A 57,671-nucleotide genomic window follows, 5' to 3' on the forward strand; every position below is an offset into this window, starting at 1 on the left:
TCATTTTTATAATATCTGGTCTTTCGTAGTATTTATATTATTTACTGAAGATATTTGCGAAGGTTGTAATGACAATTGCGTTAGTGAAGTCTATTAAGAAAGCACCAACGATTGGTAGTACGAAGAATGCTCTAGGAGCATCGCCGTATCTTTCGACTATAGCTCTCATGTTAGCTATTCCATTTGGAGTAGCTCCCATACCAAATCCACAGTGTCCTGCAGATATAACTGCAGCATCGTAATCTCTACCAACAAAGTTAAAGGTTACAAATGTTGCAAAAGCAGCCATTAATATTGTTTGAGCTATTAAGATTAATGCCATTGGTCCTGCGACGTCTGCAAGTTCCCAAAGTTTTAATCCAACTAGAGCCATAGATAAGAATACATTTAATCCTATGGAACCTATAATGTCTGTGCATTTTTGGTTGATGTGCCACTTTCCAGTTGATTCACCAATGTTAAGGATAATAGCAGCTATAATCATGGAATTAACGTAGGATGGTAATGTAATACCCATCTTTACGAATTGTTTTTCTAAAACAGCACCAACACCTATTGAAACTAATATTATAGTTAAAGTTCTAAATATTTCAGTATAATCAACAGCTTCTTCTTTTGCAGTAATGGAGTCAGTTGATTTATAAGCAGTTACATTTGGTTTCAAGCCTTTACTTTCGATTATTCTTCTTGCAACTGGTCCACCTATTAAGGAACCCATGATTAGTCCGAAAGTAGCAGCTGCCATTGCTGATGTTGTAGCCCCTACAAAACCGAAGTCTTTTTCAAACACTGGTCCGAAAGCTCCGCCGGTACCATGTCCACCTGTCATAGTTACTGAACCTGCGATTAGTCCTAATAGAGGATTAGCGCCAACTGCTTTAGCTATAGCCACACCGATACCGTTTTGGAATACTGTTAGCACAGTAGCTATTAACCAGAATATAACAACCTGGATTCCACCTTTTTTAATTAGGTTGATACTTGCTCCCATACCTATGGAAGTAAAGAACACCATCATAAATGGTTTCTGTAATGTAGTATCTAGAGCTAGCTTAACTGCTCCGCTTTGTCTTAAAAATAAATTTAATATTGCGAAAATAAGTCCTCCAACAACTGGAGCTGGAATGCAGAACTTTTCAAGTACTGCCATTTTGCTCTTTACCCAAACACCAAAGTAGTAAATAACTACGGCTAGGGCAGTGGTTTGCATCATGTCTAATTTAATTTCCATAATAAGTCCACCTTTCGAATATAAAATTTGTACTGAAAACGTTTTTCGGTACAAGCTTATTATATAAAATGTTAGAGTAAAAAGCAATTGAAATATTTGAAAAAATGAAGGATTTAATAACGAACTTTTAATTTTTGGATAAAGTTAAAAAATATTAAAATTAAATAAATAAGCATAAATGTTTTTCGGTAAAAGTTTATTTGAATAAAATTAAATTGAAAAATACCTGGTTAAACCTTGAAATAAAAGAAGTTGAGGAGTAATGATTTTTAGTAAAGAATACTTATAAAGTGTTGTTTTGTTATAATTTATATAGATTCTGAAAGGAAATAATGATAAGTATAACTTGACAAAATGAATGAATTTAAAATCATTCCTTCATTTTGGGTTATTAAAAAGAAAAGGGGTGGCATTAATGTTTTATTATGCCACCCCTTTTCTTTATTTCTTTTCTTCCATGATTTTTTTAGAGAATTTGTTGTCTATTAATACGTTAAAAGGAGGTCTTTCTGGAATTAAGTCTTTGTTATAGGACTGAATAACATCCATTAATCTAGTATAGTCCTCTTCATTTACTAAAGGATTTTCTGCGTAAGCGTTTATTTTTTTATAATTAGATATTACATTTGTAATTACTTTTTCATCAGTACCAGGGAAGAAAGAGATAATCTCTTTTGCAATAGCGTCGTCGCTATTTGATAAAACCCACTGTTGTCCTTTGTATATTGCTTTTAAAAACCTTAAGATTAAATCTTCGTTTTTATCTAAATAGGACTTGGTGGCAAAGAAACAAGTGTAGGAAATAGCTCCAGCTGATTCTCCAATAGATGCAACGATGCTACCTGAATTGTCAATTTCTAGCATTGTTGCAGTAGGTTCAAATAGTGCCACATAATCTCCTGTACCACTTTTGAAAGCTCCAGCAGTGGCTGTAAAAGCAAGATTTGTAATAAGTTCCACGTCTTTACTTGGATCTAAGCCATGCTTCTTAAGTACGTACTCTAATGCCATTTCTGGAACTCCGCCAGGTCTTCCCCCTATTATAGTCTTACCCCTTAAGCTTTCCCAAGTGAAATTATCCTCTTTCTTTCTTCCTACTAAGAAAGAACCATCTCTTTGAGTTAATTGAGCAAACACTATAGGCAAGTCTTCTCTTTTCTGATTATAAATATAAATATTTTGTTCAGGTCCCGCAAAACCGATATCAACGCTGCCACTCAAAACTTGTTGCATGGTTTTATCTGCACCTTGACCTGTGGTAAGTTCGATATCAATTCCTTGTTCTTTGAAGAAACCTTTATTTATTGCAACATACATAGGAGCATAGAAAACAGAGCGGACAACTTCATTTAAACGAACTTTTTCTATCTTTTTAACTTCGGTTTTTTTACAAGAAATTAATAGTGTAGATACCATTATTAGTGAAATAAATAAAGAACTTATTCTAAAATATTTTTTTCCCATTTTACCCTCCATTTATTAATTTATCTACTTTATACTATGATTTGAAATATATAATGTGATAATATTATTATAAAAACCTAATTGGAGTGATTGGTTTGAAGAAATATTTTAAGGCACTTATTTTATTTTCTATAGGTATGATGATTTTATTTGGATTTAATCTATTTATATATTATAAAGATAAAACAGAAGATAAGAGCTCTTATGCTGTGGTAAGGGTAGCTGGAGATGAAAACTTTCCTCCTTTTGAATATATAGATGAAAGTGGAGTGTATACTGGATTTAATGTAGATATTATAAGGGCCATAGCTTTAGTAAGTGGTGTTGAAGTTCAGTTTTATCCTATGAGATGGGAGGAAGCCTGTGAAAAGTTAACTAAAGGTGAAATAGACTTAATACAAGGTATGAAGTATACTACTGAAAGAGCTAAAGATTATGATTTCACTGAAGGGTATATTCAAAATTCACAATCAATATTCGTATTAGAAAACAATCTTTTAATAACCTCATATGAAAGTTTAACTGGCCATGCGGTAGCTATACAAAAAGGGGATGTGGCTATAAATAACTTAAGAAGCCTTAAGGATGTAGATGTTGTATTTACAAATAATCAAGAGGAGGCCTTTGTTAAGTTATTAGAGGGAGAAGTAGAAGCAATTATTTGTAACACCTTAACGGGAGTGAATTATTTAGATAAATTAAAAGTAAGAAATAAGATAAAAATAGTAGATATACCTCTTAACTATACAGATTATTCTATTGCAATAAAAAAAGGTGATACTAGGCTTTTAAAGATTATGAATAGGGGATTAAGAGAAATTAAAGATAATGGAACCTATGAAACTATATATAGGAAATGGTTTGGCAATACTAATGATTATCCTACCTGGTATGTAAAAAATATCATGAAGATTTCACTGGTGGGAGGGATGGTTTTCATGATAGCTTTTTTGCTGTTCTACTTATGGAATGATATATTGAAAGAAGAGGTCAAAAAGCAAACTTATAGGTTAGAGCAGGTTAATGCAGATTTAGTCAGAAAAAATGACTATATTAAGGAAGAAAAAGATTTTAGAGAATGGATATTGAACAGTATATATAGTGGCATTATTACTATAAATAGTGATGGCGAGATAACTTTTATTAATGACATTGCTTTAAAGATTTTAAAGATTAAAATGGAAGAGTTGATTAATATGAATGTAGAAGACACTCTTATTAATGAAATATTTCCTGTGGGAGAAAAAGCAAATTCTAATGAATTAAAAGAAATTTATATAAATGAAAGAAAAATATATATTAATTATCGAATTAATATAATAGGTGGAAAAAATCAATATTATAATGAAACTATAATTAGCTTTAGAGATATTACAGAGGAGAAGTTAATGCATGAAACTATAAAAACTAGAGATAAAATGGATTCATTAGGTACTTTATTATCTGGTATAGCCCACGAAATAAGAAATCCACTTACATCTATAAAAACTTATGCAGAATTATTGCCCAAGAAATATGAAAATCCTAAATTTAGAGAAATGATATCGTTAGATATACCAAAGGAAATTGAAAGATTGAATAACTTGATAAATGATTTATTAGAATATTCTAAACCGAGAAAGCCTTTTAAAGAAGAAGTTTCTTTATTGAATACTGTTGAGAGTTTATTAAGATTAATTAAAGACAAAATAGATAGAAATTTAATAAAGATAAATATAAACATTAATGAGGATATCGTTGTGTTTATTGATAAAAATCAGCTAAGACAAGTATTGATTAATTTAATGTTAAATTCAATAGAAAGTATGAATAAAGAAGAAAAAATTATTAATATAGATTGCAAGATAGATAGAAAGGGCGTAATTCTATATCTATCTGATAATGGACATGGCATAGATGAAAAAGATATGGATAAGGTATATAACCCTTTTTTCACTACAAAAGCAACGGGTACTGGTTTAGGGCTTTTTGTAACCTATAAACTGCTAATGGAGAACGGGGTGGATATTCAAATAGAAAGCATAAAAGAGGTGGGAACAACCTTTAAATTATATTTTAAAAAGGAAGGAGAGGATGAGGATGTTTAAATTACTTATTATTGATGATGAGAACTCCATTTGCTCGTCTCTTAGCTTTGCTCTAGAAGATAATTATAAAATTTTCACGTCAAGAAATTCAAGGGAAGCTGAGGATATAATACTTAAAGAAACTATAAATATTGTGCTTTTGGATTTAAGATTAGGTGACGAAGATGGTCTAGAAATATTAAAAAGAATAAAAAACATAAATAAAGAAGTTGTAGTAATAATAATGACAGCTTTTGGTACTATAGAATCTTCTGTAAAAGCTATGGCAGAGGGGGCTTTTTATTACATAACTAAACCCATTAATATTGAAGAATTAAATTTATTATTACTAAAGTGTGAAGAATACATTGAATTAAATAGTAAGATTAAGCATTTGAGCAACCAAATAAATGATAATTCCATGTATGGTAAATATAACATAATAGGAAAATCTAAAAAAATTTTAGGAGTATTTGATATTATAGATAGAGTAAAAGATATTGACATTAATATATTAGTTACAGGAGAAAGTGGAACGGGAAAAGATTTAGTTGCTAGAGCTATTCATTATAATGGAAAAAGAAAGGATAAACCTTTTAATGTTATTAATTGTTCAGCTATTCCTGATAACTTATTGGAAAGTGAATTATTTGGGTATAAAAAAGGAGCTTTTACAGGGGCTGTGGAAGATAAAAAAGGTATAATAGAAAGCTCTAATGGTGGAACACTATTTTTGGATGAAATAGGAGATATGGATATAAATTTGCAAACAAAGCTACTTAGAGTAATACAAGAAAAGGAAATAAGGCCTATAGGTGAAAGTCATAGTAGGAATGTAGATGTTAGGTTTATAGCGGCGACTAATAAAGATTTAAAGGAAGAGGTTAAAAAAAATAGATTTAGACAAGACTTATATTATAGATTAAATGTAATAGACATACAATTACCTGCGCTAAGAGAAAGGAAGGAAGATATAGCTACACTTATAGAATATTTCATTAAAAAATTCAATAGTAAAATGGAGAAAAGTGTTAAGGGGATTACAGCGAAAGCGCTGCACAGATTGGAAAACTATTATTTTCATGGAAACATTAGAGAACTTCAAAATATAATTGAAAGAGCCATTGTTTTAAACGAAGGGCAATATATTGAATTAGAAGACTTACCTGAAGAGATTTTATATAAGGAAAATATTGTACAAGAGGAAAATGATTTGATACCCATATATGTAGGTGAAGATATGAAATCCATAGAAAAAAAGGTCATAGAGCATACTTTAATCAAATATGAAGGAAATAGAAAAAGAACTGCTGAGATATTAAATATAGGGGAGAGAACCTTAAGATATAAAATAAAGGAATACAAACTTTGATTAGAGTCGATAAAAAAATAAAAATATACTTATTGAGAAAATAAAAATTTTTTAATTATATATAAAAAGCTAGACGATTTAAAGACGAATAAAGGTTATAATGTAATTGTAAGAAAGTTATAAAAATTTCATAAGTTTAATAGGAGGTATATTTATGATAACAAATTTTGACATTTCAGAAAGCATGAAAATAAAACTAGACGATTATTTACCAGAGATGCCTAAATTCGAGAAAGGCATAAGAAGAGCACCTAATAGAGGTTTCCGTTTAACAAAATCACAAACAGAAGTAGCTTTAAAAAATGCATTAAGATATATCCCAGAAAAATATCATGAACAGTTAATTCCAGAATTCTTAGAAGAGTTAATGACAAAGGGAAGAATATATGGATATAGATTTAGACCACAAGAAAGAATATATGGTAAGCCTATCCATGAATATAAAGGAAAGTGCATGGAAGGAAAAGCATTCCAAGTAATGATGGATAATAACTTAGATTTTGATGTTGCGTTATATCCTTATGAATTAGTTACCTACGGTGAGACAGGAAGCGTATGTCAGAACTGGATGCAATATACTTTAATTAAAAAATACTTAGAAGAGCTAACTGAAGATCAAACTTTAGTTATTTCCTCAGGACATCCATTAGGTTTATTTAAATCAAGACCAAACTCACCCAGAGTTATTATAACAAATGCTTTAATGATAGGTATGTTTGACAACTTAAAGGATTGGGAAATTGCAGAGGAAATGGGAGTTGCAAACTATGGACAAATGACAGCAGGAGGATGGATGTATATAGGACCTCAGGGAATTGTTCATGGAACATATAATACAGTATTGAATGCAGGAAGAATGAAATTAGGAATACCAAATGATGGAGACTTAGCGGGAAGATTATTTGTAACTTCAGGTCTTGGAGGAATGAGTGGTGCTCAAGGTAAAGCTACAGAAATAGCAAATGGAGTAGCAATTGTTGCAGAAGTTGATAAGTCAAGAGTAGATACAAGACTTGAACAGGGATGGATTAAGAAATGGTCAGCTAACTTAGAAGAGGTAGTAAAAATGGCTAAGGAATCTCAAGAAAAAGGAGAGGCTATGTCCATTGCATACCATGGTAATATTGTGGATCTACTTGAATATATGTTAGAAAATAACGTTCACATAGATTTATTATCAGACCAAACTTCCTGTCATAATGTTTACGAAGGTGGATATTGCCCAGCGGGTATAAGTTTTGAAGAAAGAACTAGACTTCTTGCTGAAGATCCAGTAAAGTTTAGAGAATTAGTTGATGAAACTTTAAAAAGACATTTCAATGTAATAAAAGCTTTATCTGAAAAAGGAGTATATTTCTTTGACTATGGAAACTCCTTTATGAAAGCTATGTATGATGCAGGAGTTAAAGAAATTTCTAAAAATGGTATAGATGAAAAAGATGGATTTATATGGCCTTCCTATGTAGAAGATATCATGGGACCACAGCTATTTGACTATGGATATGGACCATTCAGATGGGTATGTTTAAGTGGAGATAATGAAGATTTAATAAAAACAGATAGAGCTGCTATGGAGTGTATAGATCCGAATAGAAGATATCAAGATAGAGATAACTACAACTGGATTAGAGATGCAGAAAAAAATAGAATGGTAGTTGGTACTCAAGCTAGAATTCTTTACCAAGATACTATGGGAAGAGTTAAGATAGCATTGAAGTTTAATGAAATGGTTAGACGTGGAGAAGTTGGTCCTATAATGCTTGGAAGAGACCACCACGACGTATCAGGAACGGATTCACCATTTAGAGAAACATCAAACATTAAAGATGGAAGTAATGTAATGGCTGATATGGCGGTACAGTGCTTTGCGGGAAATGCAGCAAGAGGAATGAGCTTAATCGCCCTTCATAATGGTGGTGGAGTTGGAATAGGAAAATCTATTAATGGTGGTTTTGGATTAATTCTTGATGGAAGTTATAAAGCTGATGAAATAATTAGATTATCTATGTCATGGGACGTTATGGGTGGAGTTGCTAGACGTTCTTGGGCTAGAAATGAAAACTCTATAGAAACAGTAATTGAGTACAATAAGATGAATGAAGGCAGTGACCATATTACAGTACCATATTTAGCAAATGAAGAAGACGTAGTAAGTGCTGTAAGTGAAGCTTTCAAAAAGTACGGATTTGAAAAATAATATTATGTTAAAGTAGGTGATTTCATTTGAAAACAAGAGGTAATATGATTATAAAAAATGCTTCTGAATTAGTGACTTGCAGTGGGAGTAAGGCTAAATTTGGTAAAGAAATGAGAGAGCTAGGCATTATAAAGGATGGAGCAGTAGTTGTAGAAGATGGAATAATCAAAGCAGTTGGAACTACGGAAGAAATTTTAAAAAAATACAAAGAAGATAATTATGAAGTAATAGATGCAAAAGGAAAAGCTGTATTACCTGGTTTTGTAGATTCTCACACTCACTTTGTATTTGGTGGTTATAGACAAGAAGAGTTTTCTTGGAGACTTAATGGAGAAAGCTACATGGAAATAATGAATAAAGGTGGGGGAATAGTAAATTCTGTTAGAGCTACAAGAGAAGCTTCTAAGGAAGAGTTGATTTCCTCAGCAGAAGATAGATTAAATTCCATGTTAAGCTTTGGAGTTACGACAGTAGAAGGAAAAAGTGGATATGGTTTAGATCTAGAAACTGAATTAAAACAGTTAGAGGTAATGCATTACTTACAAAAAACTCATGTTATGGATATTATCACAACCTTTATGGGAGCACATGCTACTCCTGGTGAGTATAAAGACAAAAAAGAAGAGTTTGTAAATGTTATTTGCGAAGAAATGCTACCAGAAGTAGCAAAAGGAAATTTAGCAGAGTTTTGCGACGTGTTTTGCGAAAAGGGAGTATTTTCGGTTGAAGAATCAAGAAGAATTCTTTTAAAAGCTAGAGAACTAGGCATGAAGCTAAAAATTCATGCCGACGAAATAGTTCAACTAGGAGGAGCGGAACTTGCTGCAGAACTAGGAACTATTTCAGCAGATCACTTGTTGCATGCTTCGGATAATGGCCTTAAGGAAATGGCGAATAAAGGTGTGGTGAGCACATTATTACCAACCACGGCCTTTTGTTTAAAGGAACCTTTTGCTAGAGCTAGATATATGATAGATAATGGTTCGGCAGTGGCTTTAGCTACAGACTTTAATCCAGGAAGCGGCTTTACGAACTCTATACCTTTAATGATAGCTTTAGCTACTATATATATGGGGATGAATGCTGAAGAAGCTGTTACTGCAATAACTATAAACGGTGCTGCAGCATTAGATAAAGCAGATAGTGTAGGAAGTATAGATGTGGGTAAAAAAGGAGATATTGTTATGTTAAAATATCCATCCTATAAATTTTTACCATACCACACTGGTGTAAATATAGTGGAAAAGGTTATTAAAAATGGCATATTAGTCCACCAAAATTGATATATAAAAATGAATCCACTTATTTTCTAAGAATAAGTGGATTTGTTTTTATCCTTGCTAATTTATATAAAATTAAAATATAATTAATACGAGGGGGAATGGATGATGAATAATACAACTAATGAGGGAATATTAAAAGCTTTTATTGATGTTAGTCCTTATTTATCTAGCTTATTAGAAGAGGAAGTTAGCTTCGCTCTTACTGACAAGGAAAAATTTATAGCCTTTACTCCTACTGAAAATATAAGACCGGATATCAAAATAGGAGATGTAATAAAACAAGGTAGTTCAACTTATGATGCTATTAGGACAAGAAGTATAATAACTAAAGTTATTGATGAAAGTGTGTTTGGGTTTAAGCTGAAATCTATAGCCATTCCAATTAAAAATAACAATGAAGAAGTTGTAGGGGTTGTTTCTATTGGAAAAAGTTTAAAGAAGCAAGAAACTATGTCTAACTTGTCAAAAAATTTATCTGACACATCCGGTCAAATTTCAGATGCAATTAATCACGTGTCAGAGGGCATCCAACATACGGTGGATTTAAATGAAACTGTTTTAAAAGAAGCTAACGAAGCTTTTGAAAAAACATTAAATAGTAATGATATAATAAATTTTATTAAAACTATAGAGAAACAAACCAATTTATTAGGAATAAATGCTTCAATAGAGGCAGCTAGAGCTGGAGAATTTGGAAGGAGTTTTTCTGTGGTAGCCTCTGAGATAAGAAAGTTATCTAATTTAAGTAGTGAATCTATTACTAAAATAAACGATATAATCCATTCTATACAATTGTCTGTAAAAAATATTTCAGATAGCATAAAAACCATGAATGAGACTTTTCATAGTCAGGCAGCATCAGTGCAAGAGATTGCTGCATCTATAGAGGAGTTGAACTCTAATGCTGAAATTTTAGAAGATATATCAGCTAATTACTAAAGAAAAATTGTAAGGAGAGTTAATATGAACTTAATATCTGTATTTGAAATTGTAGGAACAGTAGCTTTTGCAGTGTCAGGATGCATGGTAGGTATTAAAAAGGATATGGATTTGTTTGGTGCAATAGTACTGGCTGTTACTACAGCAGTAGGCGGAGGAGTATTTAGAGATATTTTAATAGGAATACATCCTCCAGCATTTTTTATGAATCCTTATTTTGCCACCATTAGCATAATAACTGCGGTAATTGTATTTGTATTTTATGATAAACTAAATAGATTAAATAACATTATACAGATATCTGATGCTATAGGATTGGGGGCTTTTGCTACTATAGGTTGTAGTGTAGCTATAAAAAATAACTTTACAAGCCCTTTTATCGTTGTATCCTTAGGATTATTTACTGGAGTAGGTGGAGGGATTTTGAGGGATGTTTTTGCTCAGGAAATTCCCTTTGTTTTCAAGAAAGAAATCTATGCCGTAGCTTGTATTATAGGAGGAGTATCCTTTGTAATATCTAGAAATTATCTAGGAAATGATGTTGCTTTATATACGGGTTGTTTTGTTACCTTTATAGTGAGAATGATAGCCATAAAACGTAATCTTCAGCTTCCGAAAGCTGGTAAAAGGTTGAAACAGGAAGGTTTAACAAAATAGTGTTTATATGCTATAATCATTCTGAAGTGAACAAATAAAAAATAAAGAGGGGATTAAAATGATTGTAATTCATGCTAAGTTGTTTGGTACTCCTGTTATTAAAATGAATGAGAAGGAAATAATTTTTCCGTACAATAAAGTGAAGGCTTTATTTTATTATTTGTTAGTAAATAAAAAAGCTAGTAGAGATGAATTAGCTGGTTTATTGTGGACTGATGAAGAAGAAAGTATAGCTAAGAAAAATTTAAGAAATGCAATTTATAAGATAAAGCAAACTTTTAATGAAGAAGTAATTATATCTCCTAAAAAATCTATGGTTATGGTAAATCCAAATATAGATATAAATATAGACATAGATGCGTTTTTAAATGATGAAGATGGGAACATGGAAGCATACAAAGGGGAGTTTTTACAAGGATTTTTTGTTAAAAATGCAGAAGAATTTGAAGACTGGATTATAAAGACTAGGGATAATCTAAGAGAAAAATATATATTTAAACTTTATGATAAGATATCAGAGGATACGAAAAAATCTATTGGTGACAATATAGAAAGATACTGTAAATTGCTAATTAATGTAGATGAATTTGACGAAAAATCTTATAGAATTTTAATGGAGCACTATAAAAATAATAGGAGTTATGGCAAGGTAATAGATACCTATAATAAATTATCTCAATTATTAGACAAGGAATTAGGTATAACTCCGGATGAAAATACTCGGGAAATATTTAATGAAGTATTGGATATTATGAATGAGGAAAAGCTTAGTAAGAATATTGACTCTAAAGAATTTTTTTATGGTAGAAATAACGAGCTTAGGCTACTAGAAAATAATTATAGAAATTTTACTGAATCTAGTAAGGGAAAATCTATCATTATAACTGGAGAAGCTGGTATTGGAAAAACCAGATTAAAAGATAAGGTTTTAGAGAATATAGATTCTGAAAAAATATATATATTTGAAACTAGTTGCTATGGAGTAGAAAAGGAATATTTCTTAAAACCTTGGAATGCTATTATTTCTAAAATATCAGATGCTATAGTTAATGATAAAATTGCTATTCCAGCTGTTTGGGAAAATATTATTTCTACTGTATTTCCAGAGTTTAATAAAAGGGGAGCAACTACAAATATAAAATTAATAGAAAATATAGATACTCTGAAATATGAAATGATAGGGGATATTATTGGAGATATTCTCAAAAAAATTACGGAAAAAAAGAAGGTTGTATTTGTATTTGAAGATATTCAGTGGATGGACAATATGAGTTTGTCTCTTTTAGGTAGCATTATGCTTCACCAAAATAGAAACAATATTATATTTATTGCTACTTGTAGAAATGAGTATGATGGTAATATGGATAAGTTTATAACTACAATGAATAGTTACAATAAAATATTAACCATAGATTTGGCTAGATTTAACGAGAAAGAGGTAGAAGGATTTATAGAAAAAGCCCTACCGGATTATGATATAACAAAAGAAACTTTAAAGAAAATATATAATGAAACCGAAGGAAATACTTTCTTTTTAAATGAATATTTAAATATAATAAAGTCTAATGGAGATACAAATATTATGTCTGTAAAAATGCAAGACATATTAAAAAGCAGATTCGTCTATGTATCTGAAGAGGGTAAAAAGATATTAAATATAGCTTCCCTTTTCTTTGATGAAGCACCATTAGAAATACTAGAAAGTTTAACGGGCAAAGATCAATTAGAAATACTTGATATAATAGAAAAGCTAGAAGAAAAATTTATTTTAAAAGAAATGAATAATAATGATAAGATTAGTTTTAAGTTTACTCACCAGAAGTTAAGAGAATTTGTATATATGAAGCAATCGGAAGCTAGAAAAAAAATTTTGCACAATAAGATAGGGGATTTATTAGAAAAAACCTTAAAAAATGACAAGACGGATATAAACACTTATCATAAATTAATATATCATTATTCTAATAGTGATAATGGAATAAAATCTTTAAATTATAAGATAAAAAGCTTAAATTACTATTTAAACTTTAGCCATGAACTTTTCCCTATCTTAAGTAATACAGACACGGAAGCTTATAAGTATGCTTATTTTACTAAGGGCCAAACCTTAAAGCATTTAAAGGATATTGAAAATCTGCTCAAGGAAGTTAAAAAGAAAGAGGGAAGCATTGAGGAAGTTATACATCTAGAAATCGCTTTTCTTCATATAAAAGGAAGACACTTAATAAGGGAAGGAGACTATGACCAGGGGACAGGATTTATAAAAGAAATGATTGAAAAATCCTTAGAGGTTAAAGATAGGGATTATGCCCTTGAGGGGTATAAACAAATGATTTATTTTTGCATACAAACTAACAATACTGATATGATGATAAAATATGTTAGTTTAGCATTAGATTTAGCTGTAGAGTGTAATTATCATAAGGAAATAGGAATACTTCTTAGATTAAAGGGTTTGTACAAGATAATGTGCGGGGAGTATGAAGAAGCAGAAAAGTTACTTAATGAATCTATAAATATATTTAATATAACGAAAGCGGTAGCAGATAAATATTCTTTGAACATTGCTGCAGCGTATAATTATATCGGAGAAATAAGAAGATTTAATATGAAGTTTTTAGAGGCTTTAAGCTACTACGATAAAGCTATAGCAATTTGTGAAAATAAGAATTCATTAACTAGTCTTGTAGTGTTTAATATAAATGCTGGTCAAGCAGCCTTTGATATGGGGGATTATTCTAAAGCGAAAGAGTATTTTAATAAATCCTATACTTTATATAAGCAGTTTGACTCTGCATGGAGACGCTCTATATTAGAAGCGTTTATGGCTCTTTTATATGTGAGAGAAGAAAATTATAACGATGGACTACAGTGTTTAAAAAGTGCTGATCTCTACTCTCAAAAGATTAAAAATCCTCATGAAATAGGAGTAGTGTATAGAATTAAAGCAGAGATAAGAGGGATTATGGAAGAAAGTGAAGGCTTAAATAAGGTATTTGGTAAGTATTTGGATAAAGATATAAAATATTATTGTGATGAAGCTATAAAGTTTTTGATGGAAGCTAGAGATAATTACGAAATAGAGGTTATAAATACAATTAAAAATTCATATAAAATATAAAAAAGTGGTTTATAAACCACTTTTTTATATATAATAATCACAATAGGGTGAAATCCACATCATTGTGATAAATTGATAACGGATTAAATAGATGGCTTAATACAATGATAATGAGTTAATGAATTAGTGTGATAATTCTGAATAGTGATAAAAATGAAAGATAAGCGTAAGCGCGTTAGAGGAATATTATATGGAAATATTTTCATATAATATAATTAGAATTTAAAATAGACGTTTTATTGACGATTTGATAAAAAAATGTTATTGTAAATAGAGGGTTTCAGATGGGGGATTGTCGAAAGTAGAATATTTTTGAATTATTTTATATTTTCAATAAAAAAATAATTTTGAAATTTAGTCATTATTAACATTCATAATAGACACATTTTTGACGAAAATGTGGTATAATTTAATCATTACAAATCATACTTTGAAAAGGAGGAGATTAATATTAAGCTTCGTTTTGTTAAAGTAAATCCTGTAGAAAATATGACTATATTTGTAGTTGATCCTATTGCTAAAAAAAATTATGAGAAAATTTCGAAAAAACTTATGGAATATGGAAATCTATATGGAGAGCAGGTTGGATTTATTACATCTTCTTCGAAAGATTCAGAAGTAGTTAGATTAGAGATGATGGGAGGAGAGTTTTGTGGCAATGCTACTAGATCTCTAGGTGCATTTTTAGTTTATAATGGACATCCATCGGTAAAGAAAAACGAGGATAAGTATATTGTAAATGTAGAATGCTCAGGGGCAGAGAAAACTTTAGAATGTGAAGTAATAAAAACTGAAAGTGAAAGCATATTTTATTCTAAGGTAGACATGCCAATACCCACAAAAATTCATCAAATTACAATAGAAAAAGGAGAAAAATATCAGCTTCAAGCAGTTCATTTTCATGGTATATTACACTTTGTAGTAGATAGTAAAAAAATTAAAGAGAAGGATGAATTTTTTAAGATTATTAAAGAAGAAGTAGATTTAAATTACAAAGAGTATGATGCTTTTGGAATTATGTTTTATAATGAGGAAGATAACTATTTAGAGCCTTTGGTATATGTAAAGAATATAGATAGTCTCTTTTGGGAGAGAAGCTGCGGTTCTGGTTCCTGTGCAGTGGCAGCGGTTTTAACGGATAAAGAGAAAAAAGATATAAATATAGATTTATCACAACCAGGAGGAAAAATTCATGTGTCCACTGAATATTTAAATGGTGTAATTAATAACATTACTATAAATGGCACAGTTGAAATCGTTGCCGAAGGTATAGTAAATGTTAATAATTTAATAAAATTATAATACAAAGGGGGAACTAAAATGTTATTATTTAATCCAGTAGTTATTTCTGTATTGATTATGGCAGCATTATGTCTACTAAAAGTTAATGTGCTCTTGGCTATATTATTATCAGCTTTAGTAGCAGGACTTACAGCGGGCATGCCAATGGGTGAAACCATGTCAGTGCTTATTAGCGGAATGGGTGGAAACTCAGAAACAGCACTAAGTTATATATTGCTAGGTGCATTAGCAGTTGCAATTAATAAAACAGGACTTGCAACAATACTTGCTAAAAAGATATCTAAATCTATCAAAGGAAAGGCTGTTGTACTTACATTAATAATTGCAGCTATAGGATGTTTTTCACAAAACTTAATACCAGTGCACATTGCATTTATTCCAATTTTAATACCACCACTACTTCCTTTAATGAATCAACTGAAGTTAGATAGAAGAGCTATGGCTTGTGCCTTAACTTTCTCTGTTAAAGCTCCTTACGTTACTTTATCCGTTGGATTTGGACTTATATTCCATAATATCATCAGAGACCAAATGATTCAAAATGGTGTTCCAATAACTACTCCAGAAATAACTGGTGTTATGTGGATTGCAGGTTTAAGCATGTTAATAGGATTACTATTAGCGGTGCTTGTAGTTTATAGAAAACCAAGAGAATATAGCGATAAATTAGTAGATCAATTTGAAAATAGCGAAGATTTAAAAATGGGAACTCAACAGTACATGGCTCTTGTAGCAGCAGCAATAGCATTTATAGTTCAAATTAAGTTTGGATCATTACCACTTGGTGCCCTAGCAGCTTTAGTTATCATGGTGGCTACTGGAGCAATAAAGTTCAAGGATATAGACGAAATGATGGATGGCGGAATGAAGTTAATGGGATTCATAGCCTTTGTAATGTTAGTAGCAGCTGGCTATGGAAAAGTATTAAGAGAAACTGGAGCTGTTGAAGCATTGGTAACTGTTACAGCTGGAATGGTAGGAGGAAAATTAGGAGGAGCTTTCTTAATGCTAGCAGTTGGACTATTAGTTACTATGGGTATAGGAACTTCCTTTGGAACAATTCCAATCCTGGCAGCTATATATTGTCCTCTAGCGGTAAAACTAGGTTTTAGTCCTGCGGCAATTGCTTTATTAATAGGTGTTGCAGGAGCTTTAGGAGATGCTGGTTCACCAGCTTCAGATAGTACACTAGGACCTACATCAGGTTTAAATGTAGACGGACAGCATGATCACATTTGGGATACTTGCGTTCCAACATTTACATTCTTCAATATACCATTATTTATTGCAGGAGTAGTTGGAGCTCTAATGTTAGGATAAAATTATTTAAATTACAAAAGATATTAATGTATCTAATAAAAATACTTTAGGGGGAATAGCGATGAAAGAAATAAGAGAAATAATAATTACAGGAAATGATTTAAGCTTAGAGGAGATAGTTGATGTAGCAAGAAAGGGTTGCAAAATCTCCTTAAGTGAAGATACTATAAAAAGTGTTCTTGAATCAAGAAAGATAATTGATGATATTGTAGAAAATGAAAAAGTTGTTTATGGTGTAACCACTGGCTTTGGTGAGTTCTGTAATGTAAGTATATCAAAGGAAGATTGTAATACATTACAGGAAAACCTTATAAGATCACATGCTTGTGGATACGGTCCAGCTTTTTCTGCAGATATTGTGAGAACAATAATGCTTACTAGAGCTAATGCATTAGCAAAAGGATATTCAGGAATAAAATTAGAAACCTTAAATACTTTAATAGAAATGTTAAATAAAGGGGTGCATCCAGTAATTCCTGAAAAAGGATCATTAGGAGCTTCAGGAGATTTAGCACCACTTGCACATATGGTATTGCCAATGCTAGGACTTGGTGAAGCAGAATACCAAGGAGAAGTAATGTCTGGTAAAGAAGCTATGGAAAAGGCAGGAATTCCTACAATTGTATTAGATGCTAAAGAAGGTTTAGCTCTAATAAATGGTACTCAAGTACTAACATCAACTGGAGCACTAGCAGTTTATGATGCTATAGAATTATTAAAAGTTAGTGATATAGCAGCTGCATTAACTATAGAGGCTTTAAGAGGAATAACAGACGCATTTGATGAAAGAATTCATGTAATAAGAGCTCATGCTGGACAGTTAGCTACAGCTAGAAATTTATTGAAATTAGTTGAAGGTAGTACTTATGTTACAAGACAAGGTGAATTAAGAGTGCAAGATGCTTATTCTTTAAGATGTGTGCCTCAGATTCATGGCGCTAGTAAGGATAGCATTAATTATGTAAAGTCAAAAGTGGAAATAGAAATTAATTCAGTTACAGATAATCCAATCATAACTAGAGAAGGAGATGTAATCTCCGGTGGTAACTTCCATGGAGAACCTATGGCACAGCCATTCGATTTCTTAGGAATTGGTGCTGCAGAAATTGCTAACGTGTCAGAAAGAAGACTTGAAAGATTAATAAATCCTCAATTAAATGATTTACCAGCCTTCCTTGCTAAGCATGGTGGATTAAATTCAGGATTTATGATTACTCAATATGCAGCAGCAGCTTTAGTATCCGAAAATAAGGTACTTGCTCATCCAGCATCTGTAGACTCTATACCATCTTCAGCTAACCAAGAAGACTTAGTAAGTATGGGAACTATAGCTGCAAGAAAAGCTAGAGATATAATCCAAAATGCTACAAGAGTAGTGGCTACAGAATTGATGGCAGCTTGCCAGGCTATAGATTTTAGAGCTGGCAAAGGCTTTAAGTTAGGAAAGGGAACAGCAGAAGCGTATAGAGTAGTAAGAGAAGCAATAAGCTTTATGGAATATGATACAGATATAGAAATGTATAAAGAATTAGATAAAGTTACAGAATTAATTACTAATGGAAGAATTTTAAAAGAAGTTGAAAAAGTAGTAGAATTAGAAAACTAATTTAATGTAAATAACCCTGCAGAAAATGCCTAGGTGGCAAAATCTGCAGGGTTATTTTTGTCTATCTAGTCAGAATAGATTGAAAGTTCAGCTTATGTGCTATTGGCATGAAAAATGCTATATATAATTTAAAATAAAAAATAAGGGGGACTTAATTATGACTATTGAAACAATTAAAGGTGTATTAACTCTAAAGGTTAACATGATTTCAACTCTTACTTTAGCACTATTATTATTATTCTTAGGTAGTTTTTTAAGAAAAAAAGTTGCTTTCTTCGAAAGATTTTGTATTCCTGCACCAGTAATTGGAGGGCTTTCATTTTCAATATTGGCATTAATACTAAAACAAAGCAATATTATAACAATAAGCATGGATACTACATTCCAATCACCTTTTATGATTGTTTTCTTTACAACTGTAGGACTAGGCGGAAGTTTTGCTCTTGTTAAAAAAGGTGGAAAGTTATTATTAATATATTGGGCTTTATGCAGCTTTTTAGCGGTAGCACAAAATGCTATTGGTGTTGCAGTAGCAAAAGTAGTAGGATTACATCCAATGCTAGGAGTAATGATGGGAGCAGTATCAATGGAAGGTGGGCATGGCGCAGCTGCAGCCTTTGGTCCAACAGCTGAAGCTCTAGGAGTTACAGGGGCTACTACAGTTGCGGTAGCAGCAGCAACCTTCGGCTTAATATCTGGAGGATTAATTGGAGGACCTATTGCTAAATATTTAATAGACAAAAATAATTTAAAACCAGCAGTAGAAGAGACTATGGAAGAAGAATCCTACAAGGAAGCAGCAGGAATTACAGATAGCAAAATTACTGCACAAGGGTTCTTAAAGCATTTGGCAATTATATTTGTTTGTATGACAGTGGGAAGTATAGCTTGTGATTTTATTGCAAAAACAGGAACGGTTTTACCAGGATATGTTGGAGCTATGTTTGCGGCAGTTATATTTAGAAATATAAATGATAAAACTAAGACTTTCAAATTAGATTTTAATACAATTGATTTAATGGGAGATGTTTCATTAGGTGCTTTCTTATCAATGGCTTTAATGACTTTAAAACTTTGGGAGCTTACTGCAGTTGCAGGTCCAATGCTAGTAGTTTTATTTGCTCAAGTAGCATTCATGCTAGTGTTTACAATATTTATAGTATTTAATACATTAGGAAAGAATTTTGATGCAGCAGTTATGGCTTCAGGTATGGCGGGTCACGGTTTAGGGGCTACTCCAAATGCTATAGCTAACATGGGGGCTGTTACAGAAAAATACGGTCCATCCACAAAGGCCTTCTTAATAGTACCTCTTGTTGGAGCCTTCTTAATAGACTTGGTAGGTATTCCTAATATAGTGTGGTTTATAAATTTCTTCAAATAAGTTTTAAAATTTAGAATTATTTATATATTAGACGTTTTATTGATGGAGAATATGTATAATAGTATTATAGAAACAAGGAAATAATAAACATAAGAATATATGTTTAATAGGAGGATGAATAATGGCGAAATTAGTTGAATGTGTTCCAAATTTTAGTGAAGGTAGAAATAAGGAAGTAATTGAAAAAATAGTTGATGAAGTTAGAAAAGTAAAAAATGTAAAGTTGCTAGACTATCTTCCAGATGAAGACCATAACAGAACAGTTGTAACTATGATAGGAAATCCTGACTCCGTAAAAGAAGCAGTAATAAACTTAACTAAGAAAGCTACAGAATTAATTGATATGACAACTCATCATGGAGGACATCCAAGAATGGGAGCTACAGACGTTATACCATTTACTCCTGTATCAGATGTAACAATGGAAGAATGCATACAATTAGCAAAGGAAGTTGGAGAGGTAGTTGGAAGCTTAGGTATACCTGTATATTTATATGAAGATGCAGCTTCAAAACCTGAAAGAAAAAATCTTGCTGATGTAAGAAAAGGACAATATGAGGGCTTCTTCGAAAAAATTAAAGGAGAAGAATGGGTTCCAGACTTTGGTCCACAAGAAATGAATGCAAAGAGTGGATGTACAGCAGTAGGAGCTAGAGTAGCACTTGTAGCTTTTAATGTTAATCTTGGAACAGATAGATTAGAAATAGCTGATGCCATAGCTAAAAAAATAAGATTCATTGGTGGAGGCTTAAGATTTGTTAAAGGAATTGGATTAAAGCTAGAAGAAAGAAACATAGTTCAAGTTTCTATGAATTTAGTTAACTATGAAAAAACTGCAGTATATAGAGCTTTTGAAATGGTAAAAATGGAAGCTCAAAGATATGGAGTTCCAGTACTCGGAAGTGAAGTTATTGGAACAGTTCCAATGAAAGCTTTATTAGATGCCGCTGAATATTATCTACAAATTGAAAATTTCGACATAAATCAAATATTAGAAAAAAGATTGTTAGAGTAGCAATTAATTAAAATTTATATGTAGAAAGAGGAGTGGAAAAAATGATTAATAAGGTACCTAGTGATATTGAAATAGCACAATGTGCTAAAATGAAGCCAATTACAGAAATAGCTGAGCAATGTGGGATATTAGATGATGAATTAGAGATGTATGGAAAGTACAAAGCTAAAGTTTCTCTAGATATATTTAAAAGATTAAAAGATAAAGAAGATGGTAAGTTAGTACTTGTAACAGCTATATCACCAACTCCAGCAGGAGAAGGAAAATCTACAACTACTATTGGATTAGGTCAGGCTTTAAACAAAATAGGAAAGAAAGCATTAATAGCTCTAAGAGAGCCATCTTTAGGACCAGTATTTGGAGTAAAGGGTGGAGCAGCTGGTGGTGGATATTCTCAAGTTGTTCCAATGGAAGATATAAATTTACATTTCACTGGTGATATGCATGCTATAACTGCTGCAAATAACTTATTATCAGCAGCTATTGACAATCATATTAATCATGGAAATACTTTAAGAATTGACTCAAGACAGATAATCTGGAAAAGAGTTCTAGATATGAATGATAGAGCTTTAAGAAGTGTAGTTGTTGGAATGGGTGGAAAGGCTAATGGATTCTTAAGAGAAGACGGCTTTACAATAACCGTTGCATCAGAAGTTATGGCAATATTATGTCTTTCAAACGATTTGATGGATTTAAAAGAAAGATTAGGAAAGATATTAATTGCTTATGATTTAGATGGTAATCCAATAACTGCAAAGGATTTAAAGGTTAATGGAGCTATGGCAATGCTTTTAAAAGAAGCTATCAAGCCAAACTTAGTTCAAACTCTTGAAAACACTCCTGCGCTTATTCATGGAGGACCTTTTGCAAACATAGCTCATGGATGTAACTCCATAATAGCTACTAAATTGGCTTTAAAATTAGGCGATATTTTAGTTACTGAAGCTGGCTTTGGTGCTGACCTAGGTGCCGAAAAGTTCTTAGATATAAAATGTAGATATGGTGGATTAAAACCATCTGCTGTAGTTATAGTTGCTACAATTAAAGCGTTAAAAATGCACGGTGGAGTTAAAAAGACTGAACTCGGAACAGAAAATTTAGAAGCATTAGACAAAGGTTTTGCAAATTTAAGAAAACAAGTTGAAAACATGAGAAAGTTTGGATTACCTGTTTTAGTTGCAATAAATAGATTTGTTAATGATACAGAGGCTGAAATAGAATTGCTAACAAACAAATGTAAAGAAGAAGGGGTAGAAGTATCCTTAAATGAATGTTGGGCAAAAGGTGGAGAAGGCGGAGAAGAAATGGCTAGAAAAGTTGTAGCTATTTTAGAAAAGGGCGAATCCAATTACAAGCCAATATATGAAATGGAAGATACTATACTAAATAAATTGAATACTATAGTTAAAGAAATCTATGGTGGAGATGGAGTAATAGTAGAAGACAACGCTATGAAACAAATAAAGAAACTAGAAGAATTAGGGTTAGATAAGCTTCCAATTTGTATGGCTAAGACTCAATTCTCCTTTACTGATGATGCTTCAAAAATGGGAGCACCAAAAGACTTTAAAATAACTATAAAAGATGTTAGAGTTTCAGCGGGAGCAGGATTTATAATTTGCCAAACAAGCAATATCATGATAATGCCAGGACTTCCAAAGGTTCCAGCAGCTGAAAAAATGGATGTTGATGAAAATGGAGTAATCACTGGATTATTCTAAAATACTACCTAGGAGGAGTTTTAAATGCTTAAAAACTTGACAGTTAAAGATTTTATATATGAAACAGCTTCTGATTCACCAGCACCAGGCGGTGGAAGTGTTGCAGCTTTAAGTGCAGCTTCAGCAGCAGCTCTTATTGAAATGGTAGCTAATTTAACACTTGGTAAAAAAGGCTACGAAGAAGTTCAAGAAGAAATGGAAGAAGTTAAAAAAGTTGCAGCTTCATATAAAGAAAAGTTTGTTAACTATATAGATGAAGATTCAGATTCATTTAATAAAATTATGGCAGCTTTTAAAATGCCAAAGGATACAGATGAAGAAAAAGCTGAGAGAAGTAAGGTTATTCAATTATCTTACAAAGGAGCTGCTAATGTTCCTTTAAATGTAGCAAAGGATGCTTTCGCTTTATTACCTTGGGCAGAAAAGGCAGTTCTAAAAGGAAACCAAAATGCTGTAACAGATGGTGCTGTAGCTGCTATGTCAGCAAGAACAGCTGTATTATCAGCCCTATATAATGTAAAAATTAATTTAGGATCTATAAAAGATATGGATTTTGTAAATGAGGTTAAAAAAGAAGTTGAAGAATTAGAATCTAAAGTTAACCTTATAGAAAAAGATATTTTATCAAAAGTTAATCTTTAATAATTCTATATAACTCTTATGCTATTGACAGTTCTTTAAATTAGGTTATAATAAAGATTATTATAATTAAATAAACAAAAGCATTGAAAAAGAAGAGTAGAGTCAATAGTTCTAAGAGAGGAAAGTCCGTTGGGTGTGAGACTTTCTGTATGATTTGCCTTGAAGGTAGCTTTTGAGCTTCTTTACTGAAATAGTAGTAGGTAAAGACGGTTGTAGTATCGTTAAATTTATTAAGAGCCTGTGATTGCAGGAAAAAAGGTGGTACCGCGCACTGTCGTCCTTTTATTAGGATTACAGTGCGCTTTTATTTTTTGAAAATATAGGAGGAGATAATACATGAATGAAAATTTAACCATTGCAAAAACTTATGACCCTAAAGAATTTGAAGATAGAATTTATAAAACTTGGGAAGAAGAAAAATATTTTACTCCAAAGGTAGATAAGAATAAAAAGCCTTATACAATAGTTATGCCACCACCAAATATAACAGGTCAATTGCACTTAGGTCACGCATTAGATAACAGTTTACAGGATTATTTGATAAGAGTTAAGAGAATGCAAGGATACAGTGCTCTATGGCTACCTGGAGAAGATCATGCAAGTATTGCTACGGAAGTAAAGGTTGAAAATGAACTTTTGAAACAAGGCTTAAAGAAAAAAGAAATGGGAAGAGAAGCTTTTATGGAAAAGCTTTGGGAATGGACTGATAAATACAGAGAAACTATAAGAACTCAATTAAAGAAGATGGGAGTTTCTTGTGACTTTACAAGAGAAGCCTTTACTATGGATGAAAATTTAAATAAGGCGGTTAGAGCCGTATTTGTAAAGCTATATAATGAAGGGTTAATTTATAGAGGAAATAGAATTGTTAACTGGTGTCCAAAATGTATGACGGCAATTTCTGATGCTGAAATTGAATACGAAGAAAGAGAAGGACATTTTTGGCATATAAAGTACCCAGTTATAGGTAGCGATGAATTTCTAGAAATAGCTACTACAAGACCAGAAACAATGCTAGGAGATACTGCAGTAGCTGTTAACCCTAAGGATGAAAGATATGCTCATTTAGTTGGGAAAAAGCTATTATTACCACTAGTAAATAGAGAAATCCCAATAGTAGCAGATGATTATGTAGATATGGAATTTGGAACAGGAGCAGTAAAAATAACTCCAGCTCATGACCCTAACGACTATCAAGTAGGGAAAAGACATAACCTTCCTGAACTTATTGTTATGAATGAAAATGGAACAATAAATGAGCAGGGCGGAAAATATGCTGGTATGGATAGATATGAAGCGAGAAAAGCCATTGTAAAGGATTTAAAAGAAGAGGGTTTTTTAGCAAATATTAAAGATCACAGCCACAATGTAGGATGCCATGATAGATGTGAAACCATTATTGAGCCTATGATATCAAAACAATGGTATGTAAAGATGGAAGAACTTGCAAAGCCAGCCATTGAAGTTGTAAGGAGTAAAGAAGTTAAGTTTGTACCGGAAAGATTTGATAAAACCTATTTCAACTGGATGGAAAATATTCAGGATTGGTGTATTTCAAGGCAGTTATGGTGGGGACATAGAATACCTGTATGGTATTGTAAAGACTGTGGAGAAATGATGGCTTCTATGGAGGAAGTAACTACATGTACAAAATGCGGTAGCCATAAATTAGAGCAGGATAATGACGTATTAGATACATGGTTTAGTTCAGCTCTATGGCCATTTTCAACCTTGGGTTGGCCGGATAAAACTGAGGATTTAGAATACTTCTATCCAACAGATGTTTTAGTTACAGGGTACGATATAATATTCTTCTGGGTAGCTAGAATGATATTCTCAGGACTTCATAGCATGAAGGATATTCCATTTAAAACTGTGTTAATTCACGGTATAGTAAGGGATAGCAATGGTAAGAAAATGTCTAAATCTCTTGGAAATGGAGTTGACCCATTAGATATTATAGACAAATATGGGGCAGATGCTTTAAGATTTATGCTAATCACTGGAAATGCTCCAGGAAATGATATAAGATTCTATGAAGAAAAAGTTGAAGCTGCAAGAAACTTTGCCAATAAGATTTGGAATGCATCAAGATTTGTAATGATGTATTTAGACAAAGATTTAATGGAAAAGTATAAGGATTCAACAGATTATTCAATAGCGGATAAATGGATCTTGTCAAGGGCTAATACTTTAGTTAAGGAAGTTACAGATAACATCGAAAAATATGAAATAGGATTAGCTTCCCAAAAGGTTTATGATTTTATGTGGAATGAATTCTGTGACTGGTATATAGAATTGGTTAAACCTGCTTTATATGGAGAAGATGAAAAGGCTAAGGGAATAGTTTTAAATGTATTATCAAAGGTTTTAATTACCGGATTGAAGCTATTGCACCCAGTAATGCCTTATATAACTGAAGAAATATTTACTCATCTTCAAGAAGAAGAAAAGACCATTACTATATCCAAATGGCCAGAATATAGCGAAGACCAAAAGGATGAAGCAGTGGAAAAAGATATGAACCTAATAATAGAAGCTATAAAAGCTCTTAGAAATGTTAGGGTAGAAATGAATGTTCCACCTTCAAGAAAAGCTAAGGTTATGATTTATGCTGTAGAAGGAAAAGAAGCTTTTGAAAGCGGAAAAGTTTATTTTGAAAAGTTGGCTTCAGCTAGCGAAGTAACTTTCTTAAATTCAAAAACAGAAGCTCCTGAAAATGCTGTAACTGCAGTTACCAAGGGTGCTGAAATGTATATGCCACTTTTAGATTTAATCGATTTAGAAAAGGAATTAGAAAGATTAAACAAGGAAAAAGAAAAGCTAGAAAAAGAAATAGAAAGAGTAGAAAATAAGCTTTCCAATGAAGGTTTTGTAAAGAAGGCTCCAGAGTCTGTTATTGAAGAAGAAAAGGCTAAAGGCGAAAAATATAAAGAAATGCTAAGTTCGGTTTTGGAAAGAATAAATAGTTTGAAATAAATTAAGGATAAGGGGCAGCAAGCATAAGAGTGTTAACTGCCCCTTATTGGTTTAGAAGGGAGATATATTATGAATTACGAACAGGCTATAGAATATATTGAAAATACCTCTAAGTATGGTAATAATGCAGGTACTAAAAGAGTAGAAACAATTCTAGAGCTATTAGGGAATCCTCATAAGGAATTAAAATGTATACATGTTGCAGGTACCAACGGAAAAGGTTCTACTACGGCTATGATTTCTCAAATACTAATAGAAAGTGGATATAAAGTAGGTATGTATACTTCTCCATATTTAGAAGAATTTGAAGAAAGAATACAAATAAATGGAGAGAATATTCCTAAAGATAGATTATCTTCTGTTATAACTAAAGTTTTTGTAGCGGTAGAAAAAATCATTGAGGAATGGGGGAGTCCAACAGAATTTGAAATTATAACCTGTGCTATGTTTTTATATTACTATGAAGAAAAAATTGATTACGCAGTGATAGAAGTGGGTCTTGGTGGAAGAATGGATTCCACTAATGTAATCACTCCCTTAGTTTCAGTGATCACTTCTATAAGCTTTGACCATATGGGCATATTAGGAGACACTTTGGAGAAAATCGCCTATGAAAAAGGTGGAATTATTAAAGAAGGTGTACCTGTGGTTCTGTATCCTCAAGAAGAGGAAGCAGAAAATGTAATACGAGATATATGCAGTGGAAAAGACAGTTTTTTAATAAAGGTTGATAAATATTGCGTAAAAGAGGTTGAAAACCTATATAATGTAAAATATCAAAAATTTATAATAACTACAGAAGAGAAAGAGTATAATGTTCAACTATCCTTATTAGGAGTACACCAAATATTAAATTCCGCTGTGGTTTTAAACACTATTGAACAATTACAACATCAAGGAGTACAAATAAAAGAAGAACACATTAAAGAAGGATTAAAAAAAGTAAAGTGGGCAGGAAGAATGGAAATAATACAAAATAATCCTATGGTACTTCTAGATGGTGCCCATAATATAGATGGAATTAATAAATTAAGTGAAAATGTAAAGAAGTATTTTAAATACAATAATCTTATATTAATAATAGGTATACTTGCAGATAAGCAAGTAGAAGAAATGATAAAAACTATCACTCCTTTAGCGCATAAGGTAATAGCAATAACCCCTCATAGCTATAGAGCGGAAAATGCAGAAAAATTAGGAGAAATAATTAAAAAATACAATAATAGTTACGAAAAAATAGAAGATTATAAAGAAGCTTATGTTAAAGCTTTATCTTATTGTGGCAAAGACGATATGGTATTGGTATGTGGTTCTTTGTATATGATTGGTGATATGAGGAAAATTGTTAGACAATTTTCTTAGTTGAATAGTTTAGTAGTGTCCTAGATTTTTAGTTAATGAGGAAATTCCTTTAGTGAATTTCAATAGCAAAAGCCCCATGCTGCAGTGCATAGGGGCTTTTTATTATCTAGAAAACTTCTACAAAGAAATTTCTTCATAAACTATTCAACTAAGAATCTAAAATACTCTCTAAAGCTTGTCTTCTAATTTCTCCAATATTGCTTTAACTAATTGATCTGGACAAGAAGTGCTTCTTCCTCCGCAGGTAAGTCCTTTTAAACGGCTTATAACCTCTTGGACATTCATTCCTTCTATTAAGCTTGATATACCCTTAAGATTGCCATTACAGCCCCCTACAAATTCAACATTTATTATTTTATCATCCTTAATATCAAAATTTATTTTTCTAGCACACACTCCAGATGTTTGGTAAGTATACATTACAACGCCTCCTTATAAACCTATATCTTATAAATTATATAATAAATTTTCGTTATTATACAATAGTTAAAAGATATTTATCTCAAATATTGCTATAGCTACATATTATATCTGTGAGGAGGGGAATACAATGAATAGTTTATATATCTGTAATACGTCATCGGACTGTATTTCTAAGGTTAATTTACAAAATTTTAGAGAAGAAAGTAAGATAACCCTTGCACCAATAAATTTTGGGAAAATAGGCCCTCATGGAATATGTAGATACAATGAAAGGTTGCTAGTTGCTAATAGTTATGGTAATAGCCTTTCAATAATAGATATAAAAGAAAATAGGGAAATAGAAAGCTTTTTTATTGGAGCTCATTGTAATGATGCAGTAGTTTATAATGATTACGCTTTTATAATATGTGGTGAATTAAATAGTGTTATTGTCTTTGATCTAAAGAAAAATAAGCTAGTAGAAGAAATACCTTGTGGCAATCTACCTCATAGCATAGCGCTAAATAAAGAAAAAAAATTATTAATAATAAGCAATATGGAAAATGATACTGTAACTTTAATAGATTGTGAAAACAGAGAGAACTTTAAAAATATTAAAGTTGGATCTTATCCAACTAAAGCAATTTTTAGTAATGATGGTCAACACATTATCGTATGTGAAAGTAATTTAGGTTCTGATTTTAAGGGTGGTATATCTATATTATCAGCTAAAACTTATAAACTGTTATATAGGATTGCTGCTGGTAATTCTCCAGTGGACATGTTTTTAGAAGGAGAATATTGCTATGTATCAAATTTTGGAGATGGAACCATTAGTATAATTGACATTTGCTATTATGAAGAAACTAAGAAAATTAATTTAGGTGGAATGCCAAGAGGAATAATTAAAATTGGAGATTATATATACGTAGGAGATAATTATAATAATTTATTGATTAAAACTCATATAGAGAGTGAAAGCAAAAAAAGCATACCGATAGGTGGTGAACCTACAGGTATGATATTAGTTTAAGCTTTCTTTAATAAATTAAAAATCTCTTTATAAAGCTCAGAGGAATGATTTTTCCATTTGTTGCAGATATCCCTAGCCTCGGTGTTAGAAGAAAGGGTAAGTTTAATATCTATTAAAAGCTCATCATTTTCTAAAGCCTTTAAATTAACAATATATTTGTTATTGTCTTCTATTGTATAATCTGACAGTATTGTAACTTCTTTTTTGATGTTATTAATTTCTTTTTCTAAATAATCGTTAATTATATCTAGCTTGTTTTGAGAAAGTCTATTACTAAAAAGAGTAAGTACCTTTGAGCCTCTTTCTGTAATTTCTAATCTTTGTTTATGTTCGACCTTGTTATATTTTAGAAAATTGGAAGAAACTAGTTCTGATAAATACTGCTGCAATGTAAAATAATTTATAAAATTATTTTCTAAAATAATTTGAGTTACTTGGTTATTTGTTATGGGAAGTTTTATTTTATCAAATATATACAATAGAAGAAGTTTATTTTCTGCTAAATCTAAAGTATCGTTAAACATCGTTATTCCTCCATAATAAATTCATCCTTTTAATTATAACATAAATTTATTAAAAAAAATAAAATAGTAATATTTTATAAAGGATGAAGCATATAAAACCTTAGGTAATATAATATGGAGGTATTGGAATTGAATAGTAAAGTAATTAAAAAAGTTGTTATTGCTATTTGTTTATTAGTAATTAGCATGATAGCATCCTTATTTCTAGATAATAAAGGCGTGTTTTTAAACAAAAATAAAAAGCTACCAATCTATTCAGTAGGAATAGAGGAAAAAAAAGTATCAATAACTTTTGATGTAAATTGGGGAGATAACAATACTATTAAAATTTTAGATATATTAGATAAGTATAACGTTAAGGCCACCTTCTTTTTAATAGGAAATTGGATTGAAGATTTTCCGAAAGAGGTGGAGGAAATAGCGAAGAGAGGTCATGAAATTGGAAATCATTCTAATACTCATCCTGATATGACCAAAATTACTAAAGAAAAAATAATTCATGAGCTTAGTATAACTGATGGCAAGATTCTTAAGGTCACAGGAAAAAGTACAAAACTCTTTAGATTTCCTAGTGGATCATATAATGATTTTTCAGTAGAGGCAGTTAACTCGCTAGGATATTATTGTATACAGTGGGATGTAGATAGTATAGATTGGAAAGCTGAAGGGGAAGAAAAAGAATATGATAGAGTTATGAAAAATACAAAACCAGGCTCCATATTGTTATTTCATAATGATGGAAAATATACGCCTAAAACTTTGCCTAGAATAATTGAAGATTTAAAGTCCAAAGGGTATGAGTTTGAAACTGTTGGAAATTTGATTTACAAAGAAAATTTCCATATTAATCATGAAGGAAGACAGGTAAAACAATAGTTGAAGCTATTCTATATGTATACTATAATGGAAATATAAGTAAGGCAGTTCTATTTACAAAAGATAAAGGACGGTGATGATATGCATAAAAGTATAATTAAGTATAAAAATTTAACTCCTGTTTAAAATACTTATTAAGAATAAAACGGGAGTGATGGATATTATGAAAAAAGCTTTTGTAATCCATAATAACGAAGAGTTTATAGGTTTTCTTAATAAAAATTTTAATCTGTTAGATATTAATTTATCCATTGAATACAAAGAAATGTCTCAGAACTTTACTTATGATTATATAATAGTAAACAATATGAGTGAAATAGCTGAAGAACTAAAGGGAAATTATATTTTAGTCAACATGGATATGGAGATTGATAATATTTTATTTAGAGGAAATTTAATAACCTATGGGTTAGGGAATAAAAATACTGTAACTTTATCTAGTATGGCTGAAGATAAGGGCAGTTTTGTTTATTGTGTTCAAAGATATATTACAGAGGATGTTGTTCCTGGGGAAATACCAATAACTAAAAGCTTTAAAGACAACTATGAACTATATGCTTTTATGGTTTCTATTACGGTAGGGTTAATAGAAGGGGTTAATATTGAGAAAATTTACAAAAAATAAGTATATTTTAGATTTTCCGTGAATAATAATATGTTGTAAAAGTATTTAAGACACTAAGGGAAAGAGGGGTTAAAATGGACAATTTATTGCAAAATAATAAAATTTACTTGGAAGGAGTAGTAAGTTCTGAACTAGAATTTAGCCACGAAATGTATGGAGAGGGCTTCTATACATTTTATGTTGAGGTTCAAAGATTAAGCGAAGCTAAAGATAGTTTATTTGTAACCATATCTGAAAGGTTAATTGGAAGTATGGAACTAAAAGTTGGAACGGAGGTTGTAATTGAGGGACAACTTAGATCCTATAATAAATTTGTAGAAGGTTCCAATAGGCTAATACTGACGGTATTTGCTAGAACTATCGATTATTGTATTGAAAGAAGTAAGAATCCAAATCAGATATTACTTAATGGATTTATATGTAAGTCACCCGTTTATAGGACAACTCCCTTTGGAAGAGAGATCGCAGACATACTACTTGCAGTAAACAGAGCTTATAATAAATCTGACTACATTCCAACCATAGCATGGGGAAGAAATGCAAGATTTTGTGAAGAATTGACAGTAGGAGATAATATTAGAATCTGGGGAAGATTACAGAGTAGAGAATATCAAAAGAAGGTTTCAGAGGATGAAGTGATAAAGAAAATTGCTTATGAAGTGTCCATATCAAAAATGGAGAGAATATCTGACGATAAAAACAGCTTGGCAAAAGAAATAGAATATATGGAAGACTTTGAAGGAACGGAAGATATGGAAGAAAGTATGGAACTTGCAGAAAATTTTTAAAGAAATCATAAATTAATAAAATATTAAGAAGGCTATTCCAGCTTTAGGAATAGCCTTCTGCTATCTTAAGTCATCTAACAATTTAGTTTTATCTTGGGTTTTTTTATCAACATCTTTAATTATCCTAGCAGGGGCACCAGCCACTACTACCCTAGGGGGGACGTCTTCAGTAACCACGGAACCTGCCGCTACTACTGCTCCTTCGCCAATTCTAACTCCTTCTAGTATTACTGCGTTGGCACCAATCATAACATTATCTTCAATAACACAGGGGTCTTTGCTAGGAGGTTCTAATACACCGGCAATTACAGCACCGGCGCCTAGATGAACTCTATTACCTAATTTACCTCTAGCCCCTACTACAGCATTCATATCCACCATAGTATAATCTCCTATTTCTGCTCCTATATTAATAACTGCGCCCATCATAATAACTGCATGGTTACCTATTTTAACTTTATCTCTTATTATAGCGCCAGGTTCAATTCTAGCCTGTAGATTTATAATATCCATTAAAGGTATAGCAGAATTTCGTCTGTCGTATTCTAGTTTGTATTTAGTAATTTTATCTTTATGTTTATCTATAAAATTTAGTAGAACATTCTTCTCTCCAAAAATTATAAAGAATTCATTTTCTCCGTAAACGTCCATATTCTCAAAATCTAATCCATTTAAATGGCCACTTATATATGCCTTTATTGGAGTTGATTTACTGGTGTTTTTTATGTATGCTGCTAATTCATAAGGGTCATTTAAGTTATAATCCATAGAAATCCTCCTTCCATACTTAATGTATATAAAAAGTAATATATAATTATTATAATAATACCATAATAGAGAGGTGATTATGTATATGAATGATACTTTTATATCAAATTATATTAAAAATATTGAAATATCAGGAATTAGAAAGTTTTTTAATGAGGTTGCAAACTATCAAGAGGCCATATCACTGACTTTAGGTCAGCCGGATTTTCCTGTTCCTCAAAAAATAAAAGAGGAATTAATAAAAGCTATAGAAGAAAACAAGACAGGATATACTTCTAATATGGGTTTAATAGAGCTTAGAGAAGAAATAAGCGCATATTTAAGTGACTTAAATATAAATTATAATCCAGAAGAGATATGTTTAACAGTTGGAGGTAGTGAAGGGCTTTTTAATGTATTTATATCTCTACTAAATCCTAATGATAAAGTTTTAATACCTAGGATTGCTTATCCAGCTTATGAGAGTCTTACAAAGCTTACAGGTGCTATTCCTATATTTTACCACTTAAATGAAGATTTTAGTTTAAGAGTAGAAGAGATTGAAAGATTGGTTGAAAAAGAAAATCCAAAGATATTAGTTTTATCTTTTCCATCTAATCCAACTGGAGCTATATTAACCAAAGAGGAAAGAGAAAAACTTTTTCATATAATAAAGAATAATGATATAGTTGTTATCAGTGATGAAATATATAGTTCTTTGTGTTTTGAGGAAAAATATTATTCTATTTGTCAATGCAAAGAAATAAAAGATAAAGTTATATTAATTAGCGGATTCTCTAAAATGTTTTCCATGACAGGGCTTAGAGTTGGATATGTTTGCTCAATTGAACGATATATGAAACATATAGTTAAAGTTCACCAATATAATACTAGTTGTGCTCCCTCAATAGTACAGTGGGCACTTGCAAGAGGATTTAGAAGTTCATTAAAGGATACTCTACACATGAAAGAAGAATTTAAAAGAAGAAGAAATTATGTATATAAGAGATTGAGAGAATTAGGATTTGAAGTAAACTTGCCCCAAGGAGCTTTTTATATATTTCCTTCTATTAAAAAATACAACTTAAGTAGCGAGGAATTTGCCTTTAAGTTACTAAAAGAAGGTGGTGTAGCGGTAGTGCCAGGGTCTGCTTTTGGAGCAGGAGGAGAAGGCTTTGTAAGGATATCCTATGCTTATAGTATGGAGGAACTTCAGGAAGCTTTGGATAGGATTGAGAAGTTTATAAAAGCAAGGTTTTTAGGATAATAGATGTTTAGTTTTTTAGTTAGTGAAGAAACCCCTTTGGGAATTTCTGTTTATTAAAAAGAACTTTCCTTAAGGAAAGTTCTTTCATTTACTATTAACTAACAACTACTACCTATTAACTTAACTGAAGCATATCATCCATATTGTAAAGTCCAGGTGTTTTAGTTTTCATAAATTCACAAGCTCTAAGAGAACCTACAGCAAAAACTTCTCTGGATAAAGCAGAGTGTTTAATTTCTATATTTTCGCCGAGTCCTGCAAAAATTACATCGTGTTCACCAACTATGGTTCCACCTCTTACTGCATGTATACCAATTTCTTTTTCATCTCTTTTAGAAATTCCTACTCTTCCATAAGAGAATTCTCTTTCAACTTCTATAGATTCTTTTATAGTATTAGCCAGAAGTAGGGCTGTTCCACTGGGAGCATCTACCTTTTGATTGTGATGCTTTTCTATTATTTCAATATCAAAATCCTTGTATAATTTATTGCTTATAGTTTTTAAAATAGAATTTACTATATTTATACCTATAGACATGTTTGCAGATCTAAATATAGGTATAACCTTTGAAGTTTCATTTATTCTAGCTATATCTTCTTTACTATAACCAGTGGTACAAAGAACTAAAGGTGTTTTGTTTTTTAAAGAGTATTCTAATAGAGAATCTAGAGCTTCTGGTCTTGAAAAATCTAAAACCACATCTCCAGAAATATTAATATCTATCATATTTTGAAATATAGGATAAGAGCTTTTATAGTTAGAGCTCTTATCAACGCCAGCAATTATATTTATATTAGGAAAGGAATGAGAAACCTCAGTAATCACTTTTCCCATTTTTCCATTGCAACCATGTAAAATAACCTTAATCATTTTGATCCTCCGTAGTTTTAATTAGTTCATGTTTTTGAAGTTCCAGCTTTAATTGAGACAAATTATTTTTTTCCATATTACATAAAGGAAGTCTCAAATCTCCTACATTCATTCCCATAAGGTTCATTGCAGTTTTTACAGGGATAGGATTTGTTTCTATAAAAAGAGAGTTCGCTAAAGAGAGGGTATCCAATTGAATTTGTAGTCCTTCATTAGCTTTACCTTCCATATATAGCTCACACATTTGGTGGACTTCTTTTGGAATTATATTGGCTAGTACGGATATGACACCGTCCCCTCCTAAAGATAATATTGGTATAATTTGATCATCATTACCTGAATATATATGAATTCTGTCTCTTAAAAGAGCTTTCATTTGTGCAATTTGGCTGAGATCTCCACTAGCTTCTTTTATACCAACTACATTGTTACAGGAATCACAAATTTTAACTAAGGTCATAGGAAGTATATTCATGCCAGTTCTAGCTGGGACATTATATATAATGATAGGAATATTTACACTATCATTTATATATTTAAAATGTTCTAATAAGCCCTTTTGTGTAGTTTTATTATAGTATGGAGTTATAATCAAAAGACCATCTACACCAATATCTTCAGCCCATTTGCTAAATTTAGCAGATTTTATAGTGTCATTTGATCCTGTTCCAGCTATAACAGGAATTCTTTTATTAACTTTATCCACAGTAAATTTTATAGTGGCTTTTCTTTCCTCCTCGGACATGGTGGAGGCTTCTCCTGTAGTACCACAGACTATAATAGCATCGGTTTTGTTCTGAATATGCCACTCTAATAACTTTTCAAGTTTAGTAAAATTAACTTCGCTTCCATTAAAAGGTGTGATTATTGCTACTCCTGACCCTTTAAAAATTCTCATAATAAACCCCCATTTCATTTTTTATTATTAATTTTATATAAATTTATTCATTTATAATATATTGTGCAATTTGTATTGCATTTAAAACTATAATTTATTGCGTCTATGGAAATAATAACCATAGAATTATCTAGCTAAAAAGATTGAAATTTTCTGAGATTTTCCACATACAAGCTTAAATTTTATTAGAATATTTTTTCAGCTTATAACTGGCCTCTTTATTTTAAATTAAATATTGTAGTTTTCTCATAATTAAAAGTAGATAAACTTAGCTTTTACAACGAATACCGTTAATATAATACTTTCTTCCTATATTATATAACCTATATAGGTAAAATTGTATACTATTTATAAAGTTTTTAATAAAAGTTAAAATAGTATAAGAATGATTAAATTCAATATAAATATAACAGTGAATTAAAAAAATCTTTATTCAGAATAAAATAATGTAAACGTGAAATAAAAGGAAAAAAATGCAAGATGGCTGTAATTGACATGGAAAAAAAACTGTGCTAATATGATAAAAACAAATACACTTGTCCGTATTTGTACAATAATTTATTAATATATTGAAATTTTATGAATATTTTATTTATAATGTTATATTAATAAAGTAACAATAATTTATCCACTATAAGTTAATTAAGTTTATAAATAATTATAAGCTTAAAAATATTTAAAGTATAGAAAATTAAAGGGGGAATTCAATTGAAAAGCAAAAAAATACTCGCTGCTTTAGTTGCTGCTACTATGCTTATATCAACAGCATTAGTTGGCTGTGGCGGTGGTGACAAAAAACCTGCTGGCGATGCTACTAAAAAAGAACAAGCTATAACTTTGGTTGTATCTCCAAGTAAAACATTAGATTCATCAAAGGCTACAGATCAGATGTCAATGAATGCTATCAATGCTTTTACAGAAGGTCTTACAAGATACAACAATGACAATCCAGAAAAAGCTCTTGCTGAAAGCTGGACTTCTTCACCAGATGGTTTAAAATGGACATTTAAGCTAAGAGATGCTGAATGGACAGATGGAAAAAAAGTAACTGCTAAGGATTTTGAATATGCTTGGAAAAGACTATTGAATCCTGCTACAAAAGGACAATATGCTTCCTTCTTATTTGTATTAAAAAATGGTAAAGCATATTATGAAGGAAAAGTTACAGAAGACAAAATTGGAGTTAAAGCTGTAGATGAAAAGACTTTAGAAGTTGAATTAGAAAATCCAACTCCATATTTCTTACAATTAACTGCTTTTGCATCCTTATATCCATTAAGAGAAGATATAGTAAAAGCTGAAGGAGACAAATACGGTACCGACCCAAGTAAAATGGTGTTTAATGGACCATTCGTAATTGAAAATTGGGAAAGAGGTTCCAAAATGCAGCTTAAGAAAAATGACAAATACTGGGATAAAGCTGGTGTTACTTTAGATAAAGTTACATTCCAGGTTGTTGAAGAAATGCCAACTAGATACCAAATGCTTACAAGCAATCAGATAGATGTTACAGCTATAGTTGGAGAATATGTTCAAAAGATGACAGATGAAGCTAAAGCTGGAAAATATGCTGCTATTAAGGAAAATGATGTATCATCATTCTTTATGATATTTAACCAAGGAAGACCAGACTCAAATAAACTTTTAACTAATGAAAAGATAAGATTAGCTCTATCTTTAGCAATTGATAGGGATGCATATGTAAACAACGTTTATAAGAGAGGTTTTGCTGCCAATGGTTTAGTTCCAGATGGAATGAAATCAGGAGATAAAGAGTATAGAGCGGTTGTTCAAGAGCCGTTAAAAGCTTTAAATAAAAATCCTAAAGAATTATTCATAGAAGGATTAAAAGAATTAAAAATGGATCCAGATCCATCAAAGCATAAGTTAAAATATTTACCACAAGGAAGTGCTGCTACAGATAGAGCATATGCTGAATTCTTCCAAGCTCAATGGAAAGAAAAGATTGGTGTTAACTTCGAAATTCAATCATCAGCTGACTTCTCAGATTACCTAAAGAAGACAGAAGAAGGACAATTCGAAGTTGCTATATCAGGATGGGGTGCTGACTACAATGATCCTATGAGTTTCGTTGAATTATTCTTAAGTGAAAATGGAAACAACAACGGAAAGTTTAAAAATGCTGAGTACGATGAAATCGTAAGAAAGCTTGAAAAAGAAGCTGATTCAGCTAAGAGAACAGAACTATACAAGAGAGCTGAGCAACTTCTTGTTGTAGAAGAAGCTGGTATAGCACCAGTATTCTACAAAGATAAGAGAATGTTCCTACAAAACCATGTTAAGGGATTACAATTACCATCATTTGGTGGATTATATGAATTAAAATGGACTTCAATAGAAGGTAAATAATACTTGTTTTATAAAGCTACAACAGGATTTTCCTGTTGTAGCCTTTATACAGTTTATGATAAAATGTATAGAAAGAATAAAAGGGGCTTTTTTATTTTGAATTGGAAAACAATTATCCCTAATTTAAAAATGTTAGTGATAATTAATATATAGCACATGATGCGTTTTAAGGAGGGAGAAAATGTTTAAATATATATCTAAGAGAATAGGATATATGTTATTAACTTTATGGGTAGTTATTACAGTTACGTTTTTTTTAATGAATGCAATGCCAGGGGATCCTATATCCTCACAAACTAAACAGCTTCCACCACAAATTAGGCAAACTATAAGAGCTCAATATGGACTGGACAAGCCTGTAGGTGAAAGATATGTGGTTTACCTTAAAAATTTAGCCAGTGGAAATATGGGAGATTCATTTGTAAATCCAGGGATTTCTGCAAATAAATATATTCAAGAAAGGTTTCCTAACTCTGCAAGAATAGGATTGCAAGCAGTAGTTTTTGGGCTAACTATTGGACTTGTTTTAGGAATTATAGCTGCTTTTAAGAGAAATACTGCTGTTGATTATATGGTTATTTTTATTGCCATTTTAGGGGTATCTATCCCTAGCTTTGTTATGGCAGCTTTACTTCAAAAGTATGTTGGAGGGAAAGCTGGACTTCCTATAGCAGGGTGGTATAGTAGAGGAGATGAATTTTTATCAACTATTAAATTTACTCTATTACCAACCGTAGCTTTAAGTTTTTCTAGTATAGCTACTTATGCTAGATATATGAAAACCTCGGTTCTTGATGTAATAAATCAAGATTACATTATTACTGCTCAAGCAAAAGGTGTGTCAAGAATATCTATAGCTTGGAAACATGTTATAAGAAATGCTATTTTACCAATAGTTACGATTCTTGGACCACAAATTGCTGCGGTTATTACAGGTTCTTTTGTTATAGAAAGAATATTTGCTATACCAGGTCTTGGTAATGCTATGATAGATTTTATTGCAGCTAAAGATTACAACATGATAATGGGATTGACTATTTTCTACTCCTTTTTATATATTGTATCTTTATTACTTGTAGATATTCTTTATACATTTATAGACCCAAGAATAAGGCTGTCAGGCGGTAAGAAATAGGAGGTAAATATGGCTGAATTAAATAAAGATAAATTTCAGATAATAGGTTGCGTCAATTCAGATGCGGAAGCCATAGTTAGACCAAATTTAACATATTGGCAGGATGCATGGAGAAGATTAAAACAAAATAAGGTTGCTATTTTTTCCTTGATTTTATTAGGGGTAATTGCTATAATGTGCGCCTTTGGACCATGGATAGGTAAGTTAATTAGTGGCGTTGACTATTCAATACAAAATCATAACCCAGCTGCTTTAAATGCAAAGCCAGGTACTTTAAATATAAACAAAGAAGGTCAACAATTAGGAAAATATATATTTGGAACAGATAATTTAGGTAGAGATATATTTGGTAGACTATGGGTAGGGGGTAGAGTATCTATAGCCATAGGACTAGCAGGAACATTGATCGAAGTGTTTGTAGGTGCTATATATGGTGGAGTTAGTGGATACTTTGGTGGACTAGTTGACGATATTATGATGAGAATCGTTGAGGTTCTAAATAGTATACCATATATGATAGTGGTAATATTAATGGCGGTAATTTTTCAAAAACAAGGTATGGGTACAATATTACTTGCCCTTTGTATAACGGGATGGACAGGAATGGCAAGACTTATAAGAGGACAAGTTATGCAGCTTAAGGAATCAGAGTACGTACTTGCTGCTCAAGCACTAGGGGCTGATTCTAAGAGAATAATATACAAGCATTTAATTCCAAATACCATTGGAATAATAATAATTTACATGACTTTCGATATTCCATCCTTTATATTTGCAGAAGCATTTTTAAGCTTTATAGGACTAGGAATACAACCTCCTAATACAAGTTGGGGAGCTATGGCGGCTTTTGGACAGCAGGTTATGGACTTCTATCCACATGAGTTGTTATTCCCAGCTATAGCAATAAGTTTAACTATGTTATCATTTAACTTATTAGGTGATGGATTAAGAGATGCCCTAGATCCAAAATTAAGAAATTAGGAAGGAGGATACCTATGACAAAATTACTTGAAGTAAAAGACCTTAGAGTTTCATTCCACACATATGCAGGAGAAGTTCAATCAGTAAGAGGAGTATCCTTCGACTTAGAAAAGGGAGAAACTTTAGCCATCGTTGGAGAATCTGGCTGTGGAAAAACCGTTACATCAAAATCAATTATGAGATTAATTGCTACGCCTCCAGGAGAAGTAAAAGAAGGATCTCAAATTCTCTTTGAGGGAAAAGATATATTAAAAATGAATGATAAGGAATTAAGAGAGCTAAGAGGGGAATCAATTAGCATGATATTCCAAGATGCTATGACTTCTCTTAATCCTACTATGAAAATTGGAAATCAAATTGCAGAGAGCTTAATAATTCACAGAGGTATGAATAAAAAAGAAGCTTTAGAAGAAGCGATTAAAATGCTAAAACTAGTTAATATACCAAATGCAGAAAAAAGAGTTAACCAATACCCACATCAATTTTCGGGTGGTATGAGACAAAGAGCTATGATAGCTATAGCTTTAGCATGTAATCCAAAAGTCTTAATTGCAGATGAGCCAACAACAGCTCTAGATGTTACAATACAGGCGCAAATTATGGATCTTATAAAAGAGCTTCAAAATAAGTTAGGAACAGCTGTAGTTTTGATTACCCACGATTTAGGGGTAGTTGCTAACGTTGCTTCTAAGATTCAAGTTATGTATGCTGGTAAAGTAATTGAAAGAGGAACAACGGATGAAATATTCTTTAATGCAAAGCACCCATATACATGGGCATTGCTTAAATCAGTACCTAGACTGGATACTGGTCATAAAGATGAACTTTATTCAATACAAGGAACGCCTCCAGATTTATTGAAACCACCAGTAGGATGTCCCTTTGCATCAAGATGTGATTATTGTATGCAAATTTGTAAGGAAGAAATGCCGGAGGTTAGTAAATTAAGTGATACTCACAGCGTACATTGCTGGCTTCAGCATCCTTTAGCACCAAAGGTTGAAGCTCCAATTATAGGGGAGGTGCAAAAATAATGGAAAATAATAATAATGTTTTAATAGAGGTAAAAAATCTAAAAAAATATTTTAAAGTTGGCAAGAATGCAATTTTAAAAGCAGTAGACAATGTTAGCTTTAAAATAAAAAAAGGTGAAACCTTAGGATTGGTAGGAGAGTCAGGTTGCGGAAAGACAACTTGTGGCAGAACAGTTTTAGGACTTTATGGAGCCACAGATGGACAAGTTTTTTTTGAAGGAACAGATATCCACAGTCTTAAAGGAACAGAAAAAAGAGAATTTACTAAGAATGCTCAAATAATATTCCAAGACCCATATGCATCTTTAAATCCAAGAATGACAGTTGGGGAAATAGTAGCAGAAGGTATAGATATCCATGGACTATATACAGGAGAAAAGAGACAACAAAGAATTTATGAACTTCTAGAGTTAGTTGGGTTAAATAAAGAACATGCCTCAAGATTTCCTCATGAGTTTTCAGGGGGACAAAGACAGAGAATAGGTATAGCTAGAGCATTGGCTGTTGAGCCTAAGTTTATAGTTTGTGATGAACCTATATCAGCTCTTGACGTATCCATTCAAGCTCAGGTTGTAAATTTATTAATTAAGCTTCAAAGAGAGCTTGGATTAACCTATTTATTTATAGCTCATGATTTATCTATGGTTAAGCATATATCTGATAGAGTAGGAGTTATGTATTTAGGCACTATGGTGGAATTAACATCGAGTAAGGAACTTTATGCAAATCCTAAGCATCCATATACTCAAGCATTACTATCTGCTATTCCAATACCTGATCCAGAGGTGGAAAAAAATAGACATAGAATTATGCTTGAAGGGGAAGTACCAAGCCCAATAAATCCTAAACCAGGATGTAGATTTGTGGCTAGATGTAAATATGCTAAGGAAATATGTTCACAAGAAATACCTGAACTTAAAGAAGTTTCAAAAGATCACTTTGTAGCTTGTCATCTATTTAATGAATAATTAAAAATAAGAGTGAGGTAACCCTCTCTCTTATTTTAGTTTTTAGTTATATAGTTTTTTAGATGAATAGATTATAGATAAAATTCCTATGGAATTTTTATTGTTGTAGAAATTCCATAGGAATTTCCTCATATAGCACATGAAAGAAAGAGTTGTAAAATTATAGAAGATTAGAATGCTTTGTGAAATCAGAGATTCTAGAATTTTACAACCTTTATTATATTCATGAATAAATTAATCCCTTCCTGTAAAAAATACTTTATAGGGAGGGATTTGTATGGGAAAGACACCACTTAAAAAAGTTATTAAAGAAAAATTGAAAGCTAACAAAGAATTAACTGAAATGGAACAGTTAAGAGAGAAAATAAAATATGAAATAGCTGATGAATTGGGACTTAGAGATAAAGTAGAAAAACTAGGTTGGAGTTCCTTGACCTCTGAAGAAACTGGGAGAGTCGGAGGTTTAATGACTAAGAGAAAAAAAGAATTAAATATACCTAAAAATATTGACTTGCAGAAAGATAATATATAATATTTAATCTGTACCATTAAATTCACAAAGGAGAAACTTTCATGAGCTGCTATAGCAATTTTGCAAATATATATGACGGTTTAGTAAAAGAGGATATCGATTATTTTAAATGGTCAGAAATTATTTTAGATTATTGTAATAAATACAAAATAAATAGGATGAATTATTTAGATTTAGCTTGCGGTACTGGAAATATTACCGAAATTATAGGAGAAAATTTTTCAGATGTTTGGGGGGTAGATTTATCCCCAGACATGTTATCAGAGTGTGAAATAAAACTAAGAGAGAAAAATATACTGGGAAATCTAATATGCCAAGACATAGTAGAATTAGATTTATCAGGGAAAAAATTTGATTTGATAACCTGTTGTTTAGATTCTGTTAATTATATATTAGAATATGAGAATTTAATTGAGTTTTTTAACAGGGTATGTCTTCATTTGAATGAAGGTGGATTATTTATATTTGATATGAACTCATATTATAAACTATCTAATATATTGGGTAACAATACTTATACCTACGATGAAGAAGATTTATTCTATGTATGGGAAAACGTTTTTGAAGAGGAGATAGTGGACATGTATTTAACTTTTTTTTTAAAGAAGGGAGAAAGTTATAATAGGTTTGATGAAGTCCACAGGGAAAGAGCTTATAGAGAAGAGGAAATAGAAAGAGCTATCCAAAAAAGTAAATTAAATATACTTCATATACTAGATAACTATGAAAAGAATTATATAAAAGATACTACGGAAAGAATAGCCTATGTAATAGGCAAGTAATTTATTTTGGAGGTAAACAAATGGGTGATAAATTAGTTAGAGCTATCGCAAAAGATGGTGAGATAAGAATAATAGGAGCTATTACTACAGACTTAGTAAATGAGGGCGTAAGGATACATAATTGCAGTGCTACAGCAGCAGCAGCCTTAGGTAGAATGTTAACAGCTGGTGCACTGATGGGAGCTATGTTAAAGTCAGATAAAGACAAACTTACCATTCAAATGAATGGTGGAGGAGAGGCAAAGGGAGTTATAGCAACTGCTTATCCTAATGGTCAAGTTAAAGGATATATAGGAAATCCAGCAGTAGATTTACCTGCAAACATTAGAGGAAAGTTAGATGTAGGAGGAGCTATAGGAAAAGATGGAACTCTTACAGTAATAAAAGATATTGGGTTAAAGGAGCCATATGTAGGTCAAGTTCCAATTTATTCCGGAGAAATAGGAGATGACTTAGCGTATTACTTTACAGTATCAGAACAAACTCCTTCTGCTGTTGGATTAGGAGTTTTGGTTAATGAGAACTTAAGTATTAAAGCTGCTGGAGGATTTATAATACAAATGATGCCTGGAGCAGGAGAATTAACAGCAGATTTTGTAACTTATAGACTTGAAGAAGTGGCCTCCATAACAGAATTTATAGACAGAGGTATGTCTATTGAAGAAATATTAGAATTTATCTTTGAAGATATGGATTTAAAAATATTAGATAGTTTCACTCCTGAATATAAATGCAATTGTTCAAGGGAAAAGGTTGAAAGAGCGTTACTAAGTATTGGAAAAGATGATTTGCAAGAATTATATGATGATAATAAAACTGAAGAGTTAAAATGTGAATTTTGTAACAGTAGTTACCAATTCACTAATGAAGAGATTGGAAGAATATTAAGAACTTTAAATGAAAATAAATAATTGAGAATGTGATAAAAAAATAACTTGTAATATTAAATAAAAAGGAATATAATTTTATTGAACTTAATAATAATTTTAGGTGCTGTAATAGTTTAAAAGAGAAAGTGGTAAAAATCCACTGCAGCCCCCGCTACTGTATAAGCGAACGAATCCCGCATCCACTGGAGTTTTTCTGGGAAGGAGGGAAGAGAATGATGCTTGAGCCAGGAGAACTGCCTAAAATTGAGTCGATTTTGTTCTTCGGAGGGAAGAGAAAATATATTGAGGATTATAATACCTCTACCTTTGGGTAGAGGTAATTTTTTTTTATTGAGGAGGATACATATGATATTATTAGAGCAAACCTTAAAAAACATATCGTCAGGAGACAAAGAGGCAATTAAAAAGGCATGGGAAAGAATGGATAGTTTAAGCAAACCTATAGGAAGCTTAGGCAAATTAGAAGAAATTGCAGTAAAGATAGCAGGAATAACTGGACAGGTTAAGAATAAAATAAACAAGAAAAATACAATTATAATGTGTGCTGACAATGGTGTGTGGGAAGAGGGAGTTTCAGCTTGTCCTCAAGAGTTAACTGCAATAATAACAGATAATTATACCAAAGGAGTAACAGGAATAGGAGTATTATCTAAAAATGTAGGAGCAGATATAACTGTAGTTGATATAGGAGTAAATGGTAATTTTAATAATGACAAAATAATTAATAAAAAAATAGCCTACGGAACTAAAAACATAGCAAAGGAATCTGCAATGACAAGAGAAGAAGCTATTAAAGCTATTGAAGTAGGTATAGAAATAGTGGACAACTTAGTAAAAGAAGGATATGATTTGTTTGGCACTGGAGAAGCTGGAATGTGCAATACTACAACCAGTGCTGCAGTTATTAGTGTTTTTTCTGGAATGGATTCAGATTCTATTGTTGGAATGGGTTCAGGACTTACGGAAGAAGGCTTTATTAATAAAAAGAGAGTAGTAAAGGAAGCTATTAAGCTTAATAATCCAGATATAAAAGATCCTATTGATGTAATAGCTAAGGTAGGGGGATTTGATATTGCAGGACTTTGTGGATGCTTTTTAGGGGCAGCTAAAAATAGAGTACCTATAGTAATTGATGGAATAATTTCTTGTGCCGCAGCACTATGTGCCTATAAACTTAATACAAGAGTAAAGGACTTTATGTTTCCGTCACATCTCTCAGCAGAGCCTGGATCAAAATATGTAATGAATGAAATTGGTTTAAAACCATGTTTGGATATGCAAATGAGATTAGGGGAAGGATCAGGTTGTCCCCTACAATTTTCCATTATAGAATCAGCTTTGGCAATAATGAATGAAATGGCAACTTTGCAAGAAGCAAGCATAGAAGATAGTGAATTTTTGGTGGACATTAGGAAATAGTTTTTTAGGTTTTTAATGTTTTAGTTATTTAGTTTTGGTAGAAATCCATTGAGGGATTTCTTCCTTAACTAATTAAATATTCAAGTAGTGAACTAAAAAACTGGAAGACGCTAAGCATTTTCCTAGTTGACAAATTACCAATTGGCTTATATAATAGAAATTGTGTTTAAGCGATAATTTAAGTATGGCTCGATAGCTCAGTCGGTAGAGCAGAGGACTGAAAATCCTCGTGTCCCTGGTTCGATTCCTGGTCGAGCCACCATACATGCGGAAGTGGCTCAGTGGTAGAGCGTCACCTTGCCAAGGTGAACGTCGCGGGTTCGAGTCCCGTCTTCCGCTCCAAATTTTACGGCGCTATAGCCAAGTGGTAAGGCAGAGGTCTGCAAAACCTTTATCCCCAGTTCAAATCTGGGTGGCGCCTCCAAAACAAAAGCATTCAAACTTTAGTTTGAATGCTTTATTTGTCTTTTAAGGATACTGTAAATAATGATCCCCTATCTATAAGTTTACCCTTCCTTAAGTAGATTGGTTCTACCCCATGCTTATGAAGAAAGGTAATTACGTCTTTTCCATGAGAGTAGTAATTCAAGTCTCCAAAAAAAGCTAATCTATTTTCATCGAGAAGTCCAGAGCATCCTCCAATAAACCCATAGTCTAGCCCCGGTAAGGATATATCGCCTGGTGGAAGTAGTAATACATCAAAATTTTCAACCTCTAAAGTTCTTGCAATGGCGATATCGCTAGTGATTATGGCATTATCATTAACTATGGCAGTAGAGCACTTGGTGTATCCTTGTTTTACATTTATTAATTTTTTATGTTTAGTCATTTCCAATAATACTTCATCTGTATATTTAATATTGTGGATAAAATAGCTTTTTAAATTAACAGCATTCAATTTAATATTTAAAGGATATTTACTTCCCAGGCTATCTTTACACAAAGATACTTTAAAATTTAAGGATGTAAAAAAATTAAAAAAAGAGTTTTCTATGTCTTTGTGAAGAATTATATTTTCATTGTCTACGATATGCATTAAAATATCTGGATGACCGCATATTGCCTTATAAATATTAGGATTAGGAGGGCATTTAATGGGTTGAAAACCTAAATTTAATAAATTAATTTCTTCTTCATCATCAATTCGATAATCGACTATTGCATAATTTTTCATAAAAACCTCCATACTATCTTATATTAATTTTAAATTATAATTAACTTATTGTCGATATTTATGTTCTTTCATTATGAATATAGCTAATAATTAAACACATACTATTTATAGAAAGGAGTGAGGAATATGCAATGTTTTAAGCTTATATACGAAAAGGATTTTGATGGACTAATAGAAGAATTGGAAGAAATGAGAGAGTATTTTAAATCTAGGCATATTGAAATAGGTATCGCTGAGAGTATGGAAGATAAAACTCACTTCATAAATATATATTTTCCAGATAAGAAGATTGAAGAAAAAGCGTTAAATATATTTCATCATCATATAGGAAATATATTATATAAAGCTTTAATAGAAGAATTTGATGAAAAATGCATGATAGACTTTATTACAGAAGCCTATTTTTTTCTGAATGAAGATGAATTAAGAGATGTAAGAATTAAAAGTTTAAATATACTTAATAATGATAAGCTCCCGATAAATGATAATAATATATTTTATATAAATAGAAAAAACGAGTTGATAGATAAAATTATTGAGTGTATAGCGGATAAAAATGAAATCAACATAAAAGGATTTTTAACTTTTAGAATTAAACCTCTTAGGGATGAAATAGAGAAAATAATAGATAAGATAGTAGAAGAGTATTTGATTGAAAAGGAATATAATGAATTTATTAAGCTTTTAAAATATTTTGTTGAGATACAAGATAGTAGAATTGAATTAGTTAATATAATTATTAAAGAGGATGGAAATTATAGTGTGTTAGACGGTGAAGGAAATAATATTATGGATGAGTTTGCTAAGGATTTTATAAATAATCAAATGGCAAGTGCCATAAATGTAGAAGATATTTTGATTAGTGGTCTTATAGCATACTGTCCTGAAAAAATAGTTATTCATGGTAGTAAAAATTCTAGGAATAATGAAATCATAAATACTATAAAAAATGTTTTTTTAAATAGAGTGTCTTTTTGTGAAAATTGTAAAATGTGTTTTGCTTCAATTAGCAAAAGAGGCGTTAAAAGATAAAAGCAAAGATATTGACAATTAAAGATATTGAGAATATAATTATTAAAAGTAAATAAAAGCTATGACAAGGAAGAGTAGATAAGTAAACTGTTAAAAGAGATGAAAACCCATAGGCTGAAAGGTTTTCTTACCAGCAATTATTGAAAACCACCTTTGAGCTGAATGCTGAAAATAAAGTAAGCAATTCCGTAGCCTGCGTTAAAGGAACAGAGAGGATAGTAGTAACTATCAACTTGGGTGGAACCGCGATTGAATCGTCCCATTATTTGGGAGGATTTTTTGTTTTTTGAAAATATTTAAATTAATATATGGGAGGTAAAACATGGTTAAAGTAACTTTAAAAGATGGAAAAATACTTGAAATAGAAAAGGGAGTTAAGGTAAGTGAAATTGCAATGAAGATTAGTCCAGCTCTTTATAAAAAAGCTGTAGGGGCTAAGATTAATGGAGAAAGTGGAGATTTGATGACTCCAGTAGAAGAAGATATAACCTTAGAGATTTTAACTTTTGATGATGAGGATGGAAGAAAGACATTAAGGCATACAGCTTCACATATACTAGCTCAAGCAGTAAAAAACTTATATCCAAATACAAAATTAGCTATAGGACCAGCTATAGACAATGGTTTCTATTATGATTTTGACACAGATGTTATATTTACACCTGAAATGTTAGAAAAAATAGAAAAAGAAATGGAAAAGATCATAAAAGAAGATTTAGCTTTAGAAAGATTTGAATTACCAAGGGATGAAGCTATAAAGTTCATGAAAGAAAAGGGAGAAGACTATAAGGTAGAATTAATAGAAGATTTACCAGAAGGAGAAACAATATCCTTTTATAAAGAGGGAGAATTTGTTGATTTATGTGCAGGACCTCATGTTCCATCTACAGGAAAAGTTAAAGCAGTAAAACTTCTTTCAGTAGCAGGTGCCTACTGGAAGGGAAGTGAAAAGAATAAGATGCTTCAAAGAATATATGGAACAGCTTTTACTAAGAAAAGCGACTTAGAAGAATATTTAAACATGTTAGAAGAAGCTAAGAAGAGAGATCATAGAAAGATAGGTAAGGAATTAGAATTATTTACTATATATGAAGAAGGTCCAGGTTTTCCGTTCTTTTTACCAAAAGGAATGACTGTAAGAAACTTGTTAGAATATTTCTGGAGAGAAAAGCATATAGAAGCTGGGTATCAAGAAATAAAGACTCCAATAATACTAAATGAGCAATTATGGCATCGTTCAGGACATTGGGATCACTATAAAGAAAACATGTACTTTACAAAAATAGATGAAGAAGATTTCGCAGTAAAGCCAATGAATTGTCCAGGGGCAATTTTAACTTATAAAAATTCATTACACTCTTATAGAGAATTTCCTTTGAGACTGGCAGAATTAGGATTAGTGCATAGACATGAGTTATCAGGTGCTCTTCACGGTATGATGAGAGTTAGATGCTTTACACAAGATGACGCTCATATATTTATGACAAGAGACCAAATCAAAGATGAGCTTTTAAAGGTTATAAAATTAATAGATGATTTCTACAAAGTATTTGGATTTGAATATCATGTAGAACTTTCAACAAGACCAGAAAACTCCATGGGCAGTGATGAAGATTGGGAAGTAGCAACTAATGGATTAAAAGATGCATTAGAAGAAATAGGTTTACCTTATAAGGTTAACGAAGGAGATGGAGCCTTCTACGGTCCTAAAATTGACTTCCATTTAAAAGATTGTATAGGAAGAACATGGCAATGTGGTACAATTCAACTTGACTTCCAAATGCCAGAAAGATTTGACTTAAGCTATGTTGGACCAGATGGAGAAAAACATAGACCGGTAATGGTTCATAGAGTTGTATTTGGAAGTATTGAAAGATTCATAGCTATCCTTATTGAAAACTATGCGGGTGCTTTTCCTGCTTGGCTTGCACCAATTCAAGTTAGGGTTATGAATATAACAGATAGCCAAAAAGAATACGCAAATGGAGTAGTAAATAAACTAAAGAACTCCGGAATAAGAGTTGAAATGGACGAAAGAAATGAAAAGATTGGATATAAAATTAGAGAAGCGCAGCTTAAGAAAATTCCTTATATGATAGTAATAGGTGATAAGGAAATGGCAGAAGAAAAGGTAGCTGTAAGATCAAGAAAAGGTGGAGATTTAGGTTCTATGGACTTAAGCCAGTTTATATCCCAATTAACTGAAGAAATAAACAATAAAAATGTTTAAAGTAGTTGTTGACAAAAAATAAATATGATAGTAAAATATATTATGTTAAGAAGAAACTAGCCGTTTCTCACCTTACAGTAATGCTAGTAAGGTTAAGAATTAAAAGTATGTGATTTATGTACTTTGATAATGTTCGTATTTTATGGGACGGCTAAGAGCCGTCCTTTTTTTATATTCTTTATTTTAACACCTGGGAGGTGAATGGTATTAATAAAGATTTCTTAGTAAATGAAGAGATTAGAGCAAAGGAACTTAGGGTTATAACAGATGAAAATGAGGCATTAGGAATAATGTCATCTGCTGAGGCTCTAAAGATTGCTGAGGAAAAAGAACTAGACTTAGTAATGATTGCTCCAACAGCAAATCCGCCTGTTTGTAAGATAATGAATTTTGGAAAGTTTATATATGAACAATCCAAAAAGGACAAAGAGGCAAAAAAGAAGCAAAAGGTTATAAGTCTAAAAGAAATCAGATTAAGCCCAACTATTGAAGAGCATGATATAGAAATAAAAACAAATCATGCTAGAAGATTTTTACTTGATGAAGATAAAGTAAAAGTCACAGTAAGATTCAGAGGTAGAGAGGCAGATTACGCTATTTCAGGGCATAAAATATTAAACTTGTTTCTGTCAAAGATTGAAGATGTATGTGTGGTTGAAAAACCAGCTAAATTAGAAGGTAGAAACATGACGATGGTTTTAGCCCCTAAAAAAGCATAAATATTGAGAGGAGGAACACATTATGCCTAAAATGAAAACCCACAGAGGTGCAGCAAAAAGATTTAAAGTTACAGGAACTGGTAAGTTAAAGAGAGCTAAAGCTTTTAAGAGCCATATATTAACAAAGAAGAGTTCTAAAAGAAAAAGAAATCTTAGACAAACTGGCTATGTATCAGAAACTCAAGAAAAAGCAATGAAGAAGTTATTACCATATCTATAAGATAGAGTTGGAAGAAGGAGGTTACGTTAAATGGCAAGAGTTAAAAGAGCCGTACACGCTCGTAAAAATCATAAAAAGGTACTTAAACTTGCAAAAGGATACTACGGTGGAAAAAGCAAGTTATTTAAAACAGCTAATGAAACAGTTATAAGAGCATTAAGAAATGCTTATGTTGGAAGAAAGTTAAAGAAGAGAGACTTTAGAAAGTTGTGGATAGCAAGAATTAATGCAGCTACAAGAATGAATGGATTATCCTATTCAAGATTCATGAATGGAATCAAGCTTGCAGGTATAGATATCAATAGAAAAATGTTATCCGAAATAGCTATAAATGATCCTAAATCTTTTGCAGATTTAGTTGAAATAGCAAAAGGAAAATTAAACGCTTAATATATAAATGCAGCCTTTATTGCTGCATTTTTGCTTTTTAGTTTTTTAGGTTTGACAATATATATATGCGTGTTATAATGTTTCATAAATTAAAGTGTACTACGAGGTGCATAAAATGAAGGTTAATATTTATAAAAATTTAAAGCTTACTCCAGTTCAAATATTAGCAATAGGTTTTGCGGTGGTAATCTTAACAGGAGCCTTTTTGTTAAATTTGCCTATAGCAACGCAAAGTGGAGAGAGAACACCATTTATAGATTCAATTTTTGTAGCAACTTCAGCTACCTGTGTTACAGGACTTGTTACTGTAGATACTGGTACCCATTGGAGTTATTTTGGTAAGACTGTTATTATGTTTTTAATTGAAATAGGAGGACTAGGATTTATGTCCTTTGCTACCTTAATTGCTCTATTATTAGGAAAGAGAATTACTTTGAAAGAAAGATTAGTAATGCAAGAAGCACTAAACTCTTATTCTATTCAAGGATTGGTTAAAATGGCTCAATATGTGTTGATGTTTACATTTTCAATACAATTAGGTGGAGCATTACTCCTATCTACTCAATTTATACCTGAGTTTGGACTAGGTAAGGGAATTTATTACAGTGTATTCCATTCCATTTCTGCCTTTTGTAATGCGGGGTTCGATTTGTTTGGTAATTTTCAAAGCTTAACTAAATACTATGATAATCATGTTATTATTTTAACAATATCCTCTCTAATTATTATTGGTGGATTAGGATTTTATGTTTGGCAGGAAATTTATAACTTTAGAGGATTAAGAAAGTTATCTTTGCATTCAAAAATAGCACTATCTGTAACGGGATTTTTATTGTTATTTGGTACAATATTAATGTTTATATTAGAATTTAATAATCCAGGTACTATGAAAAATATGTCCTTCAAAGGGAAGGTTTTATCTTCCATTTTTGCCTCTGTAACCCCTAGAACTGCTGGATTTAACTCCATATCAACAGCGGATATGAGCACAGCAGGAAAGTTTTTAACTATAATATTAATGTTTATAGGTGGTTCCTCGGGTTCTACAGCAGGTGGTATAAAAGTTACTACAGCAGGATTACTTGTATTAACTGTATTGTCTATTGTTCGAGGAAGAGAAGATACAGAGATTTATAAGAAAAGAATATCTAAGGACACTATATATAAATCTTTAGCAATTACGGTAATTAGTCTAGGACTTGTAATTTTCGTGACCATGGTACTATCTATAACAGAAACTGGAGTTTCATTGGAATACTTGCTTTATGAGGCTACATCTGCCTTTGCTACAGTGGGTATGACATTAGGGCTTACAACAGAATTGAGTTTTACAGGTAAGGCGATTATAGTCTTTACCATGTATGCAGGAAGAGTTGGTCCTTTGACTTTATTCTTAGCTCTGTCGAGAAGAAAGGTTTCAAATAATATTAAATATCCAGAAGAAAAGATATTAGTTGGGTAGGAGGGTAATTTAAATGGTAAAAAAACAATTTGTAGTTATAGGTTTAGGTAGATTTGGAAGTTCTGTGGCTAAAACTTTATATTCACTTGGAAATGATGTATTAGCTGTAGATTCTAATGAAGATATAGTTCAAAATATATCAGATAATGTTACTCATTCTGTGCAATTAGATGCAACAGATGAACATAGTTTGAAATCCTTAGGAATTAGTAATTTTGACGTAGGGGTAGTTACTATTGGTTCAGATATACAGGCTAGTGTAATGGCAACTTTAATAGTTAAAGAATTAGGTGTTAAGTATATAATTGCAAAAGCTAACAGTGAGTTACATGCCAAGGTTTTATATAAAATAGGAGCAGATAGAGTTATATTGCCAGAAAGAGATATGGGAGTGAGAGTAGCTCATAATCTAGTTTCTGCAAATATTTTAGATTATATTGAATTGTCACCAGAGTATAATATAGCTGAAATAGTAACTCCAAAGGAATGGCATGGAAAAAGTTTAGAGGATTTAAATTTAAGAGCTAAGTATGGAATAAATGTAGTTGCAATTAAAAGGGGTAATGAAATAAATGTAACTCCGCCAGCAAATGGAGAAGTTGAAGCTGGAGATATTGTGGTTGCTATAGGAGAATCTGAAAGCTTAAATAAATTAGAAGATTTAATTTCTAAATAAAGGGTGAATGGGTTGGAATTTATAGCTAGTAAAGATAATTCTTTATTTAAAGAATTAAAAAGATTAAAAGAAAAAAAACATAGAGTTAAAGAGGGAAAGTTTTTAGTAGAGGGTTTTAGATTTGTCGAAGAAGCCTTAAACTCAGATTTTACCCTTTCTCATATTATCTTAAGCGAAAGCTCAAAGGATAAATATGTAGAATTGGAACTTAAAAATAGAGTGAAGGATCATACTAAAATCTATGTCCTAGGGGAAGCTTTATTTAAAACTCTAAGTGATACAGAAAATCCACAGGGCATATTAGCTGTACTGGAGAACAAGAAAAGGGAAATAGAAGATAATTTTGGCTTTTATGTATTAGCAGATAGGGTTCAAGACCCAGGCAACATGGGAACCATAATAAGAACAGCTCATGCAGCGGGTGCATTGGGGGTTATAACTACAGAGGGAACAGTAGATATTTATAATGATAAAACCCTAAGATCTACCATGGGTTCAATATTTTATATTCATATTTTAGAAAATAAAGATTTAGATTTTCTAAAAAGCTTGAAAGAAAAAGGATATAACTTTTTAGTTAGCTCCCTAGAATCTAAAAATAACATTTATGATTTAAATTTAAAAAATAAAAAGTTGGTAATATGTATTGGCAATGAGGGAAATGGTATAAGCCAAGAAGTATTTAAATTAGGAGATGAAAACTTTAAAATACCTATGCCAGGGGGAGCGGAGTCTTTAAATGCAGCAATAGCTGCTGCGGTAATCATGTTTGAAATTGTTAGACAAAATACAATTTAGCATTGACAATTAACTTATAAATATGTAGAATTTTGAATTGAAGATGTAAAATATAATAATTAAACGTTGAAGAAGAGAGTAAATATAATAATTATTTCAGGGAGAAGAGGCCTTGACTGAAAGCCTTTTTACTAATTGTTATATTGAAGTTCCCTTTGGAGTTCTAATTGTGAATAATTGAAGTAGCAATTAGCGGGTAATAACCGATAAATTAAAAGAGATGGGTATATTATACCAATCAGGGTGGTACCGCGGATATAAGTTCGTCCCTATTTAGGGAGGGGCTTTTTTGTTTTAAAAAAATATATTGAAAGGAGAATTATAAAATGAGAGAAAAATTAGAATTAATAAAAGAAAGTGCTTTAAGTGAACTGAAAAGTATAGAAAATAAAGCTGATTTAGAAGGAATAAGAGTTAAATACCTTGGTAAAAAAGGAGAGCTTACGCAAATATTGAGAGGTATGGGCGGATTAAGTAATGAAGAAAGACCAATCGTTGGAAAGTTAGCAAATGAAGTAAGAGAGGTAATAGAAAATTTAATTGAAGAAGCTTTAAATGATATAAAGACAAAGGAAAAGAATTTAAAATTACAAAATGAAACCATAGACATATCAATGCCTGGAAAAAGAAAAACTTTGGGTAAAAGACATCCTTTAGATCTAACATTACAAAGTATGACAGATATATTTATTTCTATGGGATTTACTATTGAAGAAGGTCCAGAAGTTGAATTAGATTATTATAATTTTGAAGCTTTAAATATACCTGAAAATCATCCAGCAAAGGGTGAGCAGGATACATTTTATATAAATGATAAAATAGTTTTAAGAACTCAAACTTCACCTATACAAATTAGAACCATGGAAAACGAAAAGCCACCAATAAAGATGATCGCTCCTGGTAAGGTATATCGTTCAGATGCAGTAGATGCTACTCATTCACCTATATTTTATCAGATGGAGGGCTTAGTTGTAGACAAGGGAATAACCTTTGCAGATTTAAAGGGAACTCTTGAAATGTTTGCAAAAAAGATGTTTGGAGATAAGGTGAAAACCAAATTTAGACCTCATCATTTTCCATTTACAGAACCTTCAGCAGAAATGGATGCTACATGTTTTGTATGTAATGGAGAAGGCTGTAGAGTTTGTAAAAGCAGTGGATGGATTGAATTATTAGGTTGTGGGATGGTTCATCCTCAAGTACTTAGAAATTGCGGAATAGACCCTGAAGTATATAGTGGATTTGCCTTTGGCTTTGGTGTTGATAGAATGGTAATGCTTAAATATGGTATAGATGACATTAGATTGCTTTATGAAAGTGACATGAGATTTTTAAATCAATTTTAATAGGATGAATGGAGGAAAATAACATGAATATTCCAGTTAAGTGGTTAAAAGATTATGTAGATATAAATATTCCTGCAAAGGAGTTAGGAGATAGATTAACTCTATCTGGCTCTAAGGTAGAGGAAGTTATAACTTCTGAAGATGAAATTAAAAATGTAATTACAGGGAAAATCGTAGAGATAGCTCCTCACCCAGATGCAGAAAAACTAGTGGTTTGTCAGGTTAATATTGGAGAAGAAGAATTAACTCAAATTGTTACGGGAGCAAAAAACATGAAAGAGGGAGATATAGTTCCTGTAGCTGTTCATGGATCTACCCTTCCAGGTGGAGTTAAGATTAAAAAGGGTAAGCTTAGAGGAATTGTATCCAATGGAATGATGTGTTCAGAAGAAGAGCTTGGAATAGGCGGAGAAGAAGCTGCTGAAGGGCTACTTATACTATCAGGAGACACTCCAATAGGTAAAGATATAAAAGAGGTTTTGGGACTTAATAATGCAGTAATTGAATTTGAAATTACTTCCAACAGACCTGATTGTTTAAGTGTAGTAGGAATGGCTAGAGAAACGGGGGCCACTTTAGGAGTTCCTTATAAAATGCCAGAGACTAATTACATAAGTACTTGTAAAGAAAACATTAATGATGTACTTAAGGTAGAAATTAGAGATGACTTATGCAGAAGATATGTTGCTAGAGGAGTGAAAAATGTTAAAATAGCTCCTTCACCTGCTTGGATGCAAGAAAGACTTATGGAATCAGGGGTAAGGCCAATAAACAATATAGTAGATATAACAAACTTTGTTATGTTAGAACTTGGCCAACCAATGCACGCTTTCGATTCTAGAGAAATAACATCTAATTCAATAATAATTGAAAGAGGTAAGGAGAACGAAAAATTTGTAACATTGGATGAAGTAGAAAGAGATATAGATTCTAATGTACTTTGCATTAAAGATGGAGAAAGAACTGTAGCTTTAGCGGGAATAATGGGAGGATTAAATTCAGAGGTAAAAGAAGATACTTCTAGTATTATTTTTGAATGTGCTAATTTTGATGGTACAAATATTAGACTATCCTCTAAAAAATTAGGGTTAAGAACAGAGGCATCAGGTAAGTTTGAAAAGGATTTAGATCCTAACTTAGTTCAAATTGCAATAGATAGAGCTTGTAATTTAATCAATGAATTAAATGCAGGGGAAGTAATGGAAGGAACTATAGATGTATATCCAAGTTCATTAAAAGAAACTACCATGGAAGTAAGTTCTTTATGGGTAAATAAGTTTTTAGGAACTAATATATCTAAAGAAGACATGAAAAAATACTTAGATAGATTAGAATTAAAAACTACCATAAAGGAAGAAAATTTAATTATTCAAGTTCCTACTTTCAGAAGTGATATAGTTATTAAAGAAGATGTGGCGGAGGAAATTGCAAGAATATATGGGTATAATAATATTCCCACTACCTTAATAAAATCCAATAGCCAAAGGGGCGGAAAAAGTCACAAACAAAATCTACAGGATATTACCGTAGAAGTATTAATAGGAAGTGGATTAAATCAATCTATTAGTTATTCCTTTGTAAGCCCTAAGGTATTTGATAAAGTTTTAATTTCAAAGGATAGTCCTCTTAGAAATACAGTTAAAATTAAAAATCCTTTAGGGGAAGATTACAGCATAATGAGAACCACAACCATTCCTTCAATGATGGAAGCTTTAGGTAGAAATTACTCAAGAAGCAATGAGGAAGCGAGGCTTTTTGAAATTGGAAAGATATATTTGCCAAATGAAAAGGAAAATGAGCTTCCAGAAGAGATAAATT

The 57,671-nt window shown here is 31.5% G+C and carries 48 protein-coding genes, 3 tRNA genes, 1 riboswitch and 4 other annotated features (1 of these 56 cut by a window edge); of the genes, 43 read left to right on the forward strand and 8 right to left on the reverse strand.

Annotation, left to right across the window (positions count from 1 at the left end):
* Positions 1-37 precede the first annotated feature (37 nt).
* Together gltS (ABDZ69_RS02380) and ABDZ69_RS02385 are read right to left on the reverse strand one after the other, a co-directional pair.
* Positions 38-1,231: a sodium/glutamate symporter gene (gene gltS / locus ABDZ69_RS02380; protein WP_343766094.1), complete on the reverse strand. Its 1,194-nt coding sequence runs from the start codon at positions 1,229-1,231 to the stop codon at positions 38-40.
* A gap of 441 nt (positions 1,232-1,672) precedes the next feature.
* Entirely contained in the window at positions 1,673-2,695 is a 1,023-nt protein-coding gene (locus tag ABDZ69_RS02385; RefSeq protein WP_425544620.1) for an ABC transporter substrate-binding protein, read from the reverse strand.
* 95 nt (positions 2,696-2,790) lie between these two features.
* On the opposite strand from ABDZ69_RS02385, the gene ABDZ69_RS02390 reads away from it, so the two are divergent.
* The 16 genes from ABDZ69_RS02390 (at position 2,791) to ABDZ69_RS02465 (ending at position 27,664) form a co-directional block, all read left to right on the forward strand.
* A complete protein-coding gene (locus ABDZ69_RS02390) occupies positions 2,791-4,782 on the forward strand; it encodes a transporter substrate-binding domain-containing protein (RefSeq protein ID WP_343766096.1) in 1,992 nt (663 codons plus the stop codon).
* Positions 4,775-6,133 carry a sigma-54-dependent transcriptional regulator gene (locus ABDZ69_RS02395; protein ID WP_343766098.1) on the forward strand — a complete coding sequence of 453 codons (1,359 nt, stop codon included), beginning with the start codon at positions 4,775-4,777 and terminating at the stop codon, positions 6,131-6,133. Before ABDZ69_RS02390 ends, ABDZ69_RS02395 begins: the two co-directional genes overlap by 8 nt.
* 154 nt (positions 6,134-6,287) lie before the next feature.
* Positions 6,288-8,330 carry a urocanate hydratase gene (locus ABDZ69_RS02400; RefSeq protein ID WP_343766100.1) on the forward strand — a complete coding sequence of 681 codons (2,043 nt, stop codon included), beginning with the start codon at positions 6,288-6,290 and terminating at the stop codon, positions 8,328-8,330.
* A 44-nt stretch (positions 8,331-8,374) separates the two neighbouring features.
* Positions 8,375-9,613, forward strand: a complete 1,239-nt coding sequence (hutI, locus tag ABDZ69_RS02405; protein WP_343766102.1) for an imidazolonepropionase — start codon at positions 8,375-8,377, stop codon at positions 9,611-9,613.
* Positions 9,614-9,718: 105 nt separating this feature from the next.
* Positions 9,719-10,552, forward strand: coding sequence for a methyl-accepting chemotaxis protein (locus ABDZ69_RS02410; RefSeq protein ID WP_343766105.1), 834 nt, complete (start codon positions 9,719-9,721; stop codon positions 10,550-10,552).
* A gap of 24 nt (positions 10,553-10,576) precedes the next feature.
* A complete protein-coding gene (locus ABDZ69_RS02415; RefSeq protein WP_343766107.1) occupies positions 10,577-11,209 on the forward strand; it encodes a trimeric intracellular cation channel family protein in 633 nt (210 codons plus the stop codon).
* Positions 11,210-11,267: 58 nt separating this feature from the next.
* The gene (locus ABDZ69_RS02420) at positions 11,268-14,330 is read left to right on the forward strand and encodes an ATP-binding protein (RefSeq protein ID WP_343766109.1); all 3,063 of its coding nucleotides are present in this window, start codon (positions 11,268-11,270) and stop codon (positions 14,328-14,330) included.
* A gap of 450 nt (positions 14,331-14,780) precedes the next feature.
* Positions 14,781-15,632, forward strand: coding sequence for a histidine racemase CntK family protein (locus ABDZ69_RS02425; RefSeq protein ID WP_486187723.1), 852 nt, complete (start codon positions 14,781-14,783; stop codon positions 15,630-15,632).
* An 18-nt stretch (positions 15,633-15,650) separates the two neighbouring features.
* Positions 15,651-16,952 carry a Na+/H+ antiporter family protein gene (locus tag ABDZ69_RS02430; RefSeq protein WP_343766113.1) on the forward strand — a complete coding sequence of 434 codons (1,302 nt, stop codon included), beginning with the start codon at positions 15,651-15,653 and terminating at the stop codon, positions 16,950-16,952.
* A gap of 61 nt (positions 16,953-17,013) precedes the next feature.
* Positions 17,014-18,558 (forward strand): histidine ammonia-lyase, encoded by a 1,545-nt coding sequence (hutH, locus tag ABDZ69_RS02435; protein ID WP_343766116.1) that lies wholly within the window; start codon positions 17,014-17,016, stop codon positions 18,556-18,558.
* 157 nt (positions 18,559-18,715) lie between these two features.
* Entirely contained in the window at positions 18,716-19,942 is a 1,227-nt protein-coding gene (gene gltS / locus ABDZ69_RS02440; RefSeq protein WP_343766118.1) for a sodium/glutamate symporter, read from the forward strand.
* 121 nt (positions 19,943-20,063) lie between these two features.
* Positions 20,064-20,957 carry a glutamate formimidoyltransferase gene (gene ftcD, locus ABDZ69_RS02445; protein WP_343766120.1) on the forward strand — a complete coding sequence of 298 codons (894 nt, stop codon included), beginning with the start codon at positions 20,064-20,066 and terminating at the stop codon, positions 20,955-20,957.
* 41 nt (positions 20,958-20,998) lie between these two features.
* Positions 20,999-22,681, forward strand: coding sequence for a formate--tetrahydrofolate ligase (locus tag ABDZ69_RS02450; RefSeq protein WP_343766122.1), 1,683 nt, complete (start codon positions 20,999-21,001; stop codon positions 22,679-22,681).
* A gap of 24 nt (positions 22,682-22,705) precedes the next feature.
* Positions 22,706-23,323, forward strand: coding sequence for a cyclodeaminase/cyclohydrolase family protein (locus ABDZ69_RS02455; RefSeq protein ID WP_343766124.1), 618 nt, complete (start codon positions 22,706-22,708; stop codon positions 23,321-23,323).
* 74 nt (positions 23,324-23,397) lie between these two features.
* Positions 23,398-23,608: a binding site (T-box leader), on the forward strand.
* Between the two features lie 51 nt (positions 23,609-23,659).
* Positions 23,660-26,302, forward strand: a complete 2,643-nt coding sequence (locus ABDZ69_RS02460) for a valine--tRNA ligase (RefSeq protein ID WP_343766126.1) — start codon at positions 23,660-23,662, stop codon at positions 26,300-26,302.
* A gap of 69 nt (positions 26,303-26,371) precedes the next feature.
* Positions 26,372-27,664 (forward strand): bifunctional folylpolyglutamate synthase/dihydrofolate synthase, encoded by a 1,293-nt coding sequence (locus ABDZ69_RS02465; protein WP_343766128.1) that lies wholly within the window; start codon positions 26,372-26,374, stop codon positions 27,662-27,664.
* 168 nt (positions 27,665-27,832) lie between these two features.
* On the opposite strand, the gene ABDZ69_RS02470 is transcribed toward ABDZ69_RS02465, so the two are convergent.
* Entirely contained in the window at positions 27,833-28,084 is a 252-nt protein-coding gene (locus tag ABDZ69_RS02470; protein ID WP_343766130.1) for a TIGR03905 family TSCPD domain-containing protein, read from the reverse strand.
* Between the two features lie 130 nt (positions 28,085-28,214).
* Between ABDZ69_RS02470 and ABDZ69_RS02475 the strand changes: the two genes are divergently transcribed.
* Positions 28,215-29,099, forward strand: a complete 885-nt coding sequence (locus tag ABDZ69_RS02475; protein WP_343766132.1) for a YncE family protein — start codon at positions 28,215-28,217, stop codon at positions 29,097-29,099.
* Here ABDZ69_RS02475 and ABDZ69_RS02480 read toward each other — a convergent pair.
* Positions 29,096-29,623 carry a DUF4364 family protein gene (locus ABDZ69_RS02480; protein WP_343766135.1) on the reverse strand — a complete coding sequence of 176 codons (528 nt, stop codon included), beginning with the start codon at positions 29,621-29,623 and terminating at the stop codon, positions 29,096-29,098. The genes ABDZ69_RS02475 and ABDZ69_RS02480 overlap by 4 nt on opposite strands.
* Before the next feature lie 129 nt (positions 29,624-29,752).
* Between ABDZ69_RS02480 and pdaB the strand changes: the two genes are divergently transcribed.
* The 3 genes from pdaB to ABDZ69_RS02495 all read left to right on the forward strand — a co-directional run bounded on the left by pdaB (position 29,753) and on the right by ABDZ69_RS02495 (position 31,912).
* The gene (pdaB, locus tag ABDZ69_RS02485) at positions 29,753-30,499 is read left to right on the forward strand and encodes a polysaccharide deacetylase family sporulation protein PdaB (protein WP_425544621.1); all 747 of its coding nucleotides are present in this window, start codon (positions 29,753-29,755) and stop codon (positions 30,497-30,499) included.
* A gap of 163 nt (positions 30,500-30,662) precedes the next feature.
* The gene (locus tag ABDZ69_RS02490; protein ID WP_343766140.1) at positions 30,663-31,124 is read left to right on the forward strand and encodes a hypothetical protein; all 462 of its coding nucleotides are present in this window, start codon (positions 30,663-30,665) and stop codon (positions 31,122-31,124) included.
* Between the two features lie 74 nt (positions 31,125-31,198).
* Complete coding sequence (locus ABDZ69_RS02495) at positions 31,199-31,912, forward strand: single-stranded DNA-binding protein (protein ID WP_343766142.1); 714 nt, start codon at positions 31,199-31,201, stop codon at positions 31,910-31,912.
* A gap of 60 nt (positions 31,913-31,972) precedes the next feature.
* Here ABDZ69_RS02495 and dapD read toward each other — a convergent pair whose 3' ends face one another.
* The gene (gene dapD, locus ABDZ69_RS02500) at positions 31,973-32,680 is read right to left on the reverse strand and encodes a 2,3,4,5-tetrahydropyridine-2,6-dicarboxylate N-acetyltransferase (protein ID WP_343766145.1); all 708 of its coding nucleotides are present in this window, start codon (positions 32,678-32,680) and stop codon (positions 31,973-31,975) included.
* A gap of 85 nt (positions 32,681-32,765) precedes the next feature.
* On the opposite strand from dapD, the gene ABDZ69_RS02505 reads away from it, so the two are divergent.
* A complete protein-coding gene (locus tag ABDZ69_RS02505) occupies positions 32,766-33,926 on the forward strand; it encodes a pyridoxal phosphate-dependent aminotransferase (protein WP_343766148.1) in 1,161 nt (386 codons plus the stop codon).
* A gap of 115 nt (positions 33,927-34,041) precedes the next feature.
* Here the strand turns inward: ABDZ69_RS02505 and dapB are convergent, their stop codons facing one another.
* Positions 34,042-34,797, reverse strand: coding sequence for a 4-hydroxy-tetrahydrodipicolinate reductase (gene dapB / locus ABDZ69_RS02510; RefSeq protein ID WP_343766151.1), 756 nt, complete (start codon positions 34,795-34,797; stop codon positions 34,042-34,044).
* Positions 34,790-35,695, reverse strand: coding sequence for a 4-hydroxy-tetrahydrodipicolinate synthase (gene dapA / locus ABDZ69_RS02515; protein ID WP_343766154.1), 906 nt, complete (start codon positions 35,693-35,695; stop codon positions 34,790-34,792). The genes dapB and dapA overlap by 8 nt, the downstream gene beginning before the upstream one ends.
* A 708-nt stretch (positions 35,696-36,403) precedes the next feature.
* On the opposite strand from dapA, the gene ABDZ69_RS02520 reads away from it, so the two are divergent.
* From ABDZ69_RS02520 to ABDZ69_RS02575, 12 genes are all read left to right on the forward strand, one after another.
* Positions 36,404-38,065: a peptide ABC transporter substrate-binding protein gene (locus ABDZ69_RS02520; protein ID WP_343766157.1), complete on the forward strand. Its 1,662-nt coding sequence runs from the start codon at positions 36,404-36,406 to the stop codon at positions 38,063-38,065.
* Positions 38,066-38,246: 181 nt separating this feature from the next.
* Positions 38,247-39,200 (forward strand): ABC transporter permease, encoded by a 954-nt coding sequence (locus tag ABDZ69_RS02525; protein WP_343766160.1) that lies wholly within the window; start codon positions 38,247-38,249, stop codon positions 39,198-39,200.
* A 9-nt stretch (positions 39,201-39,209) separates the two neighbouring features.
* A complete protein-coding gene (locus ABDZ69_RS02530; RefSeq protein WP_343766163.1) occupies positions 39,210-40,181 on the forward strand; it encodes an ABC transporter permease in 972 nt (323 codons plus the stop codon).
* A 14-nt stretch (positions 40,182-40,195) separates the two neighbouring features.
* Positions 40,196-41,215 carry an ABC transporter ATP-binding protein gene (locus ABDZ69_RS02535; RefSeq protein ID WP_343766166.1) on the forward strand — a complete coding sequence of 340 codons (1,020 nt, stop codon included), beginning with the start codon at positions 40,196-40,198 and terminating at the stop codon, positions 41,213-41,215.
* A complete protein-coding gene (locus ABDZ69_RS02540) occupies positions 41,215-42,183 on the forward strand; it encodes an ABC transporter ATP-binding protein (protein WP_343766169.1) in 969 nt (322 codons plus the stop codon). Before ABDZ69_RS02535 ends, ABDZ69_RS02540 begins: the two co-directional genes overlap by 1 nt.
* A gap of 277 nt (positions 42,184-42,460) precedes the next feature.
* Complete coding sequence (locus ABDZ69_RS02545; RefSeq protein ID WP_343766172.1) at positions 42,461-42,715, forward strand: alpha/beta-type small acid-soluble spore protein; 255 nt, start codon at positions 42,461-42,463, stop codon at positions 42,713-42,715.
* 41 nt (positions 42,716-42,756) lie between these two features.
* Positions 42,757-43,497, forward strand: coding sequence for a methyltransferase domain-containing protein (locus ABDZ69_RS02550; RefSeq protein ID WP_343766175.1), 741 nt, complete (start codon positions 42,757-42,759; stop codon positions 43,495-43,497).
* A 20-nt stretch (positions 43,498-43,517) separates the two neighbouring features.
* On the forward strand, positions 43,518-44,408 hold the full coding sequence (hslO, locus tag ABDZ69_RS02555) for an Hsp33 family molecular chaperone HslO (protein ID WP_343766177.1): 891 nt from the start codon (positions 43,518-43,520) through the stop codon (positions 44,406-44,408).
* 60 nt (positions 44,409-44,468) lie between these two features.
* Positions 44,469-44,642, forward strand: a riboswitch (cobalamin riboswitch).
* Positions 44,643-44,732: 90 nt separating this feature from the next.
* On the forward strand, positions 44,733-45,806 hold the full coding sequence (gene cobT / locus ABDZ69_RS02560; RefSeq protein ID WP_343766179.1) for a nicotinate-nucleotide--dimethylbenzimidazole phosphoribosyltransferase: 1,074 nt from the start codon (positions 44,733-44,735) through the stop codon (positions 45,804-45,806).
* Between the two features lie 186 nt (positions 45,807-45,992).
* Positions 45,993-46,068, forward strand: a tRNA-Phe gene (locus ABDZ69_RS02565).
* Between the two features lie 5 nt (positions 46,069-46,073).
* Positions 46,074-46,148 (forward strand) — tRNA-Gly (locus ABDZ69_RS02570).
* Between the two features lie 8 nt (positions 46,149-46,156).
* Positions 46,157-46,230: transfer RNA gene (locus ABDZ69_RS02575), tRNA-Cys, on the forward strand.
* Positions 46,231-46,263: 33 nt separating this feature from the next.
* Here the strand turns inward: ABDZ69_RS02575 and ABDZ69_RS02580 are convergent.
* Positions 46,264-46,980, reverse strand: a complete 717-nt coding sequence (locus tag ABDZ69_RS02580) for a DUF6873 family GME fold protein (RefSeq protein ID WP_343766182.1) — start codon at positions 46,978-46,980, stop codon at positions 46,264-46,266.
* A gap of 126 nt (positions 46,981-47,106) precedes the next feature.
* Between ABDZ69_RS02580 and ytxC the strand changes: the two genes are divergently transcribed.
* From ytxC to pheT, 10 genes are all read left to right on the forward strand, one after another.
* Complete coding sequence (gene ytxC, locus ABDZ69_RS02585; RefSeq protein ID WP_343766184.1) at positions 47,107-48,012, forward strand: putative sporulation protein YtxC; 906 nt, start codon at positions 47,107-47,109, stop codon at positions 48,010-48,012.
* A gap of 52 nt (positions 48,013-48,064) precedes the next feature.
* Positions 48,065-48,277, forward strand: a binding site (T-box leader).
* A gap of 57 nt (positions 48,278-48,334) precedes the next feature.
* Positions 48,335-50,242, forward strand: a complete 1,908-nt coding sequence (thrS, locus tag ABDZ69_RS02590) for a threonine--tRNA ligase (RefSeq protein WP_343766187.1) — start codon at positions 48,335-48,337, stop codon at positions 50,240-50,242.
* A gap of 41 nt (positions 50,243-50,283) precedes the next feature.
* Positions 50,284-50,418, forward strand: a sequence feature (ribosomal protein L20 leader region).
* 21 nt (positions 50,419-50,439) lie between these two features.
* Positions 50,440-50,961, forward strand: coding sequence for a translation initiation factor IF-3 (gene infC / locus ABDZ69_RS02595; protein WP_343766190.1), 522 nt, complete (start codon positions 50,440-50,442; stop codon positions 50,959-50,961).
* A gap of 22 nt (positions 50,962-50,983) precedes the next feature.
* Positions 50,984-51,181, forward strand: a complete 198-nt coding sequence (gene rpmI, locus ABDZ69_RS02600) for a 50S ribosomal protein L35 (protein WP_343766193.1) — start codon at positions 50,984-50,986, stop codon at positions 51,179-51,181.
* Positions 51,182-51,211: 30 nt separating this feature from the next.
* Positions 51,212-51,571 carry a 50S ribosomal protein L20 gene (gene rplT / locus ABDZ69_RS02605; protein ID WP_343766195.1) on the forward strand — a complete coding sequence of 120 codons (360 nt, stop codon included), beginning with the start codon at positions 51,212-51,214 and terminating at the stop codon, positions 51,569-51,571.
* Positions 51,572-51,686: 115 nt separating this feature from the next.
* The gene (locus tag ABDZ69_RS02610; protein WP_343766198.1) at positions 51,687-53,033 is read left to right on the forward strand and encodes a TrkH family potassium uptake protein; all 1,347 of its coding nucleotides are present in this window, start codon (positions 51,687-51,689) and stop codon (positions 53,031-53,033) included.
* 13 nt (positions 53,034-53,046) lie between these two features.
* On the forward strand, positions 53,047-53,709 hold the full coding sequence (locus ABDZ69_RS02615) for a potassium channel family protein (RefSeq protein WP_343766201.1): 663 nt from the start codon (positions 53,047-53,049) through the stop codon (positions 53,707-53,709).
* Positions 53,710-53,721: 12 nt separating this feature from the next.
* Positions 53,722-54,507 (forward strand): TrmH family RNA methyltransferase, encoded by a 786-nt coding sequence (locus tag ABDZ69_RS02620; protein WP_343766203.1) that lies wholly within the window; start codon positions 53,722-53,724, stop codon positions 54,505-54,507.
* A 57-nt stretch (positions 54,508-54,564) separates the two neighbouring features.
* Positions 54,565-54,781: a binding site (T-box leader), on the forward strand.
* A 52-nt stretch (positions 54,782-54,833) separates the two neighbouring features.
* Positions 54,834-55,853 (forward strand): phenylalanine--tRNA ligase subunit alpha, encoded by a 1,020-nt coding sequence (gene pheS / locus ABDZ69_RS02625; protein WP_343766206.1) that lies wholly within the window; start codon positions 54,834-54,836, stop codon positions 55,851-55,853.
* Positions 55,854-55,876: 23 nt separating this feature from the next.
* On the forward strand, positions 55,877-57,671 hold the 5' portion of the coding sequence (gene pheT, locus ABDZ69_RS02630) for a phenylalanine--tRNA ligase subunit beta (RefSeq protein WP_343766209.1). The gene runs 584 nt beyond the window's last position; the window shows 1,795 of its 2,379 coding nt (coding positions 1-1,795); the start codon lies at positions 55,877-55,879; its stop codon lies beyond the right edge, outside the window.

Origin of the sequence: Clostridium malenominatum (genome assembly GCF_039521365.1) — a bacterium.
GTDB lineage: Bacteria > Bacillota > Clostridia > Clostridiales > Clostridiaceae > Clostridium_AW > Clostridium_AW malenominatum.

Coding starts and splice junctions, on each gene's coding strand:
- gltS (WP_343766094.1), bottom strand. CDS start 1,231: ATGGAAATTAAATTAGACATGATGCAAACCACTGCCCTAGCCGTAGTT.
- ABDZ69_RS02385 (WP_425544620.1), bottom strand. CDS start 2,695: ATGGGAAAAAAATATTTTAGAATAAGTTCTTTATTTATTTCACTAATA.
- ABDZ69_RS02395 (WP_343766098.1), top strand. CDS start 4,775: ATGTTTAAATTACTTATTATTGATGATGAGAACTCCATTTGCTCGTCT.
- ABDZ69_RS02400 (WP_343766100.1), top strand. CDS start 6,288: ATGATAACAAATTTTGACATTTCAGAAAGCATGAAAATAAAACTAGAC.
- hutI (WP_343766102.1), top strand. CDS start 8,375: ATGATTATAAAAAATGCTTCTGAATTAGTGACTTGCAGTGGGAGTAAG.
- ABDZ69_RS02410 (WP_343766105.1), top strand. CDS start 9,719: ATGAATAATACAACTAATGAGGGAATATTAAAAGCTTTTATTGATGTT.
- ABDZ69_RS02415 (WP_343766107.1), top strand. CDS start 10,577: ATGAACTTAATATCTGTATTTGAAATTGTAGGAACAGTAGCTTTTGCA.
- ABDZ69_RS02420 (WP_343766109.1), top strand. CDS start 11,268: ATGATTGTAATTCATGCTAAGTTGTTTGGTACTCCTGTTATTAAAATG.
- ABDZ69_RS02430 (WP_343766113.1), top strand. CDS start 15,651: ATGTTATTATTTAATCCAGTAGTTATTTCTGTATTGATTATGGCAGCA.
- hutH (WP_343766116.1), top strand. CDS start 17,014: ATGAAAGAAATAAGAGAAATAATAATTACAGGAAATGATTTAAGCTTA.
- gltS (WP_343766118.1), top strand. CDS start 18,716: ATGACTATTGAAACAATTAAAGGTGTATTAACTCTAAAGGTTAACATG.
- ftcD (WP_343766120.1), top strand. CDS start 20,064: ATGGCGAAATTAGTTGAATGTGTTCCAAATTTTAGTGAAGGTAGAAAT.
- ABDZ69_RS02450 (WP_343766122.1), top strand. CDS start 20,999: ATGATTAATAAGGTACCTAGTGATATTGAAATAGCACAATGTGCTAAA.
- ABDZ69_RS02455 (WP_343766124.1), top strand. CDS start 22,706: ATGCTTAAAAACTTGACAGTTAAAGATTTTATATATGAAACAGCTTCT.
- ABDZ69_RS02460 (WP_343766126.1), top strand. CDS start 23,660: ATGAATGAAAATTTAACCATTGCAAAAACTTATGACCCTAAAGAATTT.
- ABDZ69_RS02465 (WP_343766128.1), top strand. CDS start 26,372: ATGAATTACGAACAGGCTATAGAATATATTGAAAATACCTCTAAGTAT.
- ABDZ69_RS02470 (WP_343766130.1), bottom strand. CDS start 28,084: ATGTATACTTACCAAACATCTGGAGTGTGTGCTAGAAAAATAAATTTT.
- ABDZ69_RS02475 (WP_343766132.1), top strand. CDS start 28,215: ATGAATAGTTTATATATCTGTAATACGTCATCGGACTGTATTTCTAAG.
- ABDZ69_RS02480 (WP_343766135.1), bottom strand. CDS start 29,623: ATGTTTAACGATACTTTAGATTTAGCAGAAAATAAACTTCTTCTATTG.
- ABDZ69_RS02490 (WP_343766140.1), top strand. CDS start 30,663: ATGAAAAAAGCTTTTGTAATCCATAATAACGAAGAGTTTATAGGTTTT.
- ABDZ69_RS02495 (WP_343766142.1), top strand. CDS start 31,199: ATGGACAATTTATTGCAAAATAATAAAATTTACTTGGAAGGAGTAGTA.
- dapD (WP_343766145.1), bottom strand. CDS start 32,680: ATGGATTATAACTTAAATGACCCTTATGAATTAGCAGCATACATAAAA.
- ABDZ69_RS02505 (WP_343766148.1), top strand. CDS start 32,766: ATGAATGATACTTTTATATCAAATTATATTAAAAATATTGAAATATCA.
- dapB (WP_343766151.1), bottom strand. CDS start 34,797: ATGATTAAGGTTATTTTACATGGTTGCAATGGAAAAATGGGAAAAGTG.
- dapA (WP_343766154.1), bottom strand. CDS start 35,695: ATGAGAATTTTTAAAGGGTCAGGAGTAGCAATAATCACACCTTTTAAT.
- ABDZ69_RS02525 (WP_343766160.1), top strand. CDS start 38,247: ATGTTTAAATATATATCTAAGAGAATAGGATATATGTTATTAACTTTA.
- ABDZ69_RS02530 (WP_343766163.1), top strand. CDS start 39,210: ATGGCTGAATTAAATAAAGATAAATTTCAGATAATAGGTTGCGTCAAT.
- ABDZ69_RS02535 (WP_343766166.1), top strand. CDS start 40,196: ATGACAAAATTACTTGAAGTAAAAGACCTTAGAGTTTCATTCCACACA.
- ABDZ69_RS02540 (WP_343766169.1), top strand. CDS start 41,215: ATGGAAAATAATAATAATGTTTTAATAGAGGTAAAAAATCTAAAAAAA.
- ABDZ69_RS02545 (WP_343766172.1), top strand. CDS start 42,461: ATGGGAAAGACACCACTTAAAAAAGTTATTAAAGAAAAATTGAAAGCT.
- ABDZ69_RS02550 (WP_343766175.1), top strand. CDS start 42,757: ATGAGCTGCTATAGCAATTTTGCAAATATATATGACGGTTTAGTAAAA.
- hslO (WP_343766177.1), top strand. CDS start 43,518: ATGGGTGATAAATTAGTTAGAGCTATCGCAAAAGATGGTGAGATAAGA.
- cobT (WP_343766179.1), top strand. CDS start 44,733: ATGATATTATTAGAGCAAACCTTAAAAAACATATCGTCAGGAGACAAA.
- ABDZ69_RS02580 (WP_343766182.1), bottom strand. CDS start 46,980: ATGAAAAATTATGCAATAGTCGATTATCGAATTGATGATGAAGAAGAA.
- ytxC (WP_343766184.1), top strand. CDS start 47,107: ATGCAATGTTTTAAGCTTATATACGAAAAGGATTTTGATGGACTAATA.
- thrS (WP_343766187.1), top strand. CDS start 48,335: ATGGTTAAAGTAACTTTAAAAGATGGAAAAATACTTGAAATAGAAAAG.
- rpmI (WP_343766193.1), top strand. CDS start 50,984: ATGCCTAAAATGAAAACCCACAGAGGTGCAGCAAAAAGATTTAAAGTT.
- rplT (WP_343766195.1), top strand. CDS start 51,212: ATGGCAAGAGTTAAAAGAGCCGTACACGCTCGTAAAAATCATAAAAAG.
- ABDZ69_RS02610 (WP_343766198.1), top strand. CDS start 51,687: ATGAAGGTTAATATTTATAAAAATTTAAAGCTTACTCCAGTTCAAATA.
- ABDZ69_RS02615 (WP_343766201.1), top strand. CDS start 53,047: ATGGTAAAAAAACAATTTGTAGTTATAGGTTTAGGTAGATTTGGAAGT.
- pheS (WP_343766206.1), top strand. CDS start 54,834: ATGAGAGAAAAATTAGAATTAATAAAAGAAAGTGCTTTAAGTGAACTG.